The following is a 54,617-nucleotide window of genomic DNA, read 5'->3' on the forward strand; positions in this document are numbered from 1 at the left end:
GAGGTCGGCGGTGGGAGGTCGTCTGTCGGCGGTCGGCGGTCGGCGGTCGGCGGTCGGCGGTCGGCGGTCGGCGGTCGGCGGTCGGCGGTCGTACGTCATACGCCGTACGTCATACGTCGTTCGAGCGGCGCCCGTACGTCGGTTCAGTCGGCGGCGCGCAGGGCGTCCGCGAGGAGCGCCGCGCCCTCCTCGGCCTCGGCGACGGTCAGGGTCAGCGGCGGGGCGATCCGCAGCACGCTGGTGTTGTGGCCGCCGCCCTTGCCGATGAGCAGCCCGCCCGCGCGCGCCGCTTCCAGGACGGCGGCGGCCGCCTCCGGGTCCGCCTCGTCCGTGCCGGGCTTCACCAGTTCGATGCCGATCATCAGGCCCCGGCCGCGTACTTCGCGTACGGCGTCGGATGCGGCGGCGATGCCCCGCAGCCGCTCGATGAGGAGGCCGCCGACACGCCGCGCGTTGCCCTGGAGGTCGTGTTCCAGGGCGTACGAGAGGTTGGCGAGACCGGCCGCCATGGTGACGGGTGAACCGCCGAACGTGGAGATGGAGTTGGCGTCCAGGCAGTTCATCACCTCCGCGCGGGCGACCACCCCGCCGATCGACATGCCGTTGCCGATGCCCTTGGCGAAGGTGAGGATGTCCGGCGGGCCGTTCCCGGCGTGCGCCTGCCAGCCCCAGAAGTGTTCGCCGGTCCGGCCCCAGCCGGTCTGCACCTCGTCGGAGATCCACAGGATGCCGTGGCGGTCCAGGACTTCGCGGAACGCGGCGAACAGCCCGTCGGGCGGTGAGGTGAAGCCGCCGACGCCCTGGATGGGTTCCGCGATGAGCGCGGCGACCTCCCGGGTGTGCCCGAGGAGGTCCTCCAGATCGGCGACGCACGCCCGGATGAACCGGTCGTCGCTCAACTCGGCGTACGGCCCCCGGGTACGGACGCCCCCGTGGACGTACAGCGTCTGGAGCGGGGACAGACTCGTGGGCGACCAGGCCTGGTTGCCGGTGATGGAGACGGCTGAGAAGGAACGGCCGTGGTAGCTGTTGCGCATCGCGAGGATCTGGTTGGACCTGCGGTACGCGGTGGCGAGCAGCAGCGCGGTGTCGTTCGCCTCGGTGCCCGATGTGGTGAAGAAGACCCGGGCGTCGGGGATGCCGGAGAGGGTGGCGATCCGCTCTGCCAGCTCCACCATCGGGCGGTTGAGGTAGAGCGTGGAGGAGTGGATGATTCGCCCGGCCTGTTCGGAGATGGCCTTGGTGACCTCGGGCAGGGCGTGGGCGGTCATGGTGGTGAGGATGCCGCCGAAGAAGTCGAGGTAGCGGTTTCCGTCCGCGTCCCAGACGTACCGGCCCTCGCCGTGGGTGAGTTCGATGGGATGGCGGTAGTAGAGGGCCAGCCAGTCGGGGCTGACGGCGAGGTGGCGCTCGTACAGTCCGCTCACGGCTCCACCAGCCCGTCGTAGGCGTCGGGCCGTCGGTCCCGGTAGAAGGCCCACTGCCGGCGGACCTCCTCGATCAGGCCGAAGTCGAGGTCCCGGACGAGGAGTTCCTCCTCCTTGTCGCTGGCGACCTCGCCGACGAACTGGCCGCGCGGGTCCACGAAGTAGCTGGTGCCGTAGAAGTCGTTGTCGCCGTACTCCTCCTGGCCGACCCGGTTGATCGCAGCGACGAAGTACTCGTTGGCCACGGCGGAGGCGGGCTGTTCCAGCTGCCAGAGGTGGGCGGAGAGGCCGCGCGAGGTGGCGGACGGGTTGTAGACCAACTGAGCTCCGTTGAGTCCGAGTTGGCGCCATCCCTCGGGGAAGTGCCGGTCGTAGCAGATGTAGACGCCGACCTTGCCGACGGCGGTGTCGAAGACCGGCCAGCCCGCGTTGCCGGGCTTGAAGTAGTACTTCTCCCAGAACCCCTTGACCTGGGGGATGTGGTGCTTGCGGTACTTGCCGAGGTACGAGCCGTCGGCGTCGATCACGGCGGCGGTGTTGTAGTAGAAGCCGGACTGCTCGACCTCGAAGACCGGGACGACGATCACCATGCCGGTCTCGCGGGCGAGGTCCCGCATCCGGCGGACGGTCGGGCCGTCCGGGACCGGTTCGGCCCAGCGGTAGTGCTCGGGCTCCTGGACCTGACAGAAGTAGGGGGCGTTGAACACCTCCTGGAACCCGATGATCTTCGCCCCTTGCCGGGCGGCCTCGCGGGCGTGGTCCTCATGCTTGGCGATCATGGATTCGGTGTCGCCGGTCCAGGTCGCCTGGACGAGTGCGGCGCGTACGACGTGGGACATGAGCTGCTCCTTCGACGCGGCGTCAGAGAGCCTCTGCACGCTTTTCTACGCAGGTAGATCCGTGCATGGATGGAGAACGTAAGCCCCGTGGTGCGGCGGGGCAAGACCATCGCCGTGAACCGGCCGAGTCGATCATGTTTCGCACCCGAGCGGTCCACAACGGACACGGTAGGTGCCATGGCCCGGTCACCGTGCGCTGTGGCGCGCGTTCTTTCGCCGTAGGGCTGTCGGGCCGGGAGGCGGCGGGGCGGGGAGGCGGAGGGGCCGGGCCTGGGGTCGGTCGGGCCTGGGCGCCGGTGCCGGGGCCGGTCCTGAGGACGGCCCCGGGCGCCCGCGCTCACACGCCCGGGACGCCCGCCACCCGTAGCGCGTGGACCAGGTCCCATTCCCGCTCCACCGACACCTCCCGGGCCGCTGCCAGGAGTTGCGGCAGGATGCGGTCGCCGCCGCTGTCCGCGATCCGGGCCGCCTCCTGCGGCGTACGTACGCGGACGAAGGCACCCAGCAGCTCCCGCGCCTCCCCCGCCCGGCCCGCGCCTGCCAGAGCGAGGGCCGCATCGGCGACCTCCGCGGTGGGCCGGGCCACCCCCTGTCGCAGCAGCAGCCCGCAGTCCTCGTCCCGGCCCGCCGCCGCCAGCGCGCCCGCGGCGGCGGCGAACCCGGCGGGCGGCAGCGAGGACGCCTCCCAGAGCAGGGTCGTCCAGTCGGCGGCAAGACCGGCCCGGTACAGGGCGACCGCGAGCACCGGCAGCCGGGGCGCGGGCCAGGCCGCCACCTCGCAGAGCACGACGTGGGCCTCGCCGCTCCGCCCCTCCGCCCGCAGCCGGACCAGCCGCTCGACAGCGGCGGCGACGGCCGGGCCCGCCTCCGGGTCCGGCAGGGCGGCAGGTGCGGGGGCCTCGTCCGGTTCGGCGGGCCCGCCGAACCGGGCCCCGCGCAGGGCGGAGCCGCCCTCGGGCGGGGGCGCGGGCAGAACGGGCACCGGAGAGGGGGCATACCCGGTCTCCTCCTCGTCGTCCACCTCAAGACCGGCGAACCGGGCGCCGCGCGGCTTCTTCCGGCGGGGTGCGGGGGTGGAGGCCGGAGCTGGGGCTGGGGCTGGGGCTTCGACGGGCTTACGGGCCGCGGGGACCCTTGAGGGCTGTGAGGGTTGCGGGACCCGCAGGGCCTCCGACGCCGCCTCCCCTAAGGCCGACTCCCCCATCACCCCACCACCCTCCCGGAACCACCCCTGCGGCACCGGCACCGTCACCGCCGCCAGCCGCTTGCGCAGCTCCGTACAGCGGGCCGAGGCGCGTCGGTGGTCGTCCTGGGCCCAGGCCGTCGCCTCCGGGCCGGCCGGGTCCGCGCCCGCCACCCCGGCCGTGCGCAGCCGCTCGGCCGCCCGGCCCTGCTCGCGGATCATCAACTCCAGCCGGTGCACCAGCTCCTGTCGTCCGCCGGGCCGCCGGTCGTGGGCGGCGGCAGCAGCGGAGTACAGCGCGGCGGCCCGTACCGACACCTGCTCGGCGAACCGCGTGCCGTGGAGCGCGGCCAGGTCGGCGAGCAGTGACTCCACCACGTCCCAGGGCGGGATCTCCGCCCCGTCGAGGCAGGACCGCATCCCCGCCGGATCGCGCCGGACGAAGACCCCGTACCACCCGCGTCCGGGGTCCAGCCGTGCTGTCAGTTCTCGCAGGTACCGCGCGAACGCGCCTACGTCCAAAGCATGCTGATGCACCGTCATCGTCGCCCTCGCCGACTGGTGACTGGAACGTTCCAGTCCGCAGGCATTCGACCGCAGGCGTGTTACGGGGCGGCTACGCACAGCTTTCGTCCGTGCTGCGCCGGGCGCACGGCACCCGCGCCGCGCGCCCCCGCCCACGCCCCCGCCCCACGACGGCGGCCGGACTCAGAAGGTGACGGCGATCCCGGTGTGCGGGCGCTTGCCGAGGCGGGCGACGGTGGCGGGCCAGTCGACGAGCCAGAACTTCCAGGTGTACTTGCGGGCCAGCAGCTTGCGCACCTTACGGGTCCCGTCCGCGTCGAGGAGCCGCCCGGTGCCCTCGGCGCTCGGGGCGCCTTCGGCGATCCGGCCGCGTACATCGCAGACCGTCACGGCGACCCTGGTGTCGTTCCGCAGCCGCTTGACCTTCCACGAGTCGGAGCGGGTCCACACGTACAGCACCTCCCCCTCGGCCGCGGCCCATACGGGCGTGGCGACGGGCGTGCCATCCTTCCGGTACGTGGTCAGGCTGACGTATTCACTGCGGGCGAAGTCCTGGAGAGTCACGGACGCGACCCTACGCATCGCGCGGTCGTTACGCGATCAGAGGTACGGCGGCGGGTTCGGGGGCGCAGCGGCCGAGCAGCTCGTCCATGGAGAGGCCCAGGGCACCGGCGAGGGCGGCGACCGTGAAGAAGGCGGGCGTGGGGGCGCGGCCGGTCTCGATCTTGCGGAGGGTCTCGGCGGAGATTCCGGCACTCGCCGCGACGGCGACCATGCTGCGCTCCCCGCGCGCCTCACGGAGCAGCCCGCCGAGCCGTTCGCCGCGGAGGCGCTCTTCGGGGGTCAAGGGGGTACGGACCATGGGCCCACTCTACTACGGCCCACCATTCTTATACCGTCATTACTATACCGGTCCGACCGGTATAGTAATGGGTATGGTGCAACTCAAGACAGACACATCCATCGAAGCGATGCGCGAGGCCGGACGGGTGGTCGCGCAGATCCTGACCCGTGCCCGGGAGGTGGCGGCGGTCGGGGTGACGCCCCGCGAGCTGGACGAGGCGGCCCGCGAGGTGCTGCGCGAGGCCGGGGCCTCCTCGCCCTTCCTGAACTACAAGCCGCACTTCGCGCCCACCCCGTTCCCGGCCGTCATCTGCGTCTCCGTCAACGACGCGGTCGTCCACGGCATCCCCTCCGCCGAACCGCTGCGCGACGGGGACCTGGTCAGCGTGGACGCGGGCGCCCTCCTCGGCGGCTGGGCGGGTGACGCGGCGGTCAGCTTCAGCGTCGGCAGGGCCCGCCCCGCCGACACCCGGCTGATCTCCACGGCCGAGGCGGCGCTGGAGGCGGGCATCGGCGCGGCGGTCGTGGGCAACCGGATCGGCGACATCGCCCACGCGATCGGCACGGTCTGCCGCGAGGCGGGGTACGGCATCCTCGACGGGTACGGCGGGCACGGCATCGGCCGGGCGATGCACGAGGACCCGTCCGTGCCGAACGAGGGGCGCCCCGGGCGCGGCATGCCGCTGCGCCACGGGATGGTCCTCGCGATCGAGCCCATGCTGCTCGGCGGCGGCCTCGACGACTTCCGCCACGACCGCGACGGCTGGACGCTGCGGACGACCGACGGCAGCCGGGCCGCGCACGCCGAGCACACGGTGGCGATCACGGAGGACGGACCGCGCATCCTCACCGCGCTCTGACAGTCCCCTGCCGGGCAGTCGCAGTCCCCTGCCGGGCCCTCCGGCAAGCCCTCTCAGCGCCCGACGAAGGCCCTCGCCAGCTCCTCCCCCCGGCTCTCCGCCTTCGCGCGGCTCTCCAGCGGGGAGATACGGGAGTCCTTGAAGGCGATGTACGTGACGCCGGACGGGGCCCCGCCGGTCGTCGGGTGGGGGTCGATGCCCAGCTCCTCCGCCAGCGCGTACGACCCCTCCCCGATGATGCCGGCGGGCCCGGTGTCGCCGATGACGGCGTACCGCACCTGGTTCTCGTACACCACGGCGACGACGCTGCCGCCGGTCAGCCCGGATTTCCGGTAGTCCCAGATCCGGCCAGGCGCCGGGACGACCACATACGGCAGCGCGGCCGAGTCCAGCGGCTTGCCCCGGGAGGTCTGGAAGGCGGTCTGCGGCTGGAAGTAGGGGTCGGTCTTCTCGTTGCAGGCCTTCGTCCTGCGGCCGTCGCAGTCGATGTCCATGTCCGCCTTCCAGAACACGGCGTCCGAGGTGGCGCAGACGGGGACGGTCGCCTTCGAACTGTTGGCGTCCGTACGGTACTTGCCCTGGGAGATCCGTCGGCACGAGCGGACCTCGGCGAGCAGTTCCGCCGCGCTCACCGGACCGTCCACCACGTCGGGCGTCGTGCCAGGCCCCGCGTCAGGCGTGGTGTCAGGTGCCGCATCGGCCACCAGGCCGTCTGCCGGTCCGGCCGCCGGAGCTTCCCCCGCGTCGGCCACCGAAGCCTCCGTCGGGTCGGCCTCCGGGTCAGCCGCCGGATCTGCCGACGGGGCGGCCTCGGGATCTGCCCCCGAGTCGGCCCCCGGACGGTCCACCGGGCCGGTCGCCCGGTGGACCAGCGGATGGCTCACCCGGGACTCCGGCCAGGTGTCCGGTACGGGAACGGTGGCGGTCGCGGGCAGCGCCGCTGGCCCCAGGAGGGCGGCGGCGCAGGTGGCCGAAGTGGCGGCGGTCAGAGCGAGCGTTCGGGTGCGCATCGTGCGGGACGGCCCTTCCAGTAGACCGGAGGAACCCGTCCGGGCCCCTCCTCAGTCCCCTCCCTCAACCCCCTCCCTCAGCCCCCTCCCTCAGCCCCCTCCCTTAGCCCCCCTAGACCCCCTTAGATCCCTGCCTCCCTTGCTGGCCCCCTGCCCCCTTGTTTCATCCGGCCGGGTTCAGCTCCTGCCCCCCGGCCGCACCACCATGGCCGAGCCACCGCCCCGCCGCACCTTTTCCGCCGCCGCGAGCCAGCGGCCGTCCGGCAGCCGCTGTACGCCGGTGGCGGCGCCGATCTCCGGGTTCTGCCGGAAAACGTGGCCGAGTGCTTCGAGCCGGGCGCGGACCGGGCTGTTCCACAGGTCCGGCTCGATGTCGGTGGCCGCCGCGTTGCGCTGGCTGGCGCGCGGCGCGGCGAACGCCTCGTCGAGGCGCAGGCCGCGGTCGAGGTGGCCGGTCAGGGACTGGAGCACGGTGGTGATGATCGTGGCGCCGCCGGGCGAGCCGAGGGCGAGGACCGGCTTGCCGTGCTGGAGCACGATCGTCGGCGACATCGACGACCTGGGCCGCTTGCCCGGCCCCGGCAGGTTCGGGTCGTGCACCGCCGGATTGGCCGGGGCGAAGGAGAAGTCGGTCAGCTCGTTGTTGAGGAGGAAGCCGCGGCCGGGGACCGTGATGCCGCTGCCCCCGGTCTGCTCGATGGTCAGGGTGTAGGAGACGACGTTGCCCCACTTGTCGGCCGTCGTCAGGTGCGTGGTGCTCTCCCCCTCGTACGTCGTCGGCGCCGCCGTACCACCGCTCCCGCAGCGGGCCGGGTTCCGTGGGTCACCGGGCGCCACCGGGCTGGTCAGCACCGCGTCGTCCCTGATCAGGCACGCGCGCGCGGCCGCGTGACGTTTGCTCAGCAGCTCCTTGGTGGGGACGTTCTCGAAGGCCGGGTCGCCCACCCAGCGCCCCCGGTCGGCAAAGGCGATCCGGCTCGCCTCGATGAGCCGGTGGAGGTAGCGGGCCCGGCTCGCCCGCGAGAGGTCGGTGGGCTCCAGCATGTTGAGCGCCTGGCCCACCGTCGTACCGCCGGAGGAGGAGGGGGCCATGCCGTACACGTCCAGGCCCCGGTAACCGGATTTCGTGGGCTTCTGCTGGAGCGTGCGGTACGAGGACAGGTCCTTGCGCGTCAGATCGCCGGGGCGCACGACACGGGTGGACCGCGGGTCGACGGGCGGTGTGCGGACCGTACGGACGATGTCGTCGGCCAACTCGCCCCGGTACAGCTCCCCGACGCCTTTGCGGCCGATCTTCTCGTACGTCCGGGCCAGGTCGGGGTTCTTGAACACCGAGCCGACGACGGGGAGTTGACCGCCCGGCAGGAACAGCTTCGCGGAGGCCGGGAAGTCGGCGAACCGGGCCTGGTTGGCGGCGGTCTGCGCACGGAAGGTGTCGTCCACCACGAAGCCGTCCCGGGCCAGGCGTTCGGCCGGTTTCAGCAGCGTACGAAGGGACTTGGAGCCCCAGGCGTCGAGTGCCCGCTCCCAGGTGGCCGGGGTGCCGGGGGTGCCGACGCCGAGGCCGCTGGTGACCCCTTCCTCGAAGGGTATGGGCTGCCCGTTCTCCAGGAAGAGGGAGGCGTCCGCGCTGCGCGGTGCGGTCTCGCGGCCGTCGATGGTCCGGACCGTGCGCTTGCGGGCGTCGTAGTGGACGAAGTAGCCGCCGCCCCCGATGCCCGCCGAGTACGGCTCGGTCACGCCGAGCGCGGCGGCGGTCGCCACGGCCGCGTCCACCGCGTTGCCGCCTTGGCGCAGCACCTCGATCCCGACCGCCGACGCGTCCCGGTCGACACTCGCCACCGCTCCCCCGTGGCCCACCGCCACCGGGGATTTGGGCGGGACGGGGTGCCGGTGGGCGGTCTCCGCGGAACCCGCGGGGGCGGCGGCCCCGAGCGAGGCGACCACGGCCAGGGCGGCGAATATCGACATGTTCCGGCCGACGGAACGGCGCATACGAACCTCCAGTCAACGGATCTCCGCGCAGGTTAGCCCCGGACCACCCGGATCGTCAGGACCGCCTCGTACGGATACCCGAATGACCGATAACATGCCCGGCCATGACGGACGACGTGCGCAACATCGTGCTGGGTGTGATAGCCGCCGGGATCAGCGCCTCACTGGGCTGGCTGGCCCGGACCTACCTCCTGCGGCGCCGGCTCCGCCGCAAGCAGGCGTTCTTCGGGCTGCCGACCCACTCCGAGTGCCTGCTCGTCGTCAACCGGTACGCGGGCGCCGAGGGGTCCGTCCACCGCCATGACGTCTTCGCGCTGCTGGAGCTCTCCGCCCTGATCAAGGACTGCGGGGCGAAGGCGCAGATCGTGACGCACGACGTGGCACAGCAGGGGTTCGGGGACCGTACGGAGTTCTGCGTCGGCGGCCCCACGACCAACCAGCGGATGGCGGCCCATCTGCGGACCCTGCTCCCCGGCGTACGGGTCACGGTCGGGGAGTCCGGCCCGGACCGGGTCGCCTACCGGATCGGGCCGGAGCACTACCGGATGGAGCGGGGCACAGCGGAGTACGTCCTGCTCGCTCGGCTGACGGGCAATCAGGAGGCGCGCCCCGTCTTCCTGTTCTGCGGTCAGCGGGCCATCACCAACCAGGCGGCGGCCCGTTATGTGGTCCGCCACCACGAGAAGCTGCTGCGCAAGCACGGGAACAAGTCGTTCTGCCTGCTGCTGAAGGTGGTCAACTCCGAGGCGTACGGCCCCGATGTGGTCGAGCTGGTCGGCGATGTGACCCGGGTGGCCCAGGCCCCCGTACCGGCGGACCCGGACCCCGTCCCCGTCCCCGCCCCCGACGGCGCGGGCGCGGGCGGCTGAGCGGACCCCCCGTTCAGCGCCGCAGCCGTGAGCGGCCCGCCGTCACCATCGCGCTGATCTCCGTGAGCCCGAGCGGCCGGGCCAGCACGACCACCACGAGCAGCAGCGCGAGGGTGCCCGCCCCGGCGGCCGCCACATCGCCCGCCCCCTCGGCCGCGCGGGCCGCCCCGTAGGCGAGCGCCCCGGCGGGCACGCAGGCGGCGATCAGCCGGACGTGCGCGCCGAGGGTGGGCGAGCGGAGCAGGGAGCCGGTGGCGGTGCCGGTGGCCGAGACCCGCCGGGAGAAGACGTACCCGGTGACGGCGAAGCCGACGCAGAAGGCCACCGTGCTCGCCCCGGCCATCCCGGTCACCGCCCAGCGGGCGGGCAGCAGCCAGAACGCGGCGGCGGACAGCCCCGCGTTGACGGCGGCGATGACCAGGTTGAGCAGGAACGGGGTGCGGGTGTCGCTCATCGCGTAGAAGCCGCGGGAGAGGACGTACTGCCCGGAGAAGGCGATCAGCCCCGGGGCGAAGGCCGCCATGATGCCGGCCATCACCATGATGTCGGCGCCGGTGGTACGCCCGTACCCGAAGACCGAGCCGATCACCCAGGGCGCGAGGACCAGGAACGCGGTGGCGGCGGGCACGATGACGGCGGCGCTGGTCCGCAGGGCGTACGCGACATCGCGCCGCACCCCGGCCAGGTCCCCGTCGGCGGCCGCCCGGCTCATCCGGGGCATCAGCGCGGTGATCAGCGAGACGGTGATGATGCCCTGCGGGACGACCCAGAGCTGATAGGCGTAGCTGTACGCGGTGTAGCCCGCGCCGCCCGCCACGCCCTGCTCGTGCGCGAGCTGCCCGGTGGTGGTGGAGAGCCGGGTGACGACCCAGTAGGCGAGCTGGTTGGTGAGGACCAGCAGGACGAGCCAGCCGGCCGAGCGCATCGGCCGGGTCAGCCCGCTGCCGCGCCAGTCGAACCGGGGCCGCCAGCGGAACTTCGCGGCGCGCAGGGTGGGGATCAGGGCGAGGGTCTGCACGGCGATCCCGGCGGTGGTGCCCCAGCCGAGGAGGTGGGCGTGCGCGTCGGAGAGGGTGCCGTCGGAGGTGGCGGCGACGGCGATGTAGAGGCCGAACACCCCGATGATCACGATGTTGTTGAGGACCGGGGTCCACATCATCGCGCCGAACCGGCCCCGGGCGTTGAGGACCTGGCCGAGCAGGGTGAAGAGCCCGTAGAAGAGGATCTGCGGCAGGCAGTAGCGGGCCAGCGCGATCGTCAGTTCGGCCTGTCGGCCGTCGTAGTCGGTGTAGAGGCCGACGATGAGGGGCGCCGCCGCCACGGCGAGTGCGGTGAGGGCGAGGAGGCCGACGGTGCAGAGGGTGAGCAGCCGGTCGGTGTAGGCCGCGCCCCCGTCGGCGTGCTCCTTGGCGGCCCGGACCAGCTCGGGGACGAATACGGCGTTGAGCGCGCCACCGATGAGCAGGATGTAGAGGATGTTGGGGACGGTGTTGGCGACCGTGTAGCCGTCGGCGGTCATACCGGTGCCGAGCGCGGCGACGACGACCGCCGAGCGGACGAAGCCGGTGGCGCGGGAGACGATGGAGCCCGCCGCCATCACGGCCCCGCTCCGCAGGACCGAAGCGGACCGGGCCGGGGGCTCGGCGGGCTTTCCGGCCGCCTCCGTGACCGGGTCGGCGGCCGTCATCGGCGGGTCCCGGGTATACGGTTCGGCACGCTTCCGACGATGTTGCCCACTGGTCTCTCCCACACTCCGACGTTCTGGCCGACGGTGGAGAGTACTCCGCGCCTTCCGGAGTGCGGAACTCACAGGTGCGGGACGGAACCCGACATGGGAGAAATCGCCTCTCACCTGTCGAGTCCCGCCGCCCTGGAGGTTTTTCCGTTGAGTTCCGCACGCCCGCGCACCCGTCGTACCGCCCCGGCCGGCCGGAGGGGCAGGCTCGCCCTGGCCGTCCCGGCGGCACTGCTCGGTGCCACGCTCACCGGCTGCTATGCCGGAGGGTCCGCCTCTGAAGGAGCCGACCCGGAGGTGGCGCCGGAGACCAGCATCTCGGTGAACCTCAAGGGGAAGGCGGCGGCCCCGGGCAAGCCGGTGAAGGTCACGCTGGCGGAGGGGAAGCTGAAGTCGGTGGCGGTGACGGCGGGCGAGGGCGGCGCGCTGGCCGGGAAGATATCCGCCGACGGCCGTACCTGGATATCCGAGCGGGTCGCCGCGCCGGGGACCGCGTACACCGTCGAGGCGAAGGACACCGACGGCGGCAGCGACAAGGCCGCGTTCACGACCGCCGGGGCGGAGAAGGTCAACAAGCTGACGCTCGCGCCGGGCAAGGACACCACGGTCGGCATCGCCCAGCCGCTGTCCATCGTCTTCGACCACCCGGTGAAGAACAAGGCGGCGGTGGAGAAGGGCCTGAAGCTTTCCACCTCGAACGACACCGAGGGCTCCTGGGGCTGGCTCCAGGACCACTCGGGCAAGGACCGCGTCGACTGGCGGCCCAAGGAGTACTGGAAGCCCGGCACGAAGGTCACGCTCAAGGCCGATCTGAACGGCATCGACACGGGCGCGGACGGCGGCTGGTTCGTCCGTGACTACGCGACCACGTTCACCATCGGCGCGGCCCAGGTGGTCAAGGTCGACCTGGACGGGCACCGCCTCTCCCTGCACCGCGACGGCAAGCAGGTCATGGACATCCCGATGTCGGCCGGCACACCGGGCGGCAAGAAGGCGTCCTGGCGGGGCACGGCCGTCCTGATGTCGAAGGAGGGCACGATCAACATGCGCTCCGAGACGGTGGGCCTCGGTGACGCCTACGACAAGATGGTCGACTACTCGATGCGGCTGACCTGGTCGGGGATGTACGCCCACGCCGCCCCCTGGAACGCGGGCTACTTCGGCAACGCCAACCGGAGTTCGGGCTGCCTCGGGATGAGCGACGCCAACGCCGCCGCGCTGTACGGGCAGGTGCGGGTGGGCGACCCGTTCGAGATCACCGGCGCCGACGCCAAGGGCACGGTGGCCGAGGGCAACGGGTACGGCGCATGGAACGTGTCCTGGGCCGACTGGCAGGCGAAGAGCGCACGGAAGTGAGCCACTGCTGACACGGCGTCCAACAATCGTTACCTTCACGCAACACACCCGGTAGTTACCAGCGGTAAACAACCGGGGTTACCGTCGGGTCACTTTGCACTGACACGCGTGAGGAGTGACCCGTGGTACGTCCCCAACCCGCTCTGCGCACCACCGCTTCGATCACCACCGCCGCCGTCCTGCTGACCGGAGCCGCCCTCGGCGCGGCTCCGGCGGCCGGAGCCGCGCCCGCACCCACCTCGGCGAGCGCCTCCGCGCCGGGCCTGACGTTCCACGACATCCCCGGCTCCGGCGGCATCACGCTCAAGGGCAATGTGTTCAGACCGGCCGGAACCCCCGCCGGGCCTTCGGCCGGGACGAAACACCCGCTGATCGTCTTCCCCACCAGCTGGGCCATGCCGCAGATCGAGTACCTGGCACAGGCCCAGAAGCTCGCCGACTCCGGTTACGTGGTGGTGAGTTACACCTCGCGCGGCTTCTGGCTCTCCGGCGGGAAGATCGAGGTGGCCGGTCCGCCGGACATCGCGGACGCCTCCGCCGTCATCGACTGGGCGCTGGCGAACACCTCGGCCGACCCGGAGCGGATCGGCATGGGCGGAGTGTCGTACGGGGCGGGCATCAGCCTGCTGGCCGCCGGGCACGACCCCCGGATCAAGGCGGTGGCCGCGCTCAGCGGCTGGGCCGATCTGATCGAGTCGATCTACAGCGGGCGGACCCAGCACCTCCAGGCCGCGGCCCTGCTCGGCGGCGCCGGGCTGGTCACCGGCCGCCCCAGCGACGAACTCTCCCGGACGCTCAAGGACTTCCTCGGCTCGAAGCTGGACAAGGAACCGGAGATGATCGCCTGGGGCGCCAAGCGCTCCCCCGCGACCTACCTGGACCGGATCAACGCCAACGGCGCGGCCGTCCTCATGGGCAACGCCTGGGGCGACACGATCTTCCCGCCCAACCAGTACGCCTCGTTCTACGAGAAGCTGACCGGCCCCAAGCGGCTGGAGTTCCGCCCCGGCGACCACGCCACCGCCGAGGCCACCGGACTGCTCGGGCTGCCCAACGACACCTGGATGAGCACCCGGCGCTGGTTCGACCGCTACCTCAAGGGCGAGCACAACGGCATCGACACCGAGCTGCCCGTCCAGCTCAGGTCCCGTACGGACAAGGGGTACGAGGGGTACCCGGACTGGAAGTCGGTGGGCGCGGCCAAGAACCGCATCGCGCTCGACGGTACGAAGAAGGTGTGGGCGAACGTCGACTCGGGCGCCAACGGCGGGATCACGCTGCTCTCCAACGCGCTGGACCAGTTCCTGAAGCTGCCGCCGACCGTCTCCGTACCCCTGCTGCCGCGTACCTTCGCGAGCGTGTGGCAGTCGGAGAGGTACGGCTCGGTGCAGCGCGTCCGGGGTACGGCCGAGCTGCACACCACGGTCACCAGCACGAAGGCGAGCGGCACCTTCGTCGCCTACCTCTACGACGTGGGGCCGCTCGGCATCGGGAAGCTCGTCAGCAACGCCCCGTACACGTTCCACGGGCAGACGCCGGGCCGGCCGTTCCCCGTCGACCTGGAGCTGTTCTCCACGGCCTACGACGTCCCGGCCGGTCACCGGCTCGCCCTGGTGATCGACACCGTCGATCCGCTGTACATCGAGCACAACCCGGCCGGCGCGCAGCTGACCTTCTCCTCGCCCGCCTCGGACCCGAGTCATCTCTCGGTCCCGCTGCGCGAGAAGTGATCACCGACTGCTGCCGGACGGGCACTGCCCGGCTACTGCCCTCCCGGCAGCAGCTTCCCCGGCTCGGCCGGGGCCACCCCCACCGCCTCCGTCTTCGGATTGCGCCGCTGCCGTCGCGCCACCCAGGTGGCGAACCACGAGAGCAGCATGCACAGGCCGATGTAGATCGGAGAGATCACCATCACGACAGGGATGAAGGGAAGATCGTAGTCCAGGTTCGACGCGATCAGCTTTCCCGCGTGGAGGAATTCCTCGTAGGTGATCAGGTAACCCAGTGAGGTGTCCTTGAGCGCGACCACCAGCTGGCTGATGATGGTCGGCAGCATCGCGCGTACCGCCTGGGGAGCCAGGACGAACGTCGTGACCTGCGTCTTGCGCATGCCCAGGGCGTACGCGGCCTCCCGCTGGCCCCGGTCGACGGAGTTGATCCCGGTCCGGAAGACCTCGGCGAGGACCGAGCCGTTGTAGAGGGTCAGCCCGGCGACCAGGGCGGGCAGCGCCTGGACCTTCAGCGCCACGAAGATGAAGAAGATCATCACCAGCACCGGCATGGCCCGGAAGAACTCGACCAGCAGGGTGGAGATCCAGCGCACCGGGCGGTGCACCGAGAGCCGGCCGACCGCGAGGACCGCGCCCAGGACGAGGGAGAGGACGGCGGCGTACGCGAACGCCTTGAGCGTGTTGCCGAGTCCGCGCAGCAGCAGTTCCTGGATGCCCTTGTAGGCGAAGGGCCGCCACTTCTCGGCGGTGAACTGCTCGGTGTCGAAGAGCAGATAGATGATCCAGCCGACGAGCGCGAGGATCAGGGCCGTCGAGACGATTCCGTAGATGAGGTGCCGTCTGCGGGCCTGCGGGCCCGGGATGTCGTAGAGCGCGGTGGGCGTGGGGGCGGAGTGGGTCATCGTGCGACTCCCCAGCGCTTCTCCATCACGTGGAAGAGCGCACTGATGGTGAGGGTGATGATCAGGTAGCCGACGGCGATCCAGATGAACGTCCAGATGATGCTGTAGCCCAGCTCGTTGAGCGTCCGGTAGGTGCCGAGCAGTTCGGTGACGCTGAACGCCCCGGCGATCGCGGAGTTCTTCGCCAGCGCGATCAGGGTCGAGCCGACCGGCGGGATCACCGAGCGGAAGGCCTGCGGCAGGACCACGTTGCCCAGGGTCTGGCCGAAGCTCATCCCGAGCGTGCGGGCGGCCTCGCCCTGGCCGGTGGGCACGGTGTTGATGCCGGAGCGCAGCACCTCGCAGATGAAGGCGGAGGTGTAGCAGCCGAGCGCCAGGACGGCGAAGAGCTGGAAGGGCAGGACGAGGCCGAACCGGGGCAGGCCGAGGAGGACCGCGAAGAACAGCAGCGTCAGCGGGGTGTTGCGGAGCACGGTCACCCAGACCGTGCCCAGCACCCGCAGCGAGCCGACGGGCGCGACCCGGAAGGAGGCCATGACGAAGCCGAGGACGAGGGCGAGGGCCGAGGAGTAGACGGTCAGCTCGACGGTGCCGAGGAAGCCCTTGCCGTAGAGGGAGAAGTTGTCGGTCAGTACATCCATGGGTGGGGCCGTCCCCTCAGTTCGCCGGGTAGCGGTCGATGGGCGGCGGGGTCGGCGCGGGCACGCCGGAGCGCCCCAGCGTCGCTTCGAACGCCTTCCTCCAGTTGCCGTTCTTCTCGTTGGCCTCCAGCGCGTCGTTGAGCGCTGCCCGCAGCGCGTTGTCGCTGCGCGGTACGCCGATGCCGTACGGCTCCTCGGAGAAGGGCTTGCCGACCACCTTCATCTCGTCGGGCGCCTTGGCCGCGAAGCCCAGCAGGATCGCGTCGTCGGTGGTGACGACGTCGACCTGGTAGGTCAGCAGGTTGTCGACGCAGATCGAGTACGTGTCGTAGGCGACGAGCACCGCCTTGGGGTAGTCCTCGGCGATCCGCTGGTAGGGCGTGGAGCCCGCCGCCGAACACACCGTCCTGCCGTCCAGGTCCTGGGGGCCCTTGATGTCGTTCTCGTCGGTGCGCACCAGGAGTCCCTGACCGGCCATGTAGTAGGGCCCGGCGAAGCCGACGAGCTTCTTGCGCATGTCGTTGATGGTGTAGGTGCCGACGTAGTAGTCGATCTGGCCGTTCTGGAGAGCGGTCTCGCGGTTCGCGGAGGCGATGGTCCGGAAGCGGATGGTGTCCGGTTCGAAGCCGAGCGAGGCCGCCAGCATCCGGGCGATCTCGATGTCGAAGCCGGAGTAGACGCCGCTGGCCGGGTCCTTCTCGCCCAGGTAGGGCTGGTCCTCCTTGGCGCCGACGACCAGGTAGCCGCGCCGCTCCGCCTTCCGCCAGGTGGGCGATGCGGGCAGGTCGAAGCCCTGGGCCACCTGGTAGACGGGCAGTGCCTCGGGCGCCGGTCCCTTGACCGGCGGGCTGCCGTCCTTGCCGCAGGCGGCGGCGAGCACGGTGAGCAGGAGGCCGACCACGAGGGCCGCGCTCCGGCCGTACGTGGGGTGGCGCGGGCGGCCGCGGTCGCGCGTGCGGTCGCTGGGGGTACGCAACATGGGAGCCTCCCGTCAGTGCTTGAGGATCTTGGACAGGAAGTCCTTGGCGCGGTCGCTCTCGGGGGCGGTGAAGAAGTCCTCCGGGGTGCGGTCCTCGATGACGCAGCCGTCGGACATGAAGACCACACGGTTGGCGGCGGACCGGGCGAACCCCATCTCGTGGGTGACCACGACCATCGTCATCCCGTCCCGGGCGAGCTGCTGCATGACCTCCAGCACCTCGTTGATCATCTCCGGGTCGAGCGCCGAGGTGGGCTCGTCGAAGAGGAGCGCCTTGGGGTCCATGGCCAGGGCGCGGGCGATCGCCACGCGCTGCTGCTGGCCGCCGGAGAGCTGGGCGGGGAACTTGTCGGCCTGGGAGGCGAGGCCGACCCGCTCCAGCAGCTCCCGGGAGCGCCGGTCGGCCTCCTCCTTCTTGCGCTTGCGGACCTTGATCTGGGCCAGGGAGACGTTGGCCAGCACGGTCTTGTGGGCGAAGAGGTTGAACGACTGGAAGACCATGCCGACTTCGGCGCGGAGCTGGGCCAGGCCCTTGCCCTCCTCGGGGAGGGGTCTGCCGTCGATCAGGATGGAGCCGGACTCGATGGTCTCCAGTCGGTTGACCGCCCGGCAGAGGGTGGATTTCCCGGAGCCGGAGGGGCCGATGACCACCACCACCTCCCCGCGGCCGACGGTGAGATTGATGTCCTGAAGTACGTGCAGCTCTCCGAAGTGTTTGTTGACGTCCCTCAGTTCGATCAACGGATCGACGGCCATGCGCTGCCCTACCCACTTGTCGCTGTGTCGAGGTCAGCGCAAACTATCCATCGCAAAAAGGGACTTCGCACCCGACACGCGTAAATGGCGCAAAAGGCTGTTTATCTCCATTGCGGCCCGAATCTCGGCCGCCGGGGCTCAGTTCTCGGCCGACTCCGCATAGACCTGGGAGAGTTCGGGGCTGCCCGACATCGCCCAGTCCAGTCCGGCGGTGACGACATCGATCTCCCGCCCGGACTCCAGCCTCACCACGGGCTGCCCGCTCGGCCAGATGTCCCAGGTGGCGCCCGGAACGGTGCGCACGAGGACAGTGCCCAGATAGAGGCCCGCGTCATTGCCCAGCCAGGGCAGCTCCTCGGCATCGTCGCGCCAGCGGGGCGGCAGCTGGTCGAGCGCGGCCAACGAGGCGGGGGTGTCGTCGAGTTCGAGTCCTTGCTGCCCCGCCCGGACACGCAGCAGTTCGCATTCGGCGAGCAGTTCGGCCACACCGTCGGGATCCGCCTCGACGGCGGCCGCGAGCGCGTGCGCCTGCGTACCACCCTGACGCTTACGCCAGTTGTCCAAGAAAGGGATGTTCATACCACTAGGGTCCCACCCCTGCCCGGCTGCGCACCACAGGGCGCGCGGCGGTTCGCCGGTGCGGTGCCTTCACCTCCGGGCTGGGCGACCAACAGGGACATTTCAGCCACCGGCCGACGTGCTGCCCGCGCTGGTGCGGACCGCTCCGAGCGGGGCGCCCGGCAGGGCCGGTTCCTCGATGGTGCGGAGCAGCAGCCAGCTCAGGGCGGGCATCGCGATCAGCGGCATCAGGGCGGTCTGGAGGGACGTGGCGTCGGCCAGGCGTCCGATCAGGGGGCTGAACAGGCCGCCGATACTGATCGTCAGGCCCAGGGTGATGCCGGAGGCCGTACCGGCACGGCTGGGCAGGTAGTCCTGTGCCAGGGTCACCTGGAGCGAGAACGGGATGTACAGGCCTGCCGAGGTCAGGGCGACGAACACATAGAGGGCCGGGCCCGGCACCAGGACGAGTCCCGCCACAGCGGCCACGGAGAGCAGATAGGACCCGCGCACTACGGTGACGCGGTCCCGGCGCTCGGCGAGACGGCCGCCCAGGACGGTGCCGACCGCGCCGCCGAGGTAGAGCACGACCAGGGCCGCGGTCCCGGCCGCCACGCCGCCGCCCGTCCGCTCGCGCACGTAGAACGAGATGAAGGCGCTCAGTCCGACGAAGACGATCGACCGGCAGACCACGGCCAGGGCCAGCTTCACGAACGAGGCGATGTCGTCGGGGGCCGTGGGTGCTCCGGCCGGGTCCGGGGAGCCGGACGTCACGCGCTCCAGGCCGCGCAGGACGGGCAGGGTGAGCAGGCTGCCGACGAGGGCGGGGAGCACGAGCAGTGGGGTCAGCTTCAGACCGCCCACGCCGACGGCCACGGCCACCAGGACGGGCGCGAAGGCGAAGCCCAGGTTTCCGCCCAGCGAGAACCAGCCCATCGCCGTGTGGCTGCCCCTGCTCACGATCCGGGCGACCCGGGCGGATTCCGGGTGGTACGCGGCCACGCCGATCCCGCCGATCCCCACGAAGAGCAGGGTCAGCGCGTACGAGCCGGTGAGCCCGCTCACGGCGATCCCCGAGCCCGCGACGAGGGTGCTCACGGGGAGCAGCCAGGGCATGGCCCGACGGTCGGTCGCCACCCCGAAGAGGGGCTGGGCCACGGAGGAATGCAGCGACGCGGCCAGCACGATTCCGGAGGCCGCGGCGTAGGTGTAGGCGCGTTCCGCGACGAAGTACGGGACGAGCGCGGCCACCGCGCCCTGGTAGACGTCGACGCAGGCGTGCCCGATGGACAGCAGAGTGATCGCTTTGTTTTTCGCCACGCAGCCATCGTCGCCACGCATCCGCTGTCGAACTTCCGATATAAAGACAACCCATGACGGAGATCCGCCATCAGCCGGTCGCGCCGACCCGGACCCAGTGGCTCTCGGCGGGGTCGGACATCGATGCCCACCGCCACGAGGACCATCAGATCGTCTATGCCGCGCGTGGCGTCCTGGCCGTCACCACCGACGCCGGCACCTGGATCGCGCCGGCCAACCGGGCCATCTGGGTCCCGGCCGGAACCGTGCACGCCCACCGCGCCCACGGGGCGCTGGAACTGCGGCTGCTCGGTCTGCCCGCGACGGAGAACCCGCTGCGGCTGGACACACCGACCGTGCTGACCGTGAGCCCCCTGCTGCGGGAGCTGATCCGGGCCTGCACCGACGCCCCGGACGACGGCAGTCCGGAGCGCCGGCGTCTGCGGGCCGTGCTGCTGGACCAGCTGGCGGCCTCGCCGCAGCGGCCGGTCCATCTGCCGGCCCCCACCGACAGCCGCCTCGCCCGGATCTGCGACATCCTGCGCACCGACCCCGCCGACCAGCGCACCCTGGACGTCCTGAGCAAGGAGGCCGGTGCCAGCGCCCGCACGCTGTCCCGGCTCTTCGCCGCCGAACTGGGCATGACGTTCCCCCAGTGGCGCACCCAACTGCGCCTCTACGAGGCCCTGGTCCTGCTGGCGGAGGACACCCCGGTGACCACCGTGGCGCACCGCTGCGGCTGGGCGTCGGCCAGCGCGTTCATCGACGTCTTCCGCCGGGCGTACGGCCACACCCCGGGCAGACACCGCTAGGGACTTCCGCCCCTTGATCATGTCCACAACCGGACCCTTAGGATGCGAACATGAGTGCGCAGACGTATGTGTCGGAGCTGTTCTCGCTGACCGGCCGGGTCGCCGTGGTGACCGGGGGCAGCTCAGGGATCGGGCGGGGCATCACCGACGCCCTCGCCCGGGCCGGGGCGAGTGTGGTCGTGGTGGCCCGGCGGGAGGCCGGGCTGAAGGCGACCGTCGGCGAGCTGGAGGCCGAGGGGTGCCGGGCGGCCTGGGTGAGCGCCGATCTGGGGACCGCCGAGGGTGTGCGTACGGCGGCCGAGGGGGCCGTCGAGGCCTTCGGGGAACCGGACATCCTCGTCAACTGCGCCGGGATCAACCTGCGTCCGCCGTTCGGTGAGCTCGGCGAGGACGTCTGGGACACCACGATGGCGGTGAACCTCAAGGCGCCGTTCCTGCTGGGGCAGCGGTTCGGCCCCGGGATGGCCGAGCGGGGGTACGGGCGGATCATCCACATCACCTCGCAGCAGGCGCATCGGGCCTTTGTGAACAGCGGTGCGTACGGGGTGTCCAAGGGCGGCCTGGAGTCGCTGGCCCGCTCCCAGGCCGAGGCGTGGTCACCGTACGGCGTCACCGTGAACACCCTGGTCCCGGGGTTCGTTCCGACGCCGCTCAACACACAGCTCTCCGCCGACCCGGAGAAGGTCGCCGCGCTCGCCGCCCGCACCCTGGTCGGCCGCAACGGGCTCGTGGAGGACTTCGCGGGGGCGGCGGTGTTCCTCGCGGGGCGGTCCTCCGCGTACGTCACCGGGCAGTCGGTCTTCGTGGACGGCGGGTTCTCGGTGCACTGAGCCCGCCGCCGCCCTTCCCCGGGCCGCCCGCAGCGGCCCGGGACTTCCCCTGTCCGCCCGACAGCGGCCCGGGCTCGGCGGCTCGCCCTCAGAGGTCGAGGTCCACCACCACCGGGGCGTGGTCGGAGGCGCCCTTGCCCTTGCGCTCCTCGCGGTCGACGTAACTGTCCTTGACGGCGGCGGTGAACGGGGCGTTGCCGAAGGTCAGGTCGATCCGCATGCCCTTGTTCTTGGGGAAGCGCAGCTCCCGGTAGTCCCAGAAGGTGTACGCGCGGTCGTACTTGAGCGGACGGGGCACCACCTCGCCCAGCCCCTCCCCCTCCAGGGCCGAGAGGGCGGCGCGCTCGGCGGGCGTGACGTGCGTGGCGCCCTCGAAGAGCGCCGGGTCCCAGACGTCCTCGTCGGTCGGGGCCACGTTGAAGTCGCCCAGGACCGCGAACGGCGACGCCCCCGCCGCGTCCGCCGCCACGGCCTTCCGCAGGGCCTCCAGCCAGACCAGCTTGTACGCGTAGTGCGGGTGCTCGACCTCCCGGCCGTTGGGGACGTAGACCGACCAGAGGCGGACGGGACCGCAGGTCGCGGAGATCGCGCGGGGCTCCTCCACCCCGTCGTACTCCGGGCCGCCGGGCAGCCCGGTGACGACATCGGCGAGGCCGACCCGGGAGAGCAGCGCGACCCCGTTCCACCGGCCCGTGGCATTGACGGCGGACTCGTACCCCGCCTCGCGCAGGGCTTCGGCGGGGAACTGCTCGGCCGTGCACTTGGTCTCCTGGATGCACAGCACATCGGTGCCGCTGCTCTCCAGCCAGGCCAGCAGCCTCGGCAGCCGGGCGGTGATCGAATTGACGTTCCAGGTGGCGATGCGCATGGCAGTAAACCTAGCGGCTCCCACTGACAGCGGCCGCCGGGCTCACAGTTCCGTGACGCCTCCCGGGGCCAGCCGGCCGTGGTCCGCGCCGCCGAGGGCGCCGATCTGGTTGTCGTAGATCGGCCGCGCGAGATCGGTCAGCAGGGCGTCGTGGACATCGATGGCGCGCCGCGGCTTCACCTCGCGTACGTAGTCGATGACCTCGGAGATCTTGTTCCAGGGGGCCATCACCGGCAGCAGCAGGGTGTCCACAGGGCGCTCGGGGACGGTGAGCGCGTCGCCGGGGTGGAAGACCGAACCGTCCACCAGGAAGCCGACGTTGGTGATCCTCGGGATGTCCGGGTGGATCACCGCGTGCAACTCCCCGTGCACGGTGACGTCGAACCCGGCCGCCGAGAACGCGTCGCCGTCGCCCACGGTGTGCACGCGCCCCGGGAAGGCGGCCGAGAGCTGGTCCGCCACGCTCCGCAGCGTCCAGACCTCCGCCGCCGGATTGGCCTCAAGACCCGCCCGCAGCCGCGCCTCGTTGAAGTGGTCCGGGTGCTCGTGCGTGACCAGGAGTACGTCGGCGCCCAGAGCCGCGTCGTCCTCGGAGAAGCCGCCCGGGTCGATGACCAGGACGCGCCCCTCCTTCTCGATCCGCACGCAGGAGTGGGTCTTCTTGGTGAGCGTGAGTCCCTCGGGAGATGCGTTCATGGGTCCATCCTGCTATGCGGGCGGGGTGGTTTCCTCCTGGATCACGGACTGCGCGATCGTGAAGGCGGCCCCGGCGGCCGGGATGCCGCAGTAGACGGCGCTCTGGAGCAGAACTTCCTTGATCTCGGCGGGTGTCAGACCGTTGCGCAGAGCGGCCCGGGTGTGCGCGGCCAGCCCCTCCAGGTGGCCGGAGGCGACGAGCGCGGTGAGGGTGATGCAGCTGCGGGTCCGGCGGTCGAGCCCGTCCCGGCTCCAGACCTCGCCCCAGGCGTACCGGGTGACCAGCTCCTGGAAGTCCTCGGTGAACGCGTCGGCCGAGGCGTTCACCGCGTCGACGTGGGCGTCCCCCAGCACCTCGCGGCGCACCTTCGTGCCCTGCTCGTACCGGTCGGCCCGCTCCGTCCCGGCGGCCTCGGGTGCGACGGGTGCCGCCGCGATCTCGGCGACGGGCGAGAACGGGGTGGCGGGCGTGGCCGGTCCGGGGACGAGCGGCGGTACGGGGAGGGCTGCGGGCGCCTCCTGCCAGGCGGCGGAGAAGTGCGTCACCAGCAGATCGCAGACGGCCGCGGGCTGCTCGACCGGGGCCAGGTGCGAGGCGCCGGGGACGAGCGCGAGGCGGGCGTCCGGTATCCCGGCGACCAGCGTGCGCGCCTCGGCCGGACCGGTGACCTGGTCCTCCGCGCCGACCAGGACCAGCGTCGGGACGCCGATCCGGCCCAGGTGGTCGCGGATGTCGAAGGCCGCCAGCGCCTCGCAGGCCGCGATGTAGCACCCGGGGTCGGTGGTGCGGACCATCTGTACGGCCCACTCCACGATGGCGGGCTGCGCGGCGGCGAAGCCGGGGGTGAACCAGCGCTCCGGCGTGGTACGGGCCATCGGCTCCAGGCCGTTGGTGCGGACGATCACCCCGCGCTGCCGGAACTCGTCGGCGGTGCCGAACCGGGGCGAGGAGGCGACGAGCGCCAGCGAGGCGACCCGGTGCGGATGGCGCAGGGCCAGGTCGGCGCCGACCGCCCCGCCGATCGAACAGCCCGCGTAGCCGAACCGCTGCACCCCGAGCCCGTCCAGCGTCACGAGCAGCCGGTCCGCCAGCTCGGCGACGGAGTGGGCCGCGTGGGCGGGGGCACCGCCGTGGCCCGGCAGGTCGTAGCGGAAGACCCGCCAGTGCTGGGACAGCTCGGGTATCTGACGATCCCACATATGCCAGGTCGTCCCGAGGGAGGGCCCGATCACCAGAACGGGAGCGTCCTCGGGACCGTCGAAGCGGTACTGAAGGAGCCCGCCGGTCTGCGGCCCCTGCACCACCCCAGGCCCGGCAGCGGGTTGCGACCCCTGCACCACCGGACCGCCGGGCTGCACGCCGCCGATGCCTTGGGGCTGCTGGGGCTGCTGGGGAGTCTGCGGCTGGGCGTACTGCGGGCCGGGGCCTGTCGGCACGTGAGGCCGGGCGGGGGCCGCCTGCGGAGCCTGTACGTCGTGTACGTCGGCGAACTGGGGGCCGGGTGCGGGCTGGGGCTCAGGGGAGTGCGGGCCGGGCGCGGGCTGGGCGTGCGGAGCCGCTGTGGGCTGCGGCTCAGGGAACTGCGGGCCGGGTGCAAGCTGCGCGTGCGGGCTCGATGCGGGCTGCGGGTCAGGGAACTGCGGGCCGGGCCCAGCCTGCGCATGCGGTCCCGGCGCAGGCTCGGCGTACTGCGGCCCGAGCGTGGGCTGCCCAGGCGCGGCGGGTATTTGATGCGGAGCCGGACCGACCGGCTGCAGACCCGGGGCGACCGGCTGTGGGGGCGGGGTGACCGACTGCGGCGGGTGACCGGCCGCAGGCCCCGGGGCCTGCGCGTACGGCTGCCCGGGCACAGGCCGGGGAGCCGGGGGCAGAGGCAGGATCACCTCGTCCTGCGGGGGCTCGGGATCGGCCGTGCGCGGGGGCCGGGCGGGCTGCGGGGTCGTCTCGCTCAACTCACTCACTCGCTCCAGGGTAGTGAGCGGCCCGCCCGCTCCCCGGGCAGGGGGTCGCCGCGGAGGCCGCCCACGCGCCGGGAGCCGCCGGAGGGCCGTCCCGAGCGCGGGCGGGGCCGTCATCGGCCCGAGCGCTCGGGACGGCCGCGCTCCGGACTCCGTACCCCGGCCGGACGCGGATCGGGCGCCCTCCGGCACTCCTACGCCGAGGCAGCCGTCAGCGGAAGTCGGCGGCGTGGTCGCGCGCCCACGTGGCGTACGGGCGTGCGGGCCGGCCGGTCACCGCGTCGGCGGTGACCTCCCCCGGGGTCGCCCCGGGTTCCGCCTGCTCCTCCTGAGCCTCGCCACCCTCGTACCCCGACTCACCGGAGCCACCGGAGCCGCCGGAGCCGCCGGGGTCCGACTCGGCACCGGGGTCCGACTCGGCACCGGAGTCCGACTCGGCGCCAGGGTCCGACTCGGCGCCGGAGTAGTCCTCGTAGCCGAAGAGGAAGTCGGCATTGGCCGCGGCCCAGCCGCCCTGTGCGTGGTAGAAGGCGCGGGCCTCGGCCGCGGTCACCGTCTCGATGCGGACCTCTTCACCGATGGCCTCGGCGATCGCGGCCACCTTCTCCCGGTTGGTCACCTCCTGCGGCCCCGAGAGGGTGTAGGCGACGCCCGCGTGCCGGTCCTCGACGAGCGCGGCGGCCACGACGTCGGCGATGTCCCACTCGTGGACCGGGGTGCCGGCGCTGTCGGGGTACGGATCGACGACCGTACGGCGGGCCCGGACCGAAGGCCCCCACATGTGCAGGGAGTTGACGGCGAACTCGCCGGGCCGGACATGGGTCCACTCCACGCCGGACGCCTCCACGGCCCGCTCGACGGGCAGGTGGAAGTCGGTGTCCCAGCCTGCGGTGACGGCGGCGGAGGAGAGCACGACGATCCGGCGCACCCCCGCCTCCACGGCCAGGTCGACCACCTCCTGGGCCGTCTCCGGCACCGGGAAGAGGAACAGCTTCTCGACCCCGGCCAGGGCCTCCCGGACCGTTCCCGGCCGCTCCAGGTCGCCCGCGAGGACCCGCGCCCCGGCGGGCAGCCCGGCACGGTCCGGCCTGCGGGTCAGGGCCCGTACGTCCTCACCTGCCTTGAGCAGTTCCCCGACCACATGCCGCCCCACACTCCCGGTCGCACCGGTCACCAGGATCGTCACTGCGCCCCACGTCCCCTCAGCTCTGCGTTCGGATGCCGTTCTCGAGCATGCGCATGACCGCGACGGCGACTCCGTGCCGCGGCAGGACGCCGCGCCCGGCCGCATCGCACCCGGCGTAGACCAGCGCCCACAGGGTGTCCTGGACCCACTGCACGGCCAGGTCCGGGGCGAACACCCCGTCCGCCTGACCGCGCTCGATCAGGCCGGTCATCATCCGGGACACGGAATCCGGCCCGTCGCCCGCCTCCTCGTCGCCCTCGCCGAAGTCCTCAAGGACCCTGGAGTCGCCGTACAGGAACACCATCCGGTCGCCCGTGTCCACCATCGCCGCGACCAGTCGGCGCAGGGCCTCCAGGGGAGGCCCCTCGTCCACGGCCGCGTCCTGGATCGACTGCTGGATCACCAGGTAGGCGTCGGCCACGGCCGCCTTGACCAGGACGTCCCGGTCGGGGAAGTAGCGGTGCAGCGTACTCCGCCCCACCTCGGCCGCCTCGGCGATGTCGGCGAGCGTGGCGGCCCGGTCCCGGGCCAGCACCTCGGCGGCCGCGCCGAGGATGGCGCGGCGTGTGCGACTTCGCGTTCCGGACTCCATGGATGCGCTGCTCATGTGCCAAAGCTAGCAGCCACACACCCGATAAGGAAAATTCTCATGCCATTTTGGCACGCCAGTGTTCCATTTTTAAATCCCAGAGTGCCCCTAGGGCAGTTCAGGGGCGGGAGCGGGGAGACCCGCCCCGGTCAGGGGGTCGCTGCCGATACGACGTAGATGACCGGGCTGGCCGGGTCGGTCATGTTGACCGTGATGGTCTGGGTGGGGCGCGGCTTCTTGTTGCTGTGGGTGACGCTCGCCCAGTTCTCGTTCGGGCCGAAGTACCAGCCGGTGATGTTGATGTCCCGGGAGTTGATGTTGACGACGCCGGGTTCCAGGGCCGCGCGGCCGGTGCCGACGCCGGTCAGGAAGCGGTCGAGACCGGCGGAGGTCGTCCGGAACTTCGCGTACATCCGGCTGGCCTTCCAGTTGTTCGTCTCGTAGTACTGGACGCCGACTGCGTTGCCGGGGATCGGGATCTCGAAGATCCGGCGCTGCATACGGGAGGGCCAGCCCTCACGGAGCCCCAGCGCCGCCGCCTCGGCCTCCTTGTCCTTGCCGGAGCGGCGGCTCTGGCCCGCAGAGATCAGCAGGTACCCGGCGGGGATGCCGATCAGCAGCACGATGATCGTGGCGGTGATGAACCGCCGCTTGAAGACCCGTCGGCGGTCCTCGGGCGGCTTACCCCCGCCGTCGCCCGGCGTATCGGACTGGGGCGGCACCACGGAGTGGTCGGCTGCGATCATGATCAGGTGGTCCCTCGTGCTGCGGAGCGGAGTACGGAGGCGTGGACGCCGGTCGGATACGGGCCCGGGGCCCGGGCAGGCTTCGAGCGTACGGAGTCGGGAACGGCTCCGGGTACGGAAGCTGGGACGCCGGGCGGGCGGCCGCGGTTCAGTCGGCCGTACGGGTCGAACGGGTGTTGCGGATCGTGCTCGCCGCCTGGTCGTAGATCTGGGCGTACCGCTCGTAACGCTCGACGCGGCGCCGGTTGGCCCGGCGGAAGCGGCGGGCGACCAGCCGGGCCAGGTCCGCGGCGCCGACCATACCGGCCTCGGGGCCGAGCTGCGCCTTGGCGATCCTGGCCTCGGGGCGGTAGCCGCGGCCGGTGAGGTGGCGTTTGAAAGCGTCCCGGGCGGGGTTGATCAGGAGGTCGTCGGCGGCGCTGACGCCCCCGCCGATGACGAAGCAGGAGGGGTCGAGCGCGGCGGCCAGGTTGGCGATGCCGACGCCGAGCCACTGGCCGATGTCCTGGAGGAGCTCGATGCACATGGCATCGCCCTCGCGGGCCAGTTCGGTGATGAGGGGCCCGGTGATGTCGGAGACGTTCCCCTTCACCCGGTCCAGCAGATAGTGCGCGACCGGGGAGTCGGCGGCGGCCAGCTCCCGGGCCTCGCGGACCAGGGCGTTGCCGGAGCTGTACTGCTCCCAGCACCCCCGGTTGCCGCAGGGGCAGCGGTGGCCCGAGGGCACGACCTGCATATGGCCGAACTCACCGGCCACCCCGTACTTGCCGCGCTTGACCTGGCCGTCCTCCAGGATCGCGCCGCCGATCCCCGTACCGAGCGTGATCATGACGAGGTGGTCCTCGCCCCGGCCCGCACCGAAGCGCCACTCCGCCCAGGCGGCGGTGTTGGCGTCGTTGTCGACCATGACGGGGACGACGAGGCGGGAGGCGATGGCGTCGCGCAGGGGTTCGTCGCGCCAGGCGAGGTGCGGGGCGAACAGGACCTTGGAGCGGTCGGCGTCCACCCAGCCCGCCGCGCCGATGCCCACCGCGTGGACGTCGTGCCGGTCGGAGAGGTCCAGCACCAGCTCGACGATGGTGTCCTCGACGACCTTGGGGCTCTTGGACTTGTCGGGCGTCTCGGTGCGCAGCTGCTCCAGGATGTTGCCGTCGGCGTCGACGACGCCCGCCATCACCTTCGTACCGCCGATGTCGATCCCCACGGTGGGGACGCGGGGGGCGGTCAGGTGCGAGCGGCGTTCCTTGGTGCCTACGGTCTTGAGGACGGTGGCGCGGGCGGAGCCGCGGTCGGCGAAGTCGCGGTACGTGCTCATCGTCCCTGCGGGGTCTGGGGGGCCGGCCGGCTCTCGCGCCCGGCGGCGGACGGCGCCCGCCGGGCTCGATTCTGCCACTGCCGGACCCCGGGGACCGTCGCCCGGGGTCGGCCGCGCCGGGGCGGGTCGCCGGTCAGGATCCTTCTTCGGTCGCCGCGGATGTGCCCGGGAGGGTGGGGGCCGGGGTGCGTTCCAGCTCGTGGCTGAGCTCCTCCAGCTCGCTGCCGCCCGCCATCTGCCGGGTCAGTTCGTCGAGCGTGATGTCGTCCTTGGTGTGGCTGCCGGACATCGCGCCGCGCTTGAGGAGGACGAACCGGTCGCCGACGAGATGGGCGTGGTGCGGGTTGTGCGTGATGAGGACGACACCGAGCCCGGCGTCGCGGGCGGCCGCCACGTACTTGAGGACGACGCCGGACTGCTTGACGCCGAGCGCGGCGGTCGGCTCGTCGAGCACCAGGACCTTGGCGCCGAAGTAGACGGCGCGGGCGATGGCCACGCACTGGCGCTCACCGCCGGAGAGCGTGCCGATGGGCTGGTCGACATCGCGCAGGTCGATGCCCATGCGGAGCAGTTCCGTACGGGTCGTCTCCCGCATCTTCCGGACGTCGAGGCGCTTGAAGGGGCCGAAGCCGGTGGTGGGCTCGGAGCCGAGGAAGAAGTTCCGCCACACCGGCATCAGCGGGACGACGGCGAGGTCCTGGTAGACGGTGGCGATGCCCCGGTCCAGGGCGTCGCGCGGGTTGGCGAGGGTCGTCTCCTCCCCCTCGATCAGGAAGCGTCCGGCGTCGTGCCGGTGCAGCCCCGCGATGATCTTGATGAGGGTGGACTTGCCCGCGCCGTTGTCACCGAGGACACAGGTGATCTCGCCCGCGTGGACCTCCAGCGAGACATGTTCCAGGGCCTTGATGTTGCCGTAGAACTTCGACACGTCGTCCAGCTCGACCAGCGGGCCCGCACTCTTCTCGGACGTGGCCGTCATGTCGTCGCCTCCGCGCGCTTGCGCACCCATGCGTTGAGCAGGGTGGCCAGGAGCAGCATCGCCCCCAGGAAGAATTTGAACCAGTCCGGGTTCCACTCGGCGTAGACGATGCCCTTGCTGGTCATGCCGAAGATGAAGGCACCGACCGCCGAGCCGATCGCGGAGCCGTAGCCGCCGGTGATCAGGCAGCCGCCGATGACGGCCGCGATGATGTACGTCAGCTCGTTGCCGACGCCCTCGCCGGACTGGACGACGTCGTAACTGAAGAGCAGGTGCTGTCCGGAGACCCAGGCGGCGAAGGCGACGCCCAGGTAGAGCCCGATCTTGGTACGGATGACGGGGACGCCGACCGCGCGGGCGGCGTCGGCCTCGCCGCCGACGGCGAAGATCCAGTTGCCGAAGCGGGTCCGGAGCAGGATCCAGGTCGCGAGCGCGACGAGCGCCACCCACCACAGGATCGTCACCTTGAACTCGACGCCGCCGAGGGTGAGCGTCGAGGCGAACAGGGCGCGGGCCGACTCGAAGCCCTCCATGTCACCGATGGCCTTGGTGGAGACCGTGCCGCTGATCAGCTTGGTGAAGCCCAGGTTCAGGCCGGTCAGCATCAGGAACGTACCGAGCGTGATGATGAAGCTCGGCAGTTTGGTGCGGGTCAGCATGAACCCGTTGAACGCGCCGATGGCGAGCGTGACCAGCAGCGACACGAAGACGCCGACCCAGACGTTGGCCGTCATCTGGTAGCTGAACATGGACGAGATCAGCGCGGAGCTGGTCACCAGGACACCGGCGGAGAGGTCGAACTCGCCGCCGATCATCAGCAGCGCGACCGGGGCGGCCATGATGCCGAGGACCGAGGCCGCGTACAGCACGGTCCCGAAGCTGGAGGCCTGGAGGAAGCTGTCCGCGACGATCGCGAAGAAGAGGAAGACCGCCACCGCGCCGACGACCGAGCCGAGCTCGGGGCGGCCGAGCAGCTTGCGCAGCGGCGAGGTGTGGACGAGGCGTTCGTCCAGCTGCTCCGGGGCGGCGGTGGAGCCGCTCATCGGGTGCCCCGCTTGGTGTAGTCGGCCAGGGCGTCCGCGTCGTCGGCGGTGATGATCTGCGGGCCGGTCAGGACGGGCTGCCCGCCGCCGAGGACGTTGAGGTTGGAGCGGTAGAGCCAGAGCAGGTCGACGGCCTGGTACCCCTGGAGGTAGGGCTGCTGGTCGACGGCGAAGCCGAGCTTCTCGGTCTGGAGGCCGGTGGCGACCTTGGCGTTCAGGTCGAAGGTGTTGATCTCGGCCTTGCTGCCCGCCGTCTGCTTGGCCTGGACGGCGGCGTCGGCGAAGGGGGCACCGAGGGTGACGACCGCGTCGATGCTCTTGTCGGACTGGAGCTTGGCCTCGATGGACGCGGTGACGTCGGGCATGTTGGTGCCGTCGACGTACAGATTCTGCATCGTGCCGTCGAAGGTCTTCTTCGCCCCGGCGCAGCGCTGCTCGTGGCCCACGTTGCCCTGCTCGTGCAGGACGCACAGCGCCTTCTTGCGGTCCCGCTCGTTCAGCTCGTCGCCGACGGCCTCACCGGCGATCGTCTCGTCCTGGCCGATGTGGGTCAGGGCGCCGAACTCCTTGGACTCGGCGGAGCCGGAGTTCACGGTGACGACCGGGATGCCCGCCTTGACGGCCTTGGCGACGACGGCCTTCATGGCGGCGGGCTTGGCCAGCGAGACGATCAGCCCGTCGACCTTCTTGTCGATCGCGGTCTGGACGAGCTGGGCCTGCTGGTTGGCCTCGTCGTTGTGCGAGTAGAGGAAGTTGATGTTGTCCTTGACGGCCGCCTGCTCGGCGCCCTTCTGGACGATGTCCCAGAAGGTGTCGCCGTCGCCCGAGTGGGTGACCATGGCGAAGGTCCAGCGGGGCGTGTTCACCGCGGCCCGCCCCTCGGCGGCCTCGGCCGCGCGCTCTTCCGCCCGCTTGCCGCCGGTGCTGCTGCATCCTGCGGCTGCCAGCACCACTGCCAGCACGGCGCCCATCGCGCGTACCCCTGTCCGAACCCTTGCCACGACGCCGTGCCCTTCTCCTGCTGGTCGCTGTGCGCTTGACCGGGCCGGGGGTGTAGGGCCCCGGGCCGACTGCCCAGTATCCCCGAGCGGCGGCCGGATGCGCCCGGGGGGCTCGTCCCCAGCCCGTCGGGCTTGCTCTGAGCCGTCGGGCTTGCTCTCAGCCCGTCCGGCGTTTGAGGACGGAACCGTCGACGTGGGGAGCGGTCGTCCTCGGGGGACCCGTGCCCCAGGATCCTCTGCCTGCGAGCCCACCCACGCAAGGGTTCCGTCCTCAAACGCCGGACGGGCTGGAGTGAGCGCCCCCGCACGGGCGAGACGAGGTAGGCCCCGGACGGGCTGGATCAGGCGGCTCAGGCGCGGGCCAGGAGCTGGAAGTCGAAGGTGTAGCGCGAGGCCCGATAGACGTGGGAGCCGAACTCCACCGCACGCCCCGTGTCGTCGTACGTCGTACGCTCCATCGTCAGCAGCGGCGCCCCCGCCTCCTCCCCCAGGGCCCGCGCCTCCCCCACCGTGGCTGCCCGCGCGCCGACCGACTGACGGGCGCTGTGCAGCGTGATCCCCGAGGCCCGCATCATCCGGTAGAGCCCGGTGGACTCCAGCTCCCGGTCCGGGAGGTCGAGCAGGTCCGGGGGCAGATGGTTGCGCAGGAGGGCCATCGGCTCGTCGTGGGCGTAGCGCAGCCGCTCGACGAGGTGGACCTCGGTGCCCTCGGGGAGCCCGAGCGCGGCGGCGATCTCGGCGGTGGCCGGTTCCTTGGCGGTGCGCAGCACCTTGGTGGCGGGGCGCTGCCCGGCCGCCTCCAGGTCGTCGTAGAGCGAGCTGAGCTCCAGCGGGCGGCGGACCTGGCTGTGCACCACCTGGGTGCCGACGCCCCGGCGGCGCACCATCAGCCCCTTGTCGACGAGCGACTGGATCGCCTGACGGACGGTGGGGCGGGAGAGGCCGAGGCGCGCGGCGAGCTCGATCTCGTTGCCGAGCAGGGTGCCGGGCGGCAGGAGGCCCTGTTCGACGGCGGCCTCCAACTGCTGCGCAAGCTGGAAGTAGAGCGGCACCGGGCTGGTGCGGTCCACGCTCAGCGGCAGCGGCTGCTCGGCTCCTTGTGCGGTCACGGGGCGAGCGTAGTTCGCTTGTCCGGACAAAGCCATGGCGTGCGGGAGCGGAACCGCCGGTCGACGCGACTGCCCTTTGTCAGGACAAACGCTTGACATGATGACCGGGCGAACGCCACCTTGGGGCCCATGCGCATCGGACTGATCGGAACGGGACGGATCGGCACGTTCCACGCGGAGGTGCTGAGCCGCCACCCCGCCGTGGACACGCTGCTGCTGGCGGACGCCGACCCGGAGCGGGCCGCGGTGACCGCCGCGCGGACGGGGGCGACGGCGGTCGCGGTGGACGAGCTGTTCACCGGCGGGGGCGAGGCGGGGGGCCCGCTCGACGCGCTGGTGATCTGTTCGGCAACGGCGGCCCACGCGCCACTGATCGCCCGCGCCGCCCGGGCCGGACTGCCCGCGTTCTGCGAGAAGCCGATCGCCCTGGACCTGCCCGGCACGCTGGGCGCCCTCGCGGAGGTCGAGGCGGCGGGCAGCATCCTCCAGCTGGGGTTCATGCGCCGCTTCGACGCCGGGTACACGGAGGCGAAGACCGCCGTACGGGAGGGACGACTCGGGCGGCTGCACACCATCCGGGCCACCACCTCCGACCCCGCTCCCCCGCCCGCCGACTACCTCCCGCTCTCCGGCGGGCTCTACCGGGACTGCCTGGTCCACGACTTCGACATCCTGCGGTGGGTGACGGGCCGCGAGGTGAGCGAGGTGTACGCCACCGGGTCGGACGCCGGGCCCGCGATGTTCCGGGAGGCGGGTGACGTGGACACGGCTGCCGTCCTGCTCACCCTGGACGACGGAACGCTCGCCACCGCCACCGCGACCCGCTGCAACGGCGCCGGGTACGACGTCCGCATGGAGCTGGCCGGTGAGCTGGACCAGATCGCCGTCGGCCTGGACGACCGTACGCCGCTGACCTCGGTCGAACCGGAGGGCCCGGGCGCCCCGCCGAAGCCCTGGCCCGGATTCCTGGAACGGTTCGCCCCGGCGTACGAAGCGGAGCTGGACGCCTTCCTCCGGGTCGCCCGGGGCGAGCTGGCCAACCCCTGCGACGGCCGCGAGGCCCTGCACGCGCTGCGGATCGCCGAGGCCTGCGAGATCTCCCGCCGCGAACGCCGCCCGGTGACGATGACGGAGATCCCGGGCGAGTGAGACGGGGTCCCGACGGGTGGCTGAGGCCGGGGCCCGGGCGCCCGAGGCTGAGACGGGACACCTACCACGCCGGGGCCGGGTTCGACTCCCGTACAGCGTCCACCACTCCGGGGCCGGGCCCCACCCCCGTACGACGTCCACCACTCCGGGGCCGGGCCCACCCCCGTACGGCCCCTACCACCCCACCGGCAGGCTCAGCGGCCCCCGCATCAGCATGCCGGTACGCCACTCCAGCGTGGCCGGGTCCTCGGTCAGCCGCAGCTCCGGGCAGCGCTCCAGCAGCGACCGGATGGCGACCCGGGCCTCGATCCGGGCCAGCGGGGCGCCCAGACAGTAGTGGATGCCGTGCCCGAAGGCGATATGCCCCCGGGCGTCGCGGGTGATGTCGAAACGGGCCGCGTCGGGGTAGCGGACGGGGTCCCGGTTGGCGTCCGACATCGCGACGAGGACCAGTTCGCCGCCGCCGGGGATCACCGTCCCGCCGATGTCGACCGGTTCGGTCGTGAAGCGGTACGTGGGTGTCTCGACGGGTCCCTCGAAGCGCAGGATTTCCTCCACCGCCCCATCGATCAGCCCGAAGTCGGCTCGCAGGGCCGCGAGTTGGTCGGGGTGGGCGAGCAGGTTGTGCACACCGTTGGTGATGAGGTTGACGGTGGTCTCATGACCGGCGACGAGCAACAGCCAGGCCATGCCCATCAGTTCGTCGGCGGAGAGCCGGTCGCCGTCCTCGTCGGCGGTGTGGATCAGCGCGCTCATCAGGTCGTCACCGGGCTGCGCCCGCTTGTCCTGGAGCAGCCGGGCCAGATAGGCGGCCATCGCCCTGGTGGAGGAGTCGCGCTTCGAGACGTCGACCGCGGAGACGGCCTGGTTGGACCACTCGCGGAAGGCCGTCCGGTCCAGGAACGGCACACCGAGCAGCTCGCAGATGACGTTCATCGGCAGCGGGTAGGAGAGCGCCTCGACGAGATCCGCCCGCCGGCCGGGCGCCGCGAGCATCCGGTCCAGCAGCTCGTCGGTCATCTCCTGGATGCGCGGGGCGAGTTGCTCCATCCGGCGCGGGGTGAACTCGCGGGCGACGAGTTTGCGCAGCCGGGTGTGGTCGGGGGCGTCGCTGCTGAGCATGGAGGTGCCCGCGGAGACCTTAGTGACGCCGAGGGCGGGCGAGGCCTTGGCCCACTGTTTGGAGAGCCGCTGGTCGGCGAGGAGCTCCCGCCCGGCCTCGTACCCGACGACGAGCCAGGCGTGGGTGCCCTCGGGGATGCGGACCCGGTGGACCGGGCCCCTGGCCCGTAAGGCGGCGTAGACGGGATACGGGTCACGGGTGAAGTCGTCACCGAGCGCGGCGAGATCGACCAGGCCCTCGGCCTCTGTGGTTGCTTCGGCGGTCAACGGGTGCCCCTTCCATACGAGTTGCGGAAACACGTTCCGTACGAGTTGCGGATGCGGATTCCCTACGAGCCATGCGGATGCGGATTCCGTACGAGCAGTGAGGACGATTCCGTACGAGCGGTGGAGACGGGCAGCCCTACCAGCGCACCGGCAGCCGCCGCACCCCGCGCATCAGCAGGCCGGGCAGCCACTCCGGTTCGCCGCCCGCCGGGTCGCGGGAGAGCTCCGGGCAGCGCTCCAGCAGGGCCCCGATCGCGATGCGCGCCTCCATGCGGGCCAGCGGGGCGCCCAGACAGAAGTGCACCCCGTGACCGAAGGCCAGGTGCCCCTGGGGGGCGCGGCGGATATCGAAGGTGTCCGGGTCCTCGAACCGCTCCGGGTCCCGGCCGCCCGAGGCGAGGGCGACGAGCACCGGCTCGTCGTGCGGGATCACGGTCGAGCCGACCGTCACCTCCTCACGGGTGAAACGGAAGGTGGCGGTCTCCACCGGGCCGTCGTACCGCAGCATCTCCTCCACCGCCCCGTCCAGCAGCCCGGGATCGGCGCGCAGCAGGGCGAGTTGGTCCGGGTGGTCCAGCAGGGCCCGGACCCCGTTGGAGATCAGGTTGACGGTGGTCTCGTGTCCGGCGACGAGCAACACGAAGGCCATGCCGACCAGTTCGTCGGCGGAGAGCCCGTCGCCGCCCTCGTCGCGGCTCCTGATCAGCGCGCTCAGCAGATCGTCGCCCGGCGAACTCCGTTTGTCCTCGATGAGTTGGACGAGGTAGGCGCCCATCGCGCCGACCGCGTCGGCCTCCCGCTGGGCCGGGGTCGGGGTGACGACGCCGTTCGACAGCGTACGGAAGGTGTCCCGGTCGATGTCGGGTACGCCCAGCAGCTCGCAGATGACGGTCATCGGCAGTGGGAAGGCGAGCGCGTCCACGAGGTCGGCGGAGCCGGCCGGGACCATCGCGTCGAGCAGCTCCGTGGTGATCTCGGTGACCCGGGGGCGCAGCGCCTCGATGCGGCGGGCGGTGAACTCCCGGGCGACGAGCCTGCGCAGCCGGGTGTGGTGCGGGGCGTCGAGCTGCAGCATGTTGGCGCTGATCGGGGTGGCCTCGGAGGCCCAGCGCCCGGTGGTCCGCCAGTCCTTGCCGAACCGCTGGTCGGCGAGGACCGAGCGGGCCTCCTCGTAGCCGACGACCAGCCACAGGCGCTCCATGTGCTCGGTGCGCACCGCGTGCACCGGCCCCTCGGCGCGCAGCTTGGCGTAGTACGGGTAGGGGTTCGCCGTGAAATCCGGCAGATCCCGCAGATCGAGCACAGCCATCGTGGTCAGCCCCCTCTTCCGGTCCGGACCACTCAGCGTAGGGCCGGTCGGATCCGCTCGGCGTAAGTCGGTCCGGATCGGTCCGGACCGCTCCGGACCGCTCAGCGTGGGCCGCCGCCCTCCTCACCGTCCGGGTCGAGCAGTCCGGCATCGTGGACCAACAAGGCGATCTGGACCCGGTTGTTCAGGCCGAGTTTGGCGAGAATCCGCGAGACCTGGGTCTTGACGGTGGCGACGCTGAGGTACAGCGCGCCCGCGATCTCGGCGTTGGAATGCCCGCGCCCGACGGCGACCGCCACCTCCTGCTCGCGCTCCGCCAGCTCCGCGAACCGCTTGCGGGCCCGCGCGGTCCGGTTGGTGCGCTCGTCCTGCGCCCCGCCCGCGGCCCGGGCCATGAGCTGCCGGGTGACGGCGGGCGAGAGCACCGGGTCCCCGGCCGCGACCCGGAGGACCGAGTCCACGATCAGGGCGGGCGGGGTGTCTTTCAGGACGAATCCCGCCGCTCCGGCGCGGATGGCGCGCAGGACCTGTTCGTCGGCGTGGAAGGTGGTGAGGACGACGACTTCGGGCGCGTCGGGGCGGCGGCGCAGCTCCTCGGTCGCGGTGAGCCCGTCCATGCCGGGCATGCGGATGTCCATCAGGACGACATCGGGGCGCAGCCGTTCGACCAGGGCGGCGACCTCGCCGCCGTCCGCGCCCTCCCCCACGATGTCGATGCCGTCGGCCCCGCCGAGCATCAGGGTGAGCCCGGCCCGCACGAGCGGGTCGTCGTCGACGATGAGCAGCCGGACGGGCGGGTCGGCCGGGGGCGGGGAGGACGCCGGGGGGTTCGGGGACGACGGGGTGTTCATGACGGCCACCGTAACGAGCGGGCCCGGGACGCCGTACGGCACCGCCCCACGCCGGACACGCCGCCGCCCGGCTGCCACCGCCCGCGCCTCCTGCGGCGGGCCGGGTCCACGGCAGCCGGAGCACTCCCCGTCACACGGGCCACGCCAGCCGGAGCACTCCTCATCACACGGACCACGCCCCCCGAACCACTCCCCATCACACAGGCCACGCCCCCCGAACCACTCCTCATCACGCAGGCCACGGCAGCCGGGCCCGGACCACGAAGCCGCCGTCCGGCGTGGGGCCGTGCTCCAGGCGGCCCCCGGCGAGCGTGGCGCGTTCGGTGAGGCCGATGAGCCCCTGGCCGGAGCCGGGCACCCGTTCGAAGGGTTCGGTGGGGGCCGGGTTCGCCACCTCGATGGTGAGCCCGTCCCCGGGGCCGCCGGTCACCGTGACGGTGACCTCGGTGCCGGGTGCGTGTTTACGGGCGTTGGTCAGGCACTCCTGGGCGATGCGGTACACCGTGCGGCCGGTGGCGGCGGGGGCGTCCGCCGGGGCGGCGACGCGCTGGTCCACGGTCACCTTCATGCCCGCCTGCCGGGACTCCTCGATGAGCGCGTCCAGGGTCGTGAGGGTGGGCTGCGGCCGCTCGCCCTCGCCGGTCTCCCCGGGCCCGCGCAGCACGCCGATGATCTCCCGCAGGTCCTGGAGCGCCTCGTGGGCGCTGTCCCGGATGACCCCGGCGGCCCGGGCGATCTCGGCCGTGGGGGCGTCGGGCCGGAACTCCAGGGCCCCGGCGTGGACGCTGAGGAGGGTGAGCCGGTGGGCGAGGACGTCGTGCATCTCGCGGGCGATGGCCTCCCGGGCCAGCCGCTGGGCCTGTTCGGCGCGGAGTTCCGCCTCGGCCTCGGCCCGCCGGGCCCGTTCGCGCAGCGTGAGCACGAGCTGGCGCCGGGAGCGTACGACCATGCCCCAGCTGAGCACCAGCAGGACGAGCAGGACCCCGATGATGGCCGAGGCGACGAAGGAGGTCGCCGGGTCGGGGCGCAGCAGGGGCTGGAGCGGAGCCACAATCAGCGCACCCGCGCCGACGACCGCCACCGCCGGTTTGAAGGGGCGGTGGACGGCCAGGCTGAACAGCGCCACCATCAGGGCCCCGGCGGCGACGGGCTCGACGATGCAGACGACGGTCAGGGTGACGGCGAGTGCGACGGGCCAGCGCCGCCGGAGCCAGAGCGCGCAGCAGGCCGCCGCACCGACCACCGAGTCCACGACCACGACCACGTCCGCCGTGGTGTCGTCGGCGTCGATCGCGGCGAGGACGAGCAGACCGAAGAAGGCCGCGCAGAGGAAGGCCGTGATGTCGACGGCCCAGTCCCGCACGGTCCGCCGCCTCCGGGCCCGGTCGCCGGGCAGCTCGGGATCGGCCATCGCCGACGGAAGCAGCCAGCGGTACTCGGTACGCGTCATATCGACAAAGCTACGCAACTGGCCACCCGGAGCGGGGGCGGTGCCTCCGGGAAACGACCAAAGTCGCCCGGCGGGCTACTTTCGTCGCGGCGGAGGCGACCCGCGGCCGACGCGGCGGGCGCGGGCCCGCCGTCAGGCTCGGCGTATGAAGAAACTCATTGAGGCGGTCGGGTTCATCATCCTGCTCCAGGGCATTGGCGGGCTGGTGTACGAGTGGACGGGGTGGCTGCGGCTGTGGACGCTGGCACGGCACATCGACTTCTTCGGTGACCGCGCGCTGTTCGTCAGCATCGTGCTGATCGTGACGGGGTTCGCGATCATGATCGCGCCGGACGCGATCAGGAAGCAGTAGCGCCCGCTTCTCCGCCCCCGGCCCGGTCCCGGTCCGCGCTGCGGCGCCCCCACGCGGTGCCCGCCAGGACGAGGACGGCCCCGGCCACCCCGAGGACGCCGAGCCGTTCGCCGCCGAGGCCGATGCCGACGGCGGCCGCCCAGAGCGGTTCCGTACCGAGCAGCAGGCTGACCCGGGACGGCGAGGTGCGGCGTACGGACCACATCTGTACGAAGAACGCGAACAGCGTGCAGAACACGGAGAGGAAGACCAGCCCCGCCCACTCCCGGGGCCCGAAGTCCGCCGCCACACTCCACGGGGACGCGCCCGTCCCCGGAAGAGCGGCCAGAACGACGAAAACGGCGACCGCGCTGCCGAGCTGGACGGTGGTCAGGGAGAGCGAGTCCGCCGACCGGACCGCCTTGATCCGGGCCATGGCCAGGACGTGGGCGGTACGGGCGAGGGCGGCGAGCAGCATCAGCAGGTCGCCGCCCGAGGGGCTGGTGAAGCCGCCGCCCTGGGTCAGCAGGATCACCCCGGCGACGGAGAGCCCGGCCGCGGCGACGAAGGAGGCCGGGGGCCGGACCCGGGTCACGGCAGCTTCGGCGAGCGGCGTGAAGATCATGGTGAGGCTGATGATCAGCCCGGCGTTGGTGGCCGAGGTGTGGACCACCCCGTACGTCTCCAGCAGGAAGATCCCGCTCAGCATCAGGCCCAGCAGCCCGGCCCCCCGCCACTGCGCGCCGGTCAGCGCCCGCAGCTTGCGCCACCCTGCCACCACCAGAACGGGCAGCACGATCGCGAAGCGCAGGACGAGGACGGCGATGACGGTGTGGGTGGTGGTGATGCCCTTGGCGGCGAGATAGCTGGCGCCCCAGACGGCGGCGACCGCGAGCACAGGCAGATCGGTCAGCCAGGCCCGGCGGGACGGGACGAGGGCGGGGACGGGGACGGGGACGGGCGCAACGGCAGCGGACACCTTCGGTGCTCCTGGTTCTCCACAGCGGGACAGATGGTGGAGACCTCACCGGCTCACACGCGGAACGATCACGCTACGCGCCGGGCGCGGCGGAAGGGAACACCTGTCTCACGGGCCGGATCCCGCCCGGATCGTCCACCGGTATCGCCCGTGGTCAGGGGCGGACGCGCCGGTGAACGGACCACCGGGCCGGGAGGCAGGTGGTCCGGCGCCCCCTTCGACCCTCTCTAGAATGACGCCTCGATAACTCTGAGGTACGGAGTGGTCACATGGCGGCAGTACGCCTGGACGGGCGGGTCGAGCGGGGCAACCAGACGCGGCAGCTGATCCTGGGGCGCGCGGTGCAGATCGCCTCGGTGGAGGGGCTGGAAGGCCTCTCCCTGGGGCGGCTGGCGACCGAGCTGAAGCTCAGCAAGAGCGGTGTGTTCGCCCTCTTCGGTTCGAAGGAGGAGCTCCAGCTCGCCACGGTACGCGCGGCGGTCGCGGTCTACGTCGACCATGTGCTGCGCCCCACCCGCTCGGTCCCCCCGGGGCTCGGCCGGGTCTGGCGGATGTGCGACGCGTGGATCACGTACTCCCGGGAGCGGGTCTTCCGGGGAGGCTGCTTCTTCTACGCCGCCACCGCCGAGTTCGACGCCCGCCACGGCAAGGTGCACGACGCCCTGGCCTCCGCGCAGACCGGCTGGGTCACCTTCGTGGAGGAGACGATCGAGGAGGCACGGGCCACGGGCGAACTGGCCGGGGACACCGACGTACGGCAACTGGCCTTCGAGGTGATCGCCTTCCTGGAGCTGGCCAACGCGGAGTCGGTACTGCAGAACAACAGCCTGGGGTACGCCAAGGCGACACGGGCAATCCAGGCGAGACTGCGGGCGGCGGCGACGGAAGGTACGACGCTGCCAGCGCTCTGAGCTTCCCATCTCAGAACGCGAATTCGACTCTCGTCACCCGCTCCACACTAAAGCCCCAGGTCGGATACCTGGGGCTTTTCGGTGTTAGGACCTGCTCGCGGCCCGCCGAGATCGTGTCGCCCGATTCAGCCGCTGGACCACGACGGAACCGGGGACCGTCCTCGGTCAGATCAACGCGCGGGCTCTGCGCTCCCAGTTCGCGATCCGGGCCATCACGCCACTGACCTGCTTGACCGCGGCCGTGAGGTCCCGGCCCGGGCCCCGCAGTTCCCGGCTCATCTTCACCAGCCACCGCATACCGACCTCGATCTCTCCGAGGACGCCGACCACCTCGTGGGTGGACTCGGCGGTACTGATCATCTGCTCCAGGAAGCCCGTCGCCGAACCGGCGCGCTGCTCAGGCGGCATCACCTCGATGACGTCGAACGCCGCCTGGACCGCCGCGTCCATCTCGACCATCTGCCCGGCGAAGCGGGTGCATGCCTCCCGGAGACCGGAGGCCGGCTCGGCCATCGACCTGGCCAACTCGGTCATCGCCGGCAGCCACGCGCTCATCGGCGTCCCCGGCTGGGCAGCCCGCTCCATCACGGGCCCGATCTGCTGGGTGGCTTCGGCGATCTCCGACATGAACCCGGTGATCGCCTCCGTGGTCTCGCCGATCGCCTCCGTCTGCGCCTCCACCCGGGCGAACCGGTCGAACAGTCCGGGGGCCTCCAGGTCGTCCGGCTCCGCCTCGGCCACCGCCTCCGGCGGCGACGCCGTCGGCAGTCCGAACAGGATCCGGGCCGGGGTCAGCGGCTCGAACCGGTTGTCCAGGGCACCCTTCAGCGCGGTCTCCAGATCCCGCCGCGCCTTGACCAGACCGCTCCGGCTGCGCTTGAACATGATCGTCCGGATCAGCGAGAGATCGAACGGCAGCTGCCCATGCTCGCCGAGGTGGATGATCGGTTTGCCCGTCAGGTGCCGGATCCCGAGCTCGTAGGTGACGTTCGCGTTGCCTCCGGTGAGGTCGGCGATCACGATGTCGTCCTGCAGCACGTGGCGGCAGATCTGCTCGGTGATCTCACCTGTATCGGCGATCCCGTCCGCCCTGACCGGGACGATGCCGTGCCTGGCGCAGGCGGGCAGGATCACCTTCTCGTAGATCTCCAGGTTCTCCTCGTACGCCAGGAGTTCCGGGCTCCCGTCCGGAGCATGCTCGTTGCCGATGGGCGCGATGACGAAGCAGGTCGTCATCGGCGGATCCTCGGGCTTCGGCTCTGTGACGGCCACGATGCTCATACGTAGTCCTCCGTTTCGAACTCCGTTGCGGGATAGCACTGTTCCTGGAAGTCGGCACCGGCTCGCAGATCGGCCGGGTAGATGGGGCGCTCCTCGATCCCGAGCGCCCGGAGCAGGTCGGCGGTAGGGATCCGGTACTGCCACCCGAGGCGTAGGAACCGGCAGGGGAAACCGCCCTGGCGAATGAGCTTGTACGCGGTGGCGGGGCAGAGCCCGAGCGCCTGGGCGGCGGTGCGCAGGTCGACGACCAGCGGCAGGTCGAACGCCTCGCCGAACGACAGCCAGGTCCTGGAACGCGTGGTCATCGCCGCCCTCCTGCCGGACGCAGCGACAGGGTGCCGATGCGGCTGCCCTCGCTCGGACGCCGTGCCCGGTGCACGATCTCTCCGAGACCCAAGTAGCCTGCCAGCTCGCCCAGTCGGAAGCTCTCCAGCCGATCAGGTGCGACACTGAACCGCACGGTCGCCGACAGGCCGTCCGGCCGGGCGGGCGGCGACACCCGCAGCTCCCAGCCGTCGTGCCAGTCGCGAGTCAGCGACTCCGCGGGGGACTCCACGGAGAGATGAGCGGCGGCCAGCGCCCCGACGTCCGCCACCGGCCGCTCCCGAGTGCGGGCCCGGGCGAACGCCCAGACCCGGTTGATAGTGGGGCGCAGCAGTGCGCGGCCCGCCTCCCGGGTCCGCGGGTCCACGTCCGCGAGTACTGTCAGGAGGGCGAGCAGTGACTCGGCTTCGAGCTCCCGCCGGTCGATCGGCCACCGGATCGCGATCCGGTGGAGGGTGCGCCGCATGGCGGGCAGGGCCAGCCAGAGCGCCAGCAGCCGTTCGGATCCTGCCGCGCCGGTGTCGCGCCGCGCCGCGTCAACTGCCTCGCGCCAGATCTCCTCGCGAAGCCGCGGATCCGACGGCCTGGTGTACAGCACCCGCCGGGCCGTCAGGGCGGAGAGCCGGGTCGGGCCCTCGGCCGTGATGACCGGGAAGGGCAGTTCAGCGAGCCGGAATCGGTGCTCCAGCACATCGAACACCCGGTTGTAGGGGATCAGTCCCATGGTGAACCTCCCGAATCGTCACCCATGCTGTCCACGATGCGTGAGCAGGCCCGGGCGATCCGGTGCAACTCCTCGCGCAGCGTCTCGTAGGGGACCGGCGAGAAGCCGGCCGTGTACCGCCGCGTGCTCGCGGCGGAGCGGTGGTCGCAGGCGGCGGCGTAGTAGTACACGTCGCCGGTCCGGCCCTGGACGGAGAGGCCCCGGGTGTCCTGCTGACGGTTGCCGCCTGCCGCGTTCCTGCATGAGGCGCAGCCTCCGGCGGGCGGAACGTAGTTCATCGGCCTGCCCCGCCGGGCACCACACCGTGGACGACGGACCCATGGATCACGCCCTGGACGGCAGTGCCGTGGACGTTCTGCTGGACAAAGCTCGGCCGTTCCGCCTCCGCCGCTCGCGCCGGGGGCTGCGGTCCGCCCTCCGGCGTGTCCAGCCAGGGCTCCCCCGCGTCCTGCGGATCCACACCGGGCAACCGGACCCAGCCGTACCCGGCGAACCCCTTCTGCTCGACGTGGATACGGCGGTACTGCTCCGGGTCGTGTCCGTGGAACCGCAAGCGCACCACGTCCTGGTAGAGCCGGTCGGAGATCACCACGGCCAGGCTCGCCGACCCGGCAGCCGCCAGGGCCCGCTTCACCTCGGGTGCGTTCAGATAGCGGGCCACAGCGATCGGGGCGGGGCCGGAGAAGCCCAGGGCGGCGGTGGCGGCCACGCCGGTGTCGATGGCCAGCCGAAGCCGTATCCGCCCGGCGGTCCGGCGGGTGGCGTTGTAGCCTCCGAGCTCGGCCGCGAGGTGGGTGACGTACTCACCCAGCACCACCTGCTCGGAAGTGCCCGCCGGGAGAACTGCGAACTCCATGTCGCCCTGCGGCTGGACGGACCACCTACCGTGGTCCAGCCCGCTGCGTTCGGCTGCCGTCCTCAGCACCCGGGCGAGCTGGGCCTGCGCGGTCCGCTGGCCCGGGGTGTCGAAGCGGCTGTACTGCTCGATGTCCGCGGCCAGGCAGAGGCGGCGGTCGTCATTCGGCCAGGGCCCGTACCCTGACCGGACGGTCGGCTGCGACGTCATGTGAACCATCACCTACTCGATGAGTTCGGATAGTCGGTGGTGCTGGTCGCCAACTGTGCTGCCGACGCGTCGAGCTCTCCGGAGAGGCCGCAAAAATGCGGGATGGCGGTTCCTGTCAGCGGCCGATCGGCGGCAAAAGCCCGATCGCTCGGAGGCGGTCCACCTTGAGCACCGCCATCTCGCGGTTCCTGATCCTCACGACCCCTGCGTCACGGAGCCCCGCCATCTCCTGCTGCACCGCCCTCTCTCCTGATCCGATGAGCGCGGCGAGTTCGGCCTGCGTGAGCTCGACGCAGATCAGAGTGTGCGAACCGAGGGGCTCCCCGTGGTTCTCGGCAAGTTCGGCGAGCGCCCGGGCGAGCCGTACGCGAACCGGGAACTCGCCGAACACGATGCGCCAGGAATTCGCGCTGTGCAGGCGACGGTTGCTGAGTCGCATGATGTGAAGGGTGGTCTCGGGATACTTGCCGAGAAACTTCTGCACCGCTCGGCGTTGGATGACGTGTACATCGATGTCCTCACCCGCCGTCACCGTGGCCGACCTGGGCGCGCCGTCGATCACGGCCATCTCTCCGACCACGTCTCCGCCGGCCCGAATGGCGATCAGGGCTTCATGCCCGTTATTACGCTTCCTGGTCACCTTGACGTAGCCGGTCTCCAGGAGCATCAGGCAATCGCCCGGTGCCCCTTCCACGAGGATCTTCGCTCCGGGCGGATACTGCCGCGGGGAACCGATACTCAGGAGTTCCTCCCTGGCTTCCTCCGACAGGCTGCCGAGGAAGCGGGAGGGCTGCCGCTCACCGAAGCCATACGTACCGCGCTGTGCTGTCCTCTGGGTCGCACGCTCCATACCCCACCTCGTGGTCGAGTCCAAGTGCCTTCCTGACCAGGGAATCAGGCCCGGATTCGAGCGGACAGAGCGTGCGAGGAGCAACCGACGTGGTACGTGTGCATGGTACGGCGCGTCCGGGCGAGGGACTCCGACGGTCTCCCCAGGCGTTCGTGCAGGGGCGGCATCGTGCGTCCGCTACCGCGTCCCGTCGGCCTCTTCCGGTACAGCACGAGTGCTTCCTCCCCGTCTCCACACCTCACGCACAAGGACCGTCGCACTGCGTCGACTCAGGATCGATACACGCCTCTCCCTGTACCACGTGGCCGGAGTCGTGTTTTCGAGGTAGCCACCACAGCCCTTTCGCTTAGCCATCAGGAAACCGAAGCTTGCACCCGCGAGCAGTCAAAGCACCGCACAGCCACATCTCGCATACTCCAGTATGCTTGCTTTATGTCTTCAACGACTCGCATCACCGTCACGCTCCCCAGTGACCAGGTGGCGGAGCTCCGCAAGCTCACGGACAACGTCTCCGGCTACGTGGCGGAAGCCGTAGCCCGCCAGATCCGGCACCAGCTCCTGGGCGACGACCTCCGCCGTCACGAGGAGGAGCACGGACCCTTCAGCGAGGAGGAGCTCGCCGAGGCGCGCGGGAAGATCTTCGGTTCCGCCGGCACCTCCAAGGGCACGGACGCCGCGTGAGCGAGCGCATCGAGACCGTCGTCCTGGACTCGGAAGGGCTCTCCGCCTGGATCGCGCAGGACCGCAAGCTCCTCGCGATGCTGCAGGTCTTCCACGACATGGGGGCCGACCTGGTGATCGGGGCGAACGCCATCGTGGAGGTCAGCCACTCCCGTACCAACATGCCTCGCCTGAGCTGGGCCCTGTCCCGCGTCAAGGTGGAGCCGGTCACCGAGCAAGCGGCGAAAGCAGCAGCGGAACTCCTCAAGGGCGCCGGGCTGCACGGACACAAGTACGCCATCGACGCAACAGTCGCCGAGGTCGCACTGCGCCAGCCGAAACCCGTCGCCCTCCTGACCTCCGACAGCGACGACATGACCAAACTCTGCGGCAACCAGGTCCGCATCATCCCTCTCTGACCCACCGGCCCGCCCGAAGCACGCACCGCGGCAGGGACCGTCGCGCTGCAAATCCCCGTGCCCCACTTCGTGCCCGGCAAAGCGGACAACAACGGTCAGGTACGGCTTCCAGAGAGCATGGCAATCCAGGCTTCCTCACGGAAAGAGCAGGTCATATACCCTCCAACGGCGCAGGCGCCGGTGACTCCCAGCCTTAGAGCGCGAGTTCGACTCTCGTCACCCGCTCTTCGATGAAGGCCCCGGTCAACGACCGCGGCCTTTCTGTGTCGTCTGGACCTGATCAGGAACTGCGCATCGCCTCTGCACCACGGTTCCGGCACAGGTGATCACGCCTCCGTGGACAGCTTGGGTACCAGCAGGTCCAGCGCTTCCTCCCAGTGGAAACGGTCCACCCCGCCGCCGTCCTTGGGAGAGTGGGGTTCGTAGGAACCGATCAGGATGCCCATGCCTCGCAGCTTCTGCAGGCTCTCGGCGTACGCGGGGTGGGCCGCCTGGGCGGCGTTCACGTACGGCAGCACGGCGGTAGGTACGCCCAGGCCGTACGACTCGCACAGGATGCCCAGCGCCAGCGTGTCCGAGATGCCGGCCGCCCACTTGTTGATCGTGTTGAACGTCGCCGGTACGACAGCGATGGCGTCCGGGGGTGGAAGGGGGCGCGGGTCGGTGGGGGCCCGCCAGGCCGAGCGGATCGGGTAGCCGGTCTGTGCTTCGACGGCCGGGGCGTCGATGAAGCCCAGCCCCTGAGGGGTGGCAACGACCCCCACTTCCCAACCGGCCTCCTGAGCTGCCGAGATCAGTCGGCCGACATCACCGGCGATGCCCGCCGCGCACACGACGACGTACAGAAACGGCTTGCCGGTCTCGTGCCCGGACTGATCGCTCACGCGGGGACTCCCAGTTGGCGGCTGAAGTGATGCAGTTCAGGCAGCGTACGACGACGGTCGCGAGCGGCCATGTCCGCGACCAACTCACGGATGGCCGGACGTCGGATGTCCTGCGCAGCGCAGCTCTCGGCGATGCGCAGCGCCTGGTATCCGTCGGCGAGCCGGCCCTGCTGGCTGTGGGCACGCGCCGTTTCGACCCAGAGCCGCCCGTCGTTCGGGGGCGGGGATGTGCCGATGCATGAGGGGACGCGCGGCCTCCAGGGCAAGCCCGGCGTCCCCGAAGGCAACGGCCGCGCTGACCTCGTGCAGGGAGACGTTCGTCGGGCTGAAGTTGGCCCAAGCGTCGGGGCGGTCGAGCGCGACGTGGCGAGCGACTTCCTTGGCCTCGGTGAGGAAGTCGTGGGTGGCGGAACGATCGCCGCCACCGCTCGCGGCGGTGACCCCGCGCAGCAGGAGCAGGCCGAGGGCCGCCAGGTAGCGCGGGGAACGTTGGTCGTAGGCGCCTGCCAGCTGGTCGGCGGTGTGGCGGACGAGCGTGATGGCCTGCGATGTGTGCCGCTCCCGGGCCAGCAGGTGGGTGTGAACGCGCACACTGGAGGCCAGGACGACGGGGTCGCCGCTACGCTCCGCCCCCGCCATGGCACGTCCGACCGCCAGCCACGCGTTGCCGTGGTCTCCCCGCTTCAGAAGCAGGCTGGCCGAGGTCTGGTAGGCAGTGGCCAGCAGCCCTGCGGCTTCGTCCGAGCGTGCTGCCGCGTTGCGGAGGTCGGTGATCAAGGACGGAAGCGTGCCCTCAAGTCGGGTGTAGTCGCACGCGTAGAACAGTCGGCGAACCTCTGAAATGCGCTCACCAAGCTGAGGAAGGTCTTGGTCCTCATCCTGTGAGGGAGGGATAGGACCTGGGAGAAGTGCTTGGACTAGGGCCCGTATTTGGTCGTGATCAAGTGGTGGTTTTACTGAGGTCCTTGATCCAGATCATCGAGGCGCGGAGCTGGAGGCCGGCGAGGTAGCTTTCGGGCGTCTTGTCGAAGCGTGTGGCGATGTCCCGCCATGCCTTCAGCTTGTTGATCAGGCGCTCGATGGTGTTCCGTTCCTTGTAGAGCTCGGCGTCGTAGGTGAGGGGCCGACCACCCTTACTGCCCTTCTTCTTTCGGTTGGCGGCTTGGTCCCGCTTTTCGGGGATGACGGCCTTGATATTTCGTTTGCGCAGGTGGGCGCGGTTGCCGCGCGAGGAGTATGCCTTGTCGCCGGCGACTGTGTCAGGCCGGGTGCGGGGGCGGCCGACAGGCCCGCGGACCCGGATCTTGCTTAGCACGGGGATGAACTGCGGGCTGTCGGCGGCTTGCCCCTCGGTCAGGATGATTGCCAGCGGGCGGCACTTGCGCTCCCCGGCTATGTGGACCTTGCTGGTCTGCCCGCCTCTGGACCGTCCGAGCAGGGCCGCCTTCAGGCGGATCTTGCGTCTGCGTCGGACGCGTCGCCGCTCATTTCGTTCCGGGTCGCCTGCGGAGCCTTGTCCGTCTTGTCTCTTCGGGCCGCCCCCTTTTGCCGGGCCTTCTCCGCCTCCTCGGCGGCCTTCTCCAGGTCGGCGAGCGTGTCGGGGTCGAGGTGCATCCCGGCGGCGTCGTGGTGGGCCCGGACGGTAGTGGAATCCACACTGACCAGCGAGAAGTCCACCTCACCCCGCTTCGCGGCCTCCGCGGTTGCGCCCTCCAGCAATGCCTCGAATACCCCGGCGTCCCTCCACTGCCGGAACCGGTTGTGGACCGTGGACCAGGCCCCGAACTCGCTCGGCATCTCCCTCCACTGGCCGCCCGTCCGGAACCGCCAGATCACACCCTCGAACTGCTGCCGCAGCCGCTCGGGATACGGGCCGTAGCTGCCGATCGGCAGGAAAGGTCTTATGAATTCTCACTCCGCATCCGTCATTTGGGGTCGCGTCACGCAACCGGCATACCGGATCAAGTTCCAGCGGGGGAGAGGGTCCCGCGGATTGATCACCTTTCGACACACGCATGCCTATCCGGCTTGCAGCGCGGCGAGGAGCCTGGTTCGCAGGAGCTGCGCGGCTGGAGGGTGCTGGCCTTGGCGGGTGATGAGTCCGAGCCGGGCATGCGTGGCGGCGTCGGTGAGCGGGATTGCCTGCAGGCTGAAGCCTTGTGTGGAGGACGCGCTGAGGATGGCGACGCCCGCGCCGCGCTCGGCGAGGCGGAGCAGGGTGACTGGAGAGCTGGCGTCGATGTCCACGCGTGGGCGGAGACCGATTTTGTGGCAGGAGTCCTCGTAGGCGGCGCGGATGCCGGTTCCTGGGCAGAGGCAGAGAATCCTCTCGTCCCGTAGGTCGCGCAGGCGCAGGTCCGGCCGGTCGAGGGGGTGCCCTGCGGGGACGGCTGCGATGATCGGCTCGTCGATGACGATGCTCGCCTCCAGGCCAGGGGCGACGCTGCCCGCGTAGCCGATCAGGGCGAGGTCGAGAGAGCCAGCGAGGACCTGGGCCTGGAGGTCGTCGGAGTAGCCCTCGTGGAGGCTGACCTCGATGCCTGGGTGGGTGTGGCCGAGGTCGGCGATGGTGTCGAGGAAGGCGGGGATCGAGCATCCCATGATCATGCCGAGGCGGACCCGGCCGCGGAGCGCGTCGGCGAACTCGGCGGCGGTGTGCTTGATGGCCTCGAGAGTGGCGAGGGCGTTTTTCGCGAGGGGGAGAACAGCCTCGCCGGCCGGGGTGAGACGGATTTGACGGCCGGAGCGGTCGAGCAGTTGTTGCCCCAGTTCCAGCTCCAGCTTGGCCACTTGGGTGCTGATGCCGGACTGGCTGACATGCAGACGATGGGCGGCAGCGGTGAAGGTGCCCTCGTCCACGATCGCGGCGAAGTAGCGCAGCTGGTGCATCTCCATATTCAGTGATGATAGATGCCATCAAATTCATCTGTTGGACGGATGGGTCAGATGGCTGAAGGATGGAGGCATGACGACGAGGACTGCTCGAGAGCTTGCCGAGACCTACTTCACCGCCTGGGAGGCGGGCGACCTGGACACCTTGCGGGGGGTGCTGGCCGAGGATGTCGACTTCGTCGGAACGCTGGGAACGGCATCAGGGGTAGACGAGGCGCTCGCCGGGTTGAAGGGGCTCGGGCGTGTTCTGGAGAAAATCGACGTGAAAGTGCGGGTAGCGGAAGGTGATGAGGTGATCACCTGGTTTGACCTGCACACAAGCGTTGCGCCACCTACTCCGATAGCGAACTGGATGCATGTGGCGGACGGAAAGGTGACCCAGATCCGGGTCACCTTCGACCCCCGGGCACTGCTGGCGGGATTCGAGGCGCAGAACTGAGCGAGGAAGATCCGGACACCAAATTGATCAAGACTCGATACGCGCCCTAGTGCTCCGCTGCCGACGTGGGAAGGGGCGGCGGGTACCGCCAAAGTGGCCAAGCTCGCGGCGAGGAATTTGCGGCGATGCATGTCATCTGTCTCTGGTTCGAGGTTCCTGGCGTCGGGGACGTCGGCAAGGCCGACGGAGGCTAACGGGATGCCCAGTTCCCGGGCGGCGGCACGTAGCACCTGGGAGTCCTCAGTGCCTTTGCCCTGTTCGAGGCGGCTGATCTTCGACTGGTGATAACCGAGCGCGGTGGCCACGTCGGCCTGGGACCGCCTGGCCAGCACACGGGCGCGACGCAGCACTTCGCCGAGCCGTTTCGCCTCGTCGTACGCATCAGCCATCTGTGCCACGGCTCCTCTCGCCGTCGCTCGATCCTGCCCGCCGAAGGAGCCTAATTCACAACTCATTTGGCGGTTATGCAGCTTCTGCATAAAACATGCCGACCACGCACCCGAGCTGGTCCGCGTACCACCCCGGACGGTTTCTTGGTGGAGCCGAACTCGACCGGAAGGCGCCTTGTGAAACCGCACTGCTTCAGTTTTCCCGTCCCCAGCACGGCATACGCCGTCAGCGATGCCAGACACCAGGTGGTCGCAGGCGGGCCCGGCTGGGGGTTCCGTGCCGAAGGGGCGACATGGCGGAGACCCTGGCGCTGGTGGCCAGCGAGCTGCTGACCAATGCCGTGCAGCACGCAACCCAGGGCCCGATCTCCGTGACCGTGCGGTTGACCGACGACAGGGTCCGGATCGAGGTCTGCGACGCCAGCTCCGTACGCCCGAAGGCCGGCCTGCCGGGCCCGGACGACGAGCACGGCCGCGGCCTGTTCATCGTGACCGCCCTGGCCCTGGATCACGGCATCGAGACCAGTGGCTCCGGGAAGCGGTGCTGGGCCGAGATTCCGGCTCACACCCATCCTCCGCGTCCTGATGCGGCAGTCCACGTACTGCTTCCGAGGAGATGACCATGCCCACCACACAGATCAAGTGCGCCCTAGCCATACAGCCCGCCCAAGGGAAAAAGCGCAGTTCAAGGCCCCCTCAACTAGCCAAGCACCGCTGATTCCCAAGCTCAGAGCGCGAGTTCGATTCTCGTCACCCGCTCTTTGATGAAGGGCCGGGTTAGGGACCTGGGCCTTCGTCGTACAGATCTCTCAGCTCGTACGGTCGGCAAGTCGGCCGACCTGCTTCTCCGTCGCAAGCGATCGCACCGGCCACGGCAAAGGACAGCGTGCGCCGAGCATTCGCGCTCCGGAGATAAACCCCGTGTCGGTGCGGTGCGTGTCTCACTAACGTGTGCTCATGCATGAGGTCACGTGGGTGGGGGTGCGGGAGCGGGTTCTCCGGCTCGCCGAACACTCGGAATCAGACAAGGTATTCGGCGCGCGGGGTCACGGCTTTCGCCTCGGTCCGGTCATGAGCGAGGAGCAGCTCCGGGCGGTGGAGGCGGACCTGGGCGTCGGTCTGCCCGCGCAGTATCGGAGCTTTCTCCTCCATGTCGGAGCAGGTGGGGCCGGTCCCCACTACGGCTTGATGACACCGTCCTTGGGCGACGGTGGGTGGCAGTGGCGCGGCATCGGGCTCGCGTTCCCCGCCCAGCCGACCACCGCCGAGTTCGCCGGGCGGCCCTTCGTGGCCGAGGTGTTGCAGGGTGAGCTCGACGCGCTCGACGAACAGGAGCCCGTGAAGGACGCCTTCGCGACCGACGAGGAGTTCCGTCATGCTCACGCGGCCTGGGACGCGCGCTACGAGGAGCTGCATGACGCGCAGGAAGCGGGCGCGGTGTTCCTCAGCGAGCAGGGATGCGGCTATACGTCGCTGCTGGTGATGACAGGCCCGCACCGGGGCGCCATCTGGGAGGATCTGAGACCGATGGACCGGGGCATCGAGCCGACCGGACACGGCTTCGCGCACTGGTACCGAAACTGGCTCGAACGCGCCGAGCAACAGCTCGATACCTGACAGGGTGACGACGATGCAGTACGGCGAACGCCACGAAATGCACAACTGCGCGGACTGCGCTCCGCCCGCACCGCGTAGCAGCGCACCCATCAGCGAGTGGGGGGCTGGCCGGCAGCCGTGATCATCATCCACGCGAGCGGCAAGGCACACCTTCCCGGCTGCACGCACATCGTCCCGGCCGATATCCGGCCACCCTGCTACGGCTGGGTACTCACCCCATCCCCCGGGGCCTGGCGCCGCCTCGCGCCCTCCAGCCCGCTCTGCGCCACCCAAGGCAACACCAAACGGGAGGCCATGAGCCGCTGCGAGAGCTGCGGCGCGACGCAATAGGGACGCGGCTCGATGTCTGGGGGGAGAGAGAACCTGTCCGTTCAGGCTCAGCTGGCCCTGCCCCATCCGTGCCCAGTAGAGCGGACAACAGCGGTCAGGTTCGATCCTCAGAGCCCGCATCCCGTACAGGCCCCGCGCTCGCGGGCGAGGGAGCGGGGCTGCCCGAGCGGCCCTGCCTTCGCGGTGCTGTACGCGACGAGGTTCGTCCGGGCGGCTCGGGCGTTGACGCTCCCGAAGTTCGGGATCCGGCCCCAGCGGCGTTCCGCCATGCCGGGAGTGAAGGCGTGGCAGGTGCGGTGGTGGGCGGTGAGGTTCACGTCGAGCGTCGAGCATCGAGATGTCGAGATATCGAGATGTCGATGGGGCTGATCTCGGCGCGGATGAGGTCGGCCATGGTCTGGGCGGAGCCTGGATCGGTCAGGTCGGCGTTCTCCATGCGCGCTCGAAGGCGGTGAGGAGGGCGCGGGTGTTGGAGTCCTGGCCGAGGTGGTTGACCGCGACGGTTGCTCCGGCGGTGGCGAGCGCCCGTCCGATCCCGGCGCCGGTGCCGGTGGCCCCGCCGGTGACGACGGCGTTGCGGTCTTGGAGCGGCCGGGGCTGGAGAGGGGGGTCGCCAGCAGGGGCAGGGATAGAGGTATTGCTGCTCCGTTCGCCGGGGTGGTGTAGGCGAGGGAGGGGCCTGTGTGGTGGTTAAGAAAGTGTTGAGCGTCGTGAGCGGGTCCACCAGGACGAGTAGGAGGTTGTGTCCGGTCCGTCGGGAGGACGGGATGCCCCCGAGGATGACGATTCCGATGCTTTGATCTGCCTGTTTCCTGAGGGGCCGACAGGGGTGGGGGCGGCGGCGGTCACGTGGCGTCCGATTCCCGCCGGTCATCGGGGCTCCCGGCGACTTTGCTGGTTTCTGTCGCCGGATCGGCGGCGCTCCCCCAGCAGCGAGGAACCCACCATGTCCAGCACCACCATCACCGCCCCCGCGCGCCGGGCCGCCCTGGTCACCGGAGGCAGCCGCGGTATCGGCGCGGCCATCGCCCTGCGGCTTGCCGAGGCGGGGGCGGACGTCGCCATCACGTACGTACGGGACGAGGAGGCCGCCCGCGCGGTCGTGGCGAAGATCGAGGGGGTGGGGCGGCGCGGGGTGGCCCTGCGCAGCGACGCGGCCGATGCCGGGGCGGCGGGGCGCGTGGTCCATGAGGCGGCGGACGTGCTCGGTCGGCTCGATGTGCTGGTCAACAACGCGGGCATCGGTGTCCTCGGCCCGATCGCGGCGCTGTCGGATGCCGAGGTCGACCGGGTCCTGGCCGTGAACGTGCGGGCCGTCTTCCTCGCCTGCCGGGCGGCGGCGGACCGGCTGGCCGACGGCGGCCGCATCGTCTCGGTCGGCAGCGCCCTGAGCCGGTACGTGGGCGGGCCCGGCTCGACGCTCTACGGGATGAGCAAGTCCGCCCTCGTCGGGCTGACCAAGCCGCTGGCCCGGGAGCTGGGGCCGCGCGGCATCACGGTGAACCTGGTCCAGCCCGGCCCGGTGGACACCGACCTCAACCCGGCGGGCGGGCCGCTCGCCGAAGGGCAGCGGGCGGCCACCGCCCTGGGCCGGTTCGGTACGGCGGAGGAGGTGGCCTCCCTGGTGGCGTACCTGGCTGGCGCGGAGGCCGCGTACATCAGCGGTACGGAGTTCGTCGTGGACGGCGGCCACGCGGCCTGAGCCGCACCCCCGGCCCCCGGAAGCTCCGGTT

The 54,617-nt window shown here is 71.0% G+C and carries 55 protein-coding genes and 3 pseudogenes; 15 read left to right on the plus strand and 43 right to left on the minus strand.

Annotated elements, in window-relative coordinates; genetic code table 11:
* Window positions 1-143 precede the first annotated feature (143 nt).
* From ACFW9Z_RS09405 to ACFW9Z_RS09425, 5 genes are all read right to left on the minus strand, one after another.
* Window positions 144-1,427, minus strand: coding sequence for an aspartate aminotransferase family protein (locus ACFW9Z_RS09405; protein WP_384636848.1), 1,284 nt, complete (start codon window positions 1,425-1,427; stop codon window positions 144-146).
* Window positions 1,424-2,266 carry a nitrilase-related carbon-nitrogen hydrolase gene (locus ACFW9Z_RS09410; protein WP_384636851.1) on the minus strand — a complete coding sequence of 281 codons (843 nt, stop codon included), beginning with the start codon at window positions 2,264-2,266 and terminating at the stop codon, window positions 1,424-1,426. Before ACFW9Z_RS09410 ends, ACFW9Z_RS09405 begins: the two co-directional genes overlap by 4 nt.
* Window positions 2,267-2,603: 337 nt before the next feature.
* A complete protein-coding gene (locus ACFW9Z_RS09415; RefSeq protein WP_384636854.1) occupies window positions 2,604-3,992 on the minus strand; it encodes a hypothetical protein in 1,389 nt (462 codons plus the stop codon).
* A gap of 165 nt (window positions 3,993-4,157) precedes the next feature.
* Complete coding sequence (locus ACFW9Z_RS09420) at window positions 4,158-4,538, minus strand: PPOX class F420-dependent oxidoreductase (RefSeq protein WP_384636857.1); 381 nt, start codon at window positions 4,536-4,538, stop codon at window positions 4,158-4,160.
* A 28-nt stretch (window positions 4,539-4,566) separates the two neighbouring features.
* Window positions 4,567-4,836: a helix-turn-helix domain-containing protein gene (locus ACFW9Z_RS09425; protein WP_384636860.1), complete on the minus strand. Its 270-nt coding sequence runs from the start codon at window positions 4,834-4,836 to the stop codon at window positions 4,567-4,569.
* Window positions 4,837-4,909: 73 nt separating this feature from the next.
* On the opposite strand from ACFW9Z_RS09425, the gene map reads away from it, so the two are divergent.
* Window positions 4,910-5,677, plus strand: coding sequence for a type I methionyl aminopeptidase (gene map / locus ACFW9Z_RS09430; RefSeq protein ID WP_384636863.1), 768 nt, complete (start codon window positions 4,910-4,912; stop codon window positions 5,675-5,677).
* Between the two features lie 53 nt (window positions 5,678-5,730).
* Here the strand turns inward: map and ACFW9Z_RS09435 are convergent, their stop codons facing one another.
* The gene (locus ACFW9Z_RS09435; protein WP_384636866.1) at window positions 5,731-6,687 is read right to left on the minus strand and encodes a glycoside hydrolase family 75 protein; all 957 of its coding nucleotides are present in this window, start codon (window positions 6,685-6,687) and stop codon (window positions 5,731-5,733) included.
* A gap of 177 nt (window positions 6,688-6,864) precedes the next feature.
* Entirely contained in the window at window positions 6,865-8,682 is a 1,818-nt protein-coding gene (gene ggt, locus ACFW9Z_RS09440; protein WP_384636870.1) for a gamma-glutamyltransferase, read from the minus strand.
* Window positions 8,683-8,786: 104 nt separating this feature from the next.
* On the opposite strand from ggt, the gene ACFW9Z_RS09445 reads away from it, so the two are divergent.
* Window positions 8,787-9,551 carry a hypothetical protein gene (locus tag ACFW9Z_RS09445; protein WP_384636873.1) on the plus strand — a complete coding sequence of 255 codons (765 nt, stop codon included), beginning with the start codon at window positions 8,787-8,789 and terminating at the stop codon, window positions 9,549-9,551.
* Between the two features lie 13 nt (window positions 9,552-9,564).
* Here ACFW9Z_RS09445 and murJ read toward each other — a convergent pair whose 3' ends face one another.
* Window positions 9,565-11,238, minus strand: coding sequence for a murein biosynthesis integral membrane protein MurJ (gene murJ, locus ACFW9Z_RS09450; protein WP_384636876.1), 1,674 nt, complete (start codon window positions 11,236-11,238; stop codon window positions 9,565-9,567).
* Window positions 11,239-11,436: 198 nt separating this feature from the next.
* Here murJ and ACFW9Z_RS09455 point away from each other — a divergent pair, with 198 nt between their 5' ends.
* Both ACFW9Z_RS09455 and ACFW9Z_RS09460 read left to right on the plus strand, forming a co-directional pair.
* Window positions 11,437-12,642 carry an Ig-like domain-containing protein gene (locus ACFW9Z_RS09455; RefSeq protein WP_384636878.1) on the plus strand — a complete coding sequence of 402 codons (1,206 nt, stop codon included), beginning with the start codon at window positions 11,437-11,439 and terminating at the stop codon, window positions 12,640-12,642.
* 122 nt (window positions 12,643-12,764) lie between these two features.
* Window positions 12,765-14,372, plus strand: a complete 1,608-nt coding sequence (locus ACFW9Z_RS09460) for a CocE/NonD family hydrolase (protein ID WP_384636881.1) — start codon at window positions 12,765-12,767, stop codon at window positions 14,370-14,372.
* Between the two features lie 32 nt (window positions 14,373-14,404).
* Here the strand turns inward: ACFW9Z_RS09460 and ACFW9Z_RS09465 are convergent, their stop codons facing one another.
* The 6 genes from ACFW9Z_RS09465 to ACFW9Z_RS09490 all read right to left on the minus strand — a co-directional run bounded on the left by ACFW9Z_RS09465 (window position 14,405) and on the right by ACFW9Z_RS09490 (window position 19,528).
* Window positions 14,405-15,274 (minus strand): amino acid ABC transporter permease, encoded by an 870-nt coding sequence (locus tag ACFW9Z_RS09465; protein ID WP_384636884.1) that lies wholly within the window; start codon window positions 15,272-15,274, stop codon window positions 14,405-14,407.
* A complete protein-coding gene (locus ACFW9Z_RS09470; protein ID WP_384636887.1) occupies window positions 15,271-15,915 on the minus strand; it encodes an amino acid ABC transporter permease in 645 nt (214 codons plus the stop codon). The genes ACFW9Z_RS09465 and ACFW9Z_RS09470 overlap by 4 nt, the downstream gene beginning before the upstream one ends.
* A 16-nt stretch (window positions 15,916-15,931) precedes the next feature.
* Complete coding sequence (locus ACFW9Z_RS09475; RefSeq protein WP_384636889.1) at window positions 15,932-16,894, minus strand: glutamate ABC transporter substrate-binding protein; 963 nt, start codon at window positions 16,892-16,894, stop codon at window positions 15,932-15,934.
* Between the two features lie 12 nt (window positions 16,895-16,906).
* On the minus strand, window positions 16,907-17,650 hold the full coding sequence (locus ACFW9Z_RS09480; RefSeq protein WP_384636892.1) for an amino acid ABC transporter ATP-binding protein: 744 nt from the start codon (window positions 17,648-17,650) through the stop codon (window positions 16,907-16,909).
* A gap of 138 nt (window positions 17,651-17,788) precedes the next feature.
* Window positions 17,789-18,229: a DUF6278 family protein gene (locus tag ACFW9Z_RS09485; RefSeq protein ID WP_384636895.1), complete on the minus strand. Its 441-nt coding sequence runs from the start codon at window positions 18,227-18,229 to the stop codon at window positions 17,789-17,791.
* A gap of 102 nt (window positions 18,230-18,331) precedes the next feature.
* On the minus strand, window positions 18,332-19,528 hold the full coding sequence (locus ACFW9Z_RS09490) for an MFS transporter (protein WP_384636898.1): 1,197 nt from the start codon (window positions 19,526-19,528) through the stop codon (window positions 18,332-18,334).
* Between the two features lie 53 nt (window positions 19,529-19,581).
* Between ACFW9Z_RS09490 and ACFW9Z_RS09495 the strand changes: the two genes are divergently transcribed.
* A complete protein-coding gene (locus ACFW9Z_RS09495; protein ID WP_384636900.1) occupies window positions 19,582-20,319 on the plus strand; it encodes an AraC family transcriptional regulator in 738 nt (245 codons plus the stop codon).
* 50 nt (window positions 20,320-20,369) lie between these two features.
* Complete coding sequence (locus ACFW9Z_RS09500; protein WP_384636903.1) at window positions 20,370-21,149, plus strand: SDR family NAD(P)-dependent oxidoreductase; 780 nt, start codon at window positions 20,370-20,372, stop codon at window positions 21,147-21,149.
* 88 nt (window positions 21,150-21,237) lie between these two features.
* Here ACFW9Z_RS09500 and ACFW9Z_RS09505 read toward each other — a convergent pair whose 3' ends face one another.
* The 11 genes from ACFW9Z_RS09505 to ACFW9Z_RS09555 form a co-directional block, all read right to left on the minus strand.
* Window positions 21,238-22,017 carry an exodeoxyribonuclease III gene (locus ACFW9Z_RS09505; RefSeq protein ID WP_384636906.1) on the minus strand — a complete coding sequence of 260 codons (780 nt, stop codon included), beginning with the start codon at window positions 22,015-22,017 and terminating at the stop codon, window positions 21,238-21,240.
* Window positions 22,018-22,059: 42 nt separating this feature from the next.
* The gene (locus tag ACFW9Z_RS09510) at window positions 22,060-22,713 is read right to left on the minus strand and encodes an MBL fold metallo-hydrolase (RefSeq protein ID WP_384636909.1); all 654 of its coding nucleotides are present in this window, start codon (window positions 22,711-22,713) and stop codon (window positions 22,060-22,062) included.
* 12 nt (window positions 22,714-22,725) lie between these two features.
* On the minus strand, window positions 22,726-24,015 hold the full coding sequence (locus ACFW9Z_RS09515; RefSeq protein ID WP_384637530.1) for an alpha/beta fold hydrolase: 1,290 nt from the start codon (window positions 24,013-24,015) through the stop codon (window positions 22,726-22,728).
* 868 nt (window positions 24,016-24,883) lie between these two features.
* On the minus strand, window positions 24,884-25,858 hold the full coding sequence (locus tag ACFW9Z_RS09520; protein ID WP_384636912.1) for an SDR family oxidoreductase: 975 nt from the start codon (window positions 25,856-25,858) through the stop codon (window positions 24,884-24,886).
* Window positions 25,859-25,874: 16 nt separating this feature from the next.
* Window positions 25,875-26,465: a TetR/AcrR family transcriptional regulator gene (locus tag ACFW9Z_RS09525; protein WP_384636915.1), complete on the minus strand. Its 591-nt coding sequence runs from the start codon at window positions 26,463-26,465 to the stop codon at window positions 25,875-25,877.
* A 131-nt stretch (window positions 26,466-26,596) separates the two neighbouring features.
* On the minus strand, window positions 26,597-27,193 hold the full coding sequence (locus tag ACFW9Z_RS09530) for a hypothetical protein (RefSeq protein ID WP_384636918.1): 597 nt from the start codon (window positions 27,191-27,193) through the stop codon (window positions 26,597-26,599).
* Window positions 27,194-27,341: 148 nt separating this feature from the next.
* Window positions 27,342-28,508 (minus strand): ROK family glucokinase, encoded by a 1,167-nt coding sequence (locus ACFW9Z_RS09535; protein ID WP_384636921.1) that lies wholly within the window; start codon window positions 28,506-28,508, stop codon window positions 27,342-27,344.
* Between the two features lie 133 nt (window positions 28,509-28,641).
* Complete coding sequence (locus ACFW9Z_RS09540) at window positions 28,642-29,487, minus strand: ATP-binding cassette domain-containing protein (RefSeq protein WP_384636925.1); 846 nt, start codon at window positions 29,485-29,487, stop codon at window positions 28,642-28,644.
* Window positions 29,484-30,530 carry an ABC transporter permease gene (locus tag ACFW9Z_RS09545; RefSeq protein WP_384636928.1) on the minus strand — a complete coding sequence of 349 codons (1,047 nt, stop codon included), beginning with the start codon at window positions 30,528-30,530 and terminating at the stop codon, window positions 29,484-29,486. The genes ACFW9Z_RS09540 and ACFW9Z_RS09545 overlap by 4 nt, the downstream gene beginning before the upstream one ends.
* The gene (locus tag ACFW9Z_RS09550; RefSeq protein ID WP_384636931.1) at window positions 30,527-31,501 is read right to left on the minus strand and encodes a sugar ABC transporter substrate-binding protein; all 975 of its coding nucleotides are present in this window, start codon (window positions 31,499-31,501) and stop codon (window positions 30,527-30,529) included. The genes ACFW9Z_RS09545 and ACFW9Z_RS09550 overlap by 4 nt, the downstream gene beginning before the upstream one ends.
* A gap of 380 nt (window positions 31,502-31,881) precedes the next feature.
* The gene (locus ACFW9Z_RS09555; protein ID WP_384636934.1) at window positions 31,882-32,640 is read right to left on the minus strand and encodes a GntR family transcriptional regulator; all 759 of its coding nucleotides are present in this window, start codon (window positions 32,638-32,640) and stop codon (window positions 31,882-31,884) included.
* Window positions 32,641-32,769: 129 nt separating this feature from the next.
* Here ACFW9Z_RS09555 and ACFW9Z_RS09560 point away from each other — a divergent pair, with 129 nt between their 5' ends.
* Window positions 32,770-33,789, plus strand: a complete 1,020-nt coding sequence (locus ACFW9Z_RS09560; RefSeq protein ID WP_384636937.1) for a Gfo/Idh/MocA family oxidoreductase — start codon at window positions 32,770-32,772, stop codon at window positions 33,787-33,789.
* Window positions 33,790-33,963: 174 nt separating this feature from the next.
* On the opposite strand, the gene ACFW9Z_RS09565 is transcribed toward ACFW9Z_RS09560, so the two are convergent.
* From ACFW9Z_RS09565 to ACFW9Z_RS09580, 4 genes are all read right to left on the minus strand, one after another.
* Complete coding sequence (locus ACFW9Z_RS09565; protein ID WP_384636940.1) at window positions 33,964-35,178, minus strand: cytochrome P450; 1,215 nt, start codon at window positions 35,176-35,178, stop codon at window positions 33,964-33,966.
* A 136-nt stretch (window positions 35,179-35,314) separates the two neighbouring features.
* Entirely contained in the window at window positions 35,315-36,487 is a 1,173-nt protein-coding gene (locus ACFW9Z_RS09570) for a cytochrome P450 (RefSeq protein ID WP_384636942.1), read from the minus strand.
* A gap of 101 nt (window positions 36,488-36,588) precedes the next feature.
* On the minus strand, window positions 36,589-37,338 hold the full coding sequence (locus tag ACFW9Z_RS09575; RefSeq protein WP_384636945.1) for a response regulator: 750 nt from the start codon (window positions 37,336-37,338) through the stop codon (window positions 36,589-36,591).
* A 229-nt stretch (window positions 37,339-37,567) separates the two neighbouring features.
* Complete coding sequence (locus tag ACFW9Z_RS09580; protein ID WP_384636948.1) at window positions 37,568-38,788, minus strand: sensor histidine kinase; 1,221 nt, start codon at window positions 38,786-38,788, stop codon at window positions 37,568-37,570.
* 145 nt (window positions 38,789-38,933) lie between these two features.
* On the opposite strand from ACFW9Z_RS09580, the gene ACFW9Z_RS09585 reads away from it, so the two are divergent.
* Window positions 38,934-39,140 (plus strand): hypothetical protein, encoded by a 207-nt coding sequence (locus tag ACFW9Z_RS09585; protein WP_384636951.1) that lies wholly within the window; start codon window positions 38,934-38,936, stop codon window positions 39,138-39,140.
* Here the strand turns inward: ACFW9Z_RS09585 and ACFW9Z_RS09590 are convergent.
* A complete protein-coding gene (locus tag ACFW9Z_RS09590; RefSeq protein ID WP_384636954.1) occupies window positions 39,127-40,098 on the minus strand; it encodes a DMT family transporter in 972 nt (323 codons plus the stop codon). The two genes, ACFW9Z_RS09585 and ACFW9Z_RS09590, sit on opposite strands and share 14 nt — an antisense overlap.
* Window positions 40,099-40,367: 269 nt before the next feature.
* Here ACFW9Z_RS09590 and ACFW9Z_RS09595 point away from each other — a divergent pair, with 269 nt between their 5' ends.
* Window positions 40,368-41,009: a TetR/AcrR family transcriptional regulator gene (locus tag ACFW9Z_RS09595; RefSeq protein ID WP_384636957.1), complete on the plus strand. Its 642-nt coding sequence runs from the start codon at window positions 40,368-40,370 to the stop codon at window positions 41,007-41,009.
* A gap of 165 nt (window positions 41,010-41,174) precedes the next feature.
* Here the strand turns inward: ACFW9Z_RS09595 and ACFW9Z_RS09600 are convergent, their stop codons facing one another.
* The 6 genes from ACFW9Z_RS09600 to ACFW9Z_RS09625 all read right to left on the minus strand — a co-directional run bounded on the left by ACFW9Z_RS09600 (window position 41,175) and on the right by ACFW9Z_RS09625 (window position 45,254).
* Window positions 41,175-42,290, minus strand: a complete 1,116-nt coding sequence (locus ACFW9Z_RS09600) for a hypothetical protein (RefSeq protein ID WP_384636960.1) — start codon at window positions 42,288-42,290, stop codon at window positions 41,175-41,177.
* Window positions 42,287-42,595, minus strand: coding sequence for a helix-turn-helix domain-containing protein (locus ACFW9Z_RS09605; RefSeq protein ID WP_384636963.1), 309 nt, complete (start codon window positions 42,593-42,595; stop codon window positions 42,287-42,289). The genes ACFW9Z_RS09600 and ACFW9Z_RS09605 overlap by 4 nt, the downstream gene beginning before the upstream one ends.
* Window positions 42,592-43,338, minus strand: a complete 747-nt coding sequence (locus ACFW9Z_RS09610) for a hypothetical protein (RefSeq protein WP_384636967.1) — start codon at window positions 43,336-43,338, stop codon at window positions 42,592-42,594. The genes ACFW9Z_RS09605 and ACFW9Z_RS09610 overlap by 4 nt, the downstream gene beginning before the upstream one ends.
* Complete coding sequence (locus ACFW9Z_RS09615) at window positions 43,329-43,616, minus strand: hypothetical protein (protein ID WP_384636971.1); 288 nt, start codon at window positions 43,614-43,616, stop codon at window positions 43,329-43,331. Before ACFW9Z_RS09615 ends, ACFW9Z_RS09610 begins: the two co-directional genes overlap by 10 nt.
* Window positions 43,613-44,404: a hypothetical protein gene (locus tag ACFW9Z_RS09620; protein ID WP_384636974.1), complete on the minus strand. Its 792-nt coding sequence runs from the start codon at window positions 44,402-44,404 to the stop codon at window positions 43,613-43,615. The genes ACFW9Z_RS09615 and ACFW9Z_RS09620 overlap by 4 nt, the downstream gene beginning before the upstream one ends.
* Window positions 44,405-44,519: 115 nt before the next feature.
* Complete coding sequence (locus tag ACFW9Z_RS09625; protein WP_384636976.1) at window positions 44,520-45,254, minus strand: Crp/Fnr family transcriptional regulator; 735 nt, start codon at window positions 45,252-45,254, stop codon at window positions 44,520-44,522.
* A gap of 432 nt (window positions 45,255-45,686) precedes the next feature.
* Between ACFW9Z_RS09625 and ACFW9Z_RS09630 the strand changes: the two genes are divergently transcribed.
* Together ACFW9Z_RS09630 and ACFW9Z_RS09635 are read left to right on the plus strand one after the other, a co-directional pair.
* A complete protein-coding gene (locus tag ACFW9Z_RS09630) occupies window positions 45,687-45,935 on the plus strand; it encodes a hypothetical protein (protein ID WP_384636979.1) in 249 nt (82 codons plus the stop codon).
* On the plus strand, window positions 45,932-46,333 hold the full coding sequence (locus tag ACFW9Z_RS09635) for a DNA-binding protein (RefSeq protein WP_384636982.1): 402 nt from the start codon (window positions 45,932-45,934) through the stop codon (window positions 46,331-46,333). Before ACFW9Z_RS09630 ends, ACFW9Z_RS09635 begins: the two co-directional genes overlap by 4 nt.
* 326 nt (window positions 46,334-46,659) lie before the next feature.
* Here the strand turns inward: ACFW9Z_RS09635 and ACFW9Z_RS09640 are convergent, their stop codons facing one another.
* The 4 genes and pseudogenes from ACFW9Z_RS09640 to ACFW9Z_RS09655 all read right to left on the minus strand — a co-directional run bounded on the left by ACFW9Z_RS09640 (window position 46,660) and on the right by ACFW9Z_RS09655 (window position 50,112).
* Entirely contained in the window at window positions 46,660-47,217 is a 558-nt protein-coding gene (locus ACFW9Z_RS09640) for a flavoprotein (protein ID WP_384636985.1), read from the minus strand.
* Window positions 47,214-48,138, minus strand: a pseudogene (locus ACFW9Z_RS09645) (transcriptional regulator); the annotation flags it as partial. The gene ACFW9Z_RS09640 and the pseudogene ACFW9Z_RS09645, both read right to left, overlap by 4 nt.
* Before the next feature lie 19 nt (window positions 48,139-48,157).
* A pseudogene (locus tag ACFW9Z_RS09650) lies at window positions 48,158-49,122 on the minus strand (IS5 family transposase).
* 114 nt (window positions 49,123-49,236) lie between these two features.
* On the minus strand, window positions 49,237-50,112 hold the full coding sequence (locus ACFW9Z_RS09655) for a LysR family transcriptional regulator (protein WP_384636988.1): 876 nt from the start codon (window positions 50,110-50,112) through the stop codon (window positions 49,237-49,239).
* 70 nt (window positions 50,113-50,182) lie between these two features.
* Between ACFW9Z_RS09655 and ACFW9Z_RS09660 the strand changes: the two genes are divergently transcribed.
* Window positions 50,183-50,548, plus strand: coding sequence for a nuclear transport factor 2 family protein (locus ACFW9Z_RS09660; protein ID WP_384636991.1), 366 nt, complete (start codon window positions 50,183-50,185; stop codon window positions 50,546-50,548).
* Between the two features lie 248 nt (window positions 50,549-50,796).
* Here ACFW9Z_RS09660 and ACFW9Z_RS09665 read toward each other — a convergent pair.
* Window positions 50,797-51,027, minus strand: a pseudogene (locus ACFW9Z_RS09665) (helix-turn-helix domain-containing protein); the annotation flags it as partial.
* 203 nt (window positions 51,028-51,230) lie between these two features.
* On the opposite strand from ACFW9Z_RS09665, the gene ACFW9Z_RS09670 reads away from it, so the two are divergent.
* Together ACFW9Z_RS09670 and ACFW9Z_RS09675 are read left to right on the plus strand one after the other, a co-directional pair.
* Window positions 51,231-51,557, plus strand: a complete 327-nt coding sequence (locus ACFW9Z_RS09670) for an ATP-binding protein (RefSeq protein WP_384636993.1) — start codon at window positions 51,231-51,233, stop codon at window positions 51,555-51,557.
* 337 nt (window positions 51,558-51,894) lie between these two features.
* Window positions 51,895-52,554, plus strand: a complete 660-nt coding sequence (locus ACFW9Z_RS09675) for an SMI1/KNR4 family protein (protein ID WP_384636995.1) — start codon at window positions 51,895-51,897, stop codon at window positions 52,552-52,554.
* 437 nt (window positions 52,555-52,991) lie between these two features.
* On the opposite strand, the gene ACFW9Z_RS09680 is transcribed toward ACFW9Z_RS09675, so the two are convergent.
* Together ACFW9Z_RS09680 and ACFW9Z_RS09685 are read right to left on the minus strand one after the other, a co-directional pair.
* Window positions 52,992-53,201 (minus strand): SDR family NAD(P)-dependent oxidoreductase, encoded by a 210-nt coding sequence (locus tag ACFW9Z_RS09680; RefSeq protein WP_384636998.1) that lies wholly within the window; start codon window positions 53,199-53,201, stop codon window positions 52,992-52,994.
* Entirely contained in the window at window positions 53,198-53,320 is a 123-nt protein-coding gene (locus tag ACFW9Z_RS09685; protein WP_384637001.1) for a hypothetical protein, read from the minus strand. Before ACFW9Z_RS09685 ends, ACFW9Z_RS09680 begins: the two co-directional genes overlap by 4 nt.
* A 510-nt stretch (window positions 53,321-53,830) precedes the next feature.
* Here ACFW9Z_RS09685 and ACFW9Z_RS09690 point away from each other — a divergent pair.
* A complete protein-coding gene (locus tag ACFW9Z_RS09690) occupies window positions 53,831-54,586 on the plus strand; it encodes an SDR family oxidoreductase (RefSeq protein ID WP_384637004.1) in 756 nt (251 codons plus the stop codon).
* Window positions 54,587-54,617 lie beyond the last annotated feature (31 nt).

It is taken from the genome of Streptomyces sp. NPDC059452 (assembly GCF_042750035.1).
In the GTDB taxonomy this organism is placed as follows: domain Bacteria; phylum Actinomycetota; class Actinomycetes; order Streptomycetales; family Streptomycetaceae; genus Streptomyces.

Coding starts and splice junctions, on each gene's coding strand:
- ggt (WP_384636870.1), bottom strand. CDS start 8,682: ATGCGCCGTTCCGTCGGCCGGAACATGTCGATATTCGCCGCCCTGGCC.
- ACFW9Z_RS09495 (WP_384636900.1), top strand. CDS start 19,582: ATGACGGAGATCCGCCATCAGCCGGTCGCGCCGACCCGGACCCAGTGG.
- ACFW9Z_RS09690 (WP_384637004.1), top strand. CDS start 53,831: ATGTCCAGCACCACCATCACCGCCCCCGCGCGCCGGGCCGCCCTGGTC.
- ACFW9Z_RS09465 (WP_384636884.1), bottom strand. CDS start 15,274: ATGACCCACTCCGCCCCCACGCCCACCGCGCTCTACGACATCCCGGGC.
- ACFW9Z_RS09585 (WP_384636951.1), top strand. CDS start 38,934: ATGAAGAAACTCATTGAGGCGGTCGGGTTCATCATCCTGCTCCAGGGC.
- ACFW9Z_RS09580 (WP_384636948.1), bottom strand. CDS start 38,788: ATGACGCGTACCGAGTACCGCTGGCTGCTTCCGTCGGCGATGGCCGAT.
- ACFW9Z_RS09485 (WP_384636895.1), bottom strand. CDS start 18,229: ATGAACATCCCTTTCTTGGACAACTGGCGTAAGCGTCAGGGTGGTACG.
- ACFW9Z_RS09600 (WP_384636960.1), bottom strand. CDS start 42,290: ATGAGCATCGTGGCCGTCACAGAGCCGAAGCCCGAGGATCCGCCGATG.
- ACFW9Z_RS09670 (WP_384636993.1), top strand. CDS start 51,231: ATGGCGGAGACCCTGGCGCTGGTGGCCAGCGAGCTGCTGACCAATGCC.
- ACFW9Z_RS09410 (WP_384636851.1), bottom strand. CDS start 2,266: ATGTCCCACGTCGTACGCGCCGCACTCGTCCAGGCGACCTGGACCGGC.
- ACFW9Z_RS09660 (WP_384636991.1), top strand. CDS start 50,183: ATGACGACGAGGACTGCTCGAGAGCTTGCCGAGACCTACTTCACCGCC.
- map (WP_384636863.1), top strand. CDS start 4,910: ATGGTGCAACTCAAGACAGACACATCCATCGAAGCGATGCGCGAGGCC.
- ACFW9Z_RS09610 (WP_384636967.1), bottom strand. CDS start 43,338: ATGGGACTGATCCCCTACAACCGGGTGTTCGATGTGCTGGAGCACCGA.
- ACFW9Z_RS09475 (WP_384636889.1), bottom strand. CDS start 16,894: ATGTTGCGTACCCCCAGCGACCGCACGCGCGACCGCGGCCGCCCGCGC.
- ACFW9Z_RS09505 (WP_384636906.1), bottom strand. CDS start 22,017: ATGCGCATCGCCACCTGGAACGTCAATTCGATCACCGCCCGGCTGCCG.
- ACFW9Z_RS09615 (WP_384636971.1), bottom strand. CDS start 43,616: ATGAACTACGTTCCGCCCGCCGGAGGCTGCGCCTCATGCAGGAACGCG.
- ACFW9Z_RS09500 (WP_384636903.1), top strand. CDS start 20,370: ATGAGTGCGCAGACGTATGTGTCGGAGCTGTTCTCGCTGACCGGCCGG.
- ACFW9Z_RS09480 (WP_384636892.1), bottom strand. CDS start 17,650: ATGGCCGTCGATCCGTTGATCGAACTGAGGGACGTCAACAAACACTTC.
- ACFW9Z_RS09550 (WP_384636931.1), bottom strand. CDS start 31,501: ATGGGCGCCGTGCTGGCAGTGGTGCTGGCAGCCGCAGGATGCAGCAGC.
- ACFW9Z_RS09530 (WP_384636918.1), bottom strand. CDS start 27,193: ATGATCGCAGCCGACCACTCCGTGGTGCCGCCCCAGTCCGATACGCCG.
- ACFW9Z_RS09630 (WP_384636979.1), top strand. CDS start 45,687: ATGTCTTCAACGACTCGCATCACCGTCACGCTCCCCAGTGACCAGGTG.
- ACFW9Z_RS09535 (WP_384636921.1), bottom strand. CDS start 28,508: ATGAGCACGTACCGCGACTTCGCCGACCGCGGCTCCGCCCGCGCCACC.
- ACFW9Z_RS09470 (WP_384636887.1), bottom strand. CDS start 15,915: ATGGATGTACTGACCGACAACTTCTCCCTCTACGGCAAGGGCTTCCTC.
- ACFW9Z_RS09425 (WP_384636860.1), bottom strand. CDS start 4,836: ATGGTCCGTACCCCCTTGACCCCCGAAGAGCGCCTCCGCGGCGAACGG.
- ACFW9Z_RS09605 (WP_384636963.1), bottom strand. CDS start 42,595: ATGACCACGCGTTCCAGGACCTGGCTGTCGTTCGGCGAGGCGTTCGAC.
- ACFW9Z_RS09595 (WP_384636957.1), top strand. CDS start 40,368: ATGGCGGCAGTACGCCTGGACGGGCGGGTCGAGCGGGGCAACCAGACG.
- murJ (WP_384636876.1), bottom strand. CDS start 11,238: ATGACGGCCGCCGACCCGGTCACGGAGGCGGCCGGAAAGCCCGCCGAG.
- ACFW9Z_RS09510 (WP_384636909.1), bottom strand. CDS start 22,713: ATGAACGCATCTCCCGAGGGACTCACGCTCACCAAGAAGACCCACTCC.
- ACFW9Z_RS09620 (WP_384636974.1), bottom strand. CDS start 44,404: ATGACGTCGCAGCCGACCGTCCGGTCAGGGTACGGGCCCTGGCCGAAT.
- ACFW9Z_RS09545 (WP_384636928.1), bottom strand. CDS start 30,530: ATGAGCGGCTCCACCGCCGCCCCGGAGCAGCTGGACGAACGCCTCGTC.
- ACFW9Z_RS09415 (WP_384636854.1), bottom strand. CDS start 3,992: ATGACGGTGCATCAGCATGCTTTGGACGTAGGCGCGTTCGCGCGGTAC.
- ACFW9Z_RS09570 (WP_384636942.1), bottom strand. CDS start 36,487: ATGGCTGTGCTCGATCTGCGGGATCTGCCGGATTTCACGGCGAACCCC.
- ACFW9Z_RS09685 (WP_384637001.1), bottom strand. CDS start 53,320: ATGGAGAACGCCGACCTGACCGATCCAGGCTCCGCCCAGACCATGGCC.
- ACFW9Z_RS09625 (WP_384636976.1), bottom strand. CDS start 45,254: ATGGAGCGTGCGACCCAGAGGACAGCACAGCGCGGTACGTATGGCTTC.
- ACFW9Z_RS09575 (WP_384636945.1), bottom strand. CDS start 37,338: ATGAACACCCCGTCGTCCCCGAACCCCCCGGCGTCCTCCCCGCCCCCG.
- ACFW9Z_RS09525 (WP_384636915.1), bottom strand. CDS start 26,465: ATGAGCAGCGCATCCATGGAGTCCGGAACGCGAAGTCGCACACGCCGC.
- ACFW9Z_RS09445 (WP_384636873.1), top strand. CDS start 8,787: ATGACGGACGACGTGCGCAACATCGTGCTGGGTGTGATAGCCGCCGGG.
- ACFW9Z_RS09435 (WP_384636866.1), bottom strand. CDS start 6,687: ATGCGCACCCGAACGCTCGCTCTGACCGCCGCCACTTCGGCCACCTGC.
- ACFW9Z_RS09675 (WP_384636995.1), top strand. CDS start 51,895: ATGCATGAGGTCACGTGGGTGGGGGTGCGGGAGCGGGTTCTCCGGCTC.
- ACFW9Z_RS09560 (WP_384636937.1), top strand. CDS start 32,770: ATGCGCATCGGACTGATCGGAACGGGACGGATCGGCACGTTCCACGCG.
- ACFW9Z_RS09655 (WP_384636988.1), bottom strand. CDS start 50,112: ATGGAGATGCACCAGCTGCGCTACTTCGCCGCGATCGTGGACGAGGGC.
- ACFW9Z_RS09540 (WP_384636925.1), bottom strand. CDS start 29,487: ATGACGGCCACGTCCGAGAAGAGTGCGGGCCCGCTGGTCGAGCTGGAC.